At 34.4% G+C, this 57,671-nt stretch carries 44 protein-coding genes and 2 riboswitches (2 of these 46 only partly in view); of the genes, 38 read left to right on the forward strand and 6 right to left on the reverse strand.

Annotated elements, in window-relative coordinates; genetic code table 11:
- Together AAC069_RS11525 and AAC069_RS11530 are read left to right on the forward strand one after the other, a co-directional pair.
- Positions 1–563, forward strand: partial view of a GLPGLI family protein gene (locus tag AAC069_RS11525; RefSeq protein WP_339920615.1) — the 3' portion only. 316 nt of this gene lie to the left of the window's left edge; the window shows 563 of its 879 coding nt (coding positions 317–879); the start codon falls outside the window, past its left edge; its stop codon occupies positions 561–563.
- A 56-nt stretch (positions 564–619) separates the two neighbouring features.
- The gene (locus tag AAC069_RS11530; protein ID WP_339920616.1) at positions 620–3,355 is read left to right on the forward strand and encodes a carboxypeptidase regulatory-like domain-containing protein; all 2,736 of its coding nucleotides are present in this window, start codon (positions 620–622) and stop codon (positions 3,353–3,355) included.
- Between the two features lie 71 nt (positions 3,356–3,426).
- On the opposite strand, the gene metK is transcribed toward AAC069_RS11530, so the two are convergent.
- The 3 genes from metK to AAC069_RS11545 all read right to left on the reverse strand — a co-directional run bounded on the left by metK (position 3,427) and on the right by AAC069_RS11545 (position 8,236).
- Positions 3,427–4,677, reverse strand: a complete 1,251-nt coding sequence (gene metK, locus AAC069_RS11535) for a methionine adenosyltransferase (RefSeq protein WP_339920617.1) — start codon at positions 4,675–4,677, stop codon at positions 3,427–3,429.
- 446 nt (positions 4,678–5,123) lie between these two features.
- A complete protein-coding gene (locus AAC069_RS11540) occupies positions 5,124–7,076 on the reverse strand; it encodes a DsbA family protein (RefSeq protein ID WP_339920618.1) in 1,953 nt (650 codons plus the stop codon).
- A complete protein-coding gene (locus AAC069_RS11545) occupies positions 7,073–8,236 on the reverse strand; it encodes a pyridoxal phosphate-dependent aminotransferase (RefSeq protein WP_339920619.1) in 1,164 nt (387 codons plus the stop codon). The genes AAC069_RS11540 and AAC069_RS11545 overlap by 4 nt, the downstream gene beginning before the upstream one ends.
- A gap of 1,122 nt (positions 8,237–9,358) precedes the next feature.
- On the opposite strand from AAC069_RS11545, the gene AAC069_RS11550 reads away from it, so the two are divergent.
- From AAC069_RS11550 to AAC069_RS11585, 8 genes are all read left to right on the forward strand, one after another.
- Positions 9,359–9,664, forward strand: a complete 306-nt coding sequence (locus AAC069_RS11550; RefSeq protein ID WP_339920620.1) for a hypothetical protein — start codon at positions 9,359–9,361, stop codon at positions 9,662–9,664.
- A gap of 188 nt (positions 9,665–9,852) precedes the next feature.
- Positions 9,853–10,050 (forward strand): hypothetical protein, encoded by a 198-nt coding sequence (locus AAC069_RS11555; RefSeq protein ID WP_339920621.1) that lies wholly within the window; start codon positions 9,853–9,855, stop codon positions 10,048–10,050.
- Between the two features lie 582 nt (positions 10,051–10,632).
- Entirely contained in the window at positions 10,633–11,907 is a 1,275-nt protein-coding gene (locus tag AAC069_RS11560) for an O-acetylhomoserine aminocarboxypropyltransferase/cysteine synthase family protein (protein WP_339920622.1), read from the forward strand.
- Between the two features lie 531 nt (positions 11,908–12,438).
- Positions 12,439–12,645, forward strand: a complete 207-nt coding sequence (locus AAC069_RS11565) for a hypothetical protein (RefSeq protein WP_339920623.1) — start codon at positions 12,439–12,441, stop codon at positions 12,643–12,645.
- 176 nt (positions 12,646–12,821) lie between these two features.
- Positions 12,822–12,930: riboswitch (SAM riboswitch) on the forward strand.
- Positions 12,931–13,010: 80 nt separating this feature from the next.
- Entirely contained in the window at positions 13,011–16,397 is a 3,387-nt protein-coding gene (thrA, locus tag AAC069_RS11570; protein WP_339920624.1) for a bifunctional aspartate kinase/homoserine dehydrogenase I, read from the forward strand.
- A 117-nt stretch (positions 16,398–16,514) separates the two neighbouring features.
- Positions 16,515–16,949 (forward strand): OsmC family protein, encoded by a 435-nt coding sequence (locus AAC069_RS11575; RefSeq protein WP_339920625.1) that lies wholly within the window; start codon positions 16,515–16,517, stop codon positions 16,947–16,949.
- 84 nt (positions 16,950–17,033) lie between these two features.
- Positions 17,034–18,206, forward strand: a complete 1,173-nt coding sequence (locus tag AAC069_RS11580) for an aminotransferase class I/II-fold pyridoxal phosphate-dependent enzyme (RefSeq protein WP_339920626.1) — start codon at positions 17,034–17,036, stop codon at positions 18,204–18,206.
- Between the two features lie 85 nt (positions 18,207–18,291).
- A complete protein-coding gene (locus AAC069_RS11585) occupies positions 18,292–18,702 on the forward strand; it encodes an Rrf2 family transcriptional regulator (RefSeq protein ID WP_339920627.1) in 411 nt (136 codons plus the stop codon).
- Positions 18,703–18,778: 76 nt separating this feature from the next.
- On the opposite strand, the gene AAC069_RS11590 is transcribed toward AAC069_RS11585, so the two are convergent.
- A complete protein-coding gene (locus tag AAC069_RS11590; protein WP_339920628.1) occupies positions 18,779–19,567 on the reverse strand; it encodes a sulfite exporter TauE/SafE family protein in 789 nt (262 codons plus the stop codon).
- A gap of 325 nt (positions 19,568–19,892) precedes the next feature.
- Here AAC069_RS11590 and AAC069_RS11595 point away from each other — a divergent pair, with 325 nt between their 5' ends.
- The 12 genes from AAC069_RS11595 to AAC069_RS11650 all read left to right on the forward strand — a co-directional run bounded on the left by AAC069_RS11595 (position 19,893) and on the right by AAC069_RS11650 (position 34,348).
- Positions 19,893–20,594 (forward strand): phosphoadenylyl-sulfate reductase, encoded by a 702-nt coding sequence (locus AAC069_RS11595; protein WP_339920629.1) that lies wholly within the window; start codon positions 19,893–19,895, stop codon positions 20,592–20,594.
- Positions 20,595–20,674: 80 nt separating this feature from the next.
- Complete coding sequence (gene cysD, locus AAC069_RS11600; RefSeq protein ID WP_339920630.1) at positions 20,675–21,574, forward strand: sulfate adenylyltransferase subunit CysD; 900 nt, start codon at positions 20,675–20,677, stop codon at positions 21,572–21,574.
- Position 21,575: 1 nt separating this feature from the next.
- Positions 21,576–22,307, forward strand: coding sequence for a DUF2490 domain-containing protein (locus AAC069_RS11605; RefSeq protein ID WP_339920631.1), 732 nt, complete (start codon positions 21,576–21,578; stop codon positions 22,305–22,307).
- Between the two features lie 102 nt (positions 22,308–22,409).
- Positions 22,410–23,654: a GTP-binding protein gene (locus AAC069_RS11610; RefSeq protein WP_339920632.1), complete on the forward strand. Its 1,245-nt coding sequence runs from the start codon at positions 22,410–22,412 to the stop codon at positions 23,652–23,654.
- A 153-nt stretch (positions 23,655–23,807) separates the two neighbouring features.
- Complete coding sequence (locus AAC069_RS11615; protein WP_339920633.1) at positions 23,808–25,898, forward strand: nitrite reductase; 2,091 nt, start codon at positions 23,808–23,810, stop codon at positions 25,896–25,898.
- Positions 25,891–26,685, forward strand: coding sequence for a uroporphyrinogen-III C-methyltransferase (gene cobA, locus AAC069_RS11620; RefSeq protein ID WP_339920634.1), 795 nt, complete (start codon positions 25,891–25,893; stop codon positions 26,683–26,685). Before AAC069_RS11615 ends, cobA begins: the two co-directional genes overlap by 8 nt.
- Positions 26,672–27,253 carry a bifunctional precorrin-2 dehydrogenase/sirohydrochlorin ferrochelatase gene (locus AAC069_RS11625; protein ID WP_339920635.1) on the forward strand — a complete coding sequence of 194 codons (582 nt, stop codon included), beginning with the start codon at positions 26,672–26,674 and terminating at the stop codon, positions 27,251–27,253. The genes cobA and AAC069_RS11625 overlap by 14 nt, the downstream gene beginning before the upstream one ends.
- A gap of 192 nt (positions 27,254–27,445) precedes the next feature.
- Positions 27,446–28,498, forward strand: coding sequence for an NAD(P)/FAD-dependent oxidoreductase (locus tag AAC069_RS11630; protein ID WP_339920636.1), 1,053 nt, complete (start codon positions 27,446–27,448; stop codon positions 28,496–28,498).
- A 93-nt stretch (positions 28,499–28,591) separates the two neighbouring features.
- Positions 28,592–28,712: riboswitch (SAM riboswitch) on the forward strand.
- Between the two features lie 244 nt (positions 28,713–28,956).
- Positions 28,957–29,958: a homocysteine S-methyltransferase family protein gene (locus AAC069_RS11635; RefSeq protein ID WP_339920637.1), complete on the forward strand. Its 1,002-nt coding sequence runs from the start codon at positions 28,957–28,959 to the stop codon at positions 29,956–29,958.
- Positions 29,959–30,001: 43 nt separating this feature from the next.
- Positions 30,002–32,722, forward strand: a complete 2,721-nt coding sequence (metH, locus tag AAC069_RS11640; protein WP_339920680.1) for a methionine synthase — start codon at positions 30,002–30,004, stop codon at positions 32,720–32,722.
- Between the two features lie 98 nt (positions 32,723–32,820).
- A complete protein-coding gene (gene metF, locus AAC069_RS11645; protein WP_339920638.1) occupies positions 32,821–33,777 on the forward strand; it encodes a methylenetetrahydrofolate reductase [NAD(P)H] in 957 nt (318 codons plus the stop codon).
- A gap of 118 nt (positions 33,778–33,895) precedes the next feature.
- Positions 33,896–34,348: a hypothetical protein gene (locus AAC069_RS11650; RefSeq protein WP_339920639.1), complete on the forward strand. Its 453-nt coding sequence runs from the start codon at positions 33,896–33,898 to the stop codon at positions 34,346–34,348.
- A gap of 135 nt (positions 34,349–34,483) precedes the next feature.
- On the opposite strand, the gene gldA is transcribed toward AAC069_RS11650, so the two are convergent.
- Positions 34,484–35,383 (reverse strand): gliding motility-associated ABC transporter ATP-binding subunit GldA, encoded by a 900-nt coding sequence (gldA, locus tag AAC069_RS11655; protein WP_339920640.1) that lies wholly within the window; start codon positions 35,381–35,383, stop codon positions 34,484–34,486.
- A 163-nt stretch (positions 35,384–35,546) separates the two neighbouring features.
- On the opposite strand from gldA, the gene AAC069_RS11660 reads away from it, so the two are divergent.
- From AAC069_RS11660 to queA, 15 genes are all read left to right on the forward strand, one after another.
- On the forward strand, positions 35,547–36,800 hold the full coding sequence (locus AAC069_RS11660) for a dicarboxylate/amino acid:cation symporter (protein ID WP_339920641.1): 1,254 nt from the start codon (positions 35,547–35,549) through the stop codon (positions 36,798–36,800).
- A gap of 392 nt (positions 36,801–37,192) precedes the next feature.
- Positions 37,193–38,020 carry a prephenate dehydratase gene (locus AAC069_RS11665; RefSeq protein WP_339920642.1) on the forward strand — a complete coding sequence of 276 codons (828 nt, stop codon included), beginning with the start codon at positions 37,193–37,195 and terminating at the stop codon, positions 38,018–38,020.
- An 87-nt stretch (positions 38,021–38,107) separates the two neighbouring features.
- Positions 38,108–39,253, forward strand: coding sequence for an aminotransferase class I/II-fold pyridoxal phosphate-dependent enzyme (locus AAC069_RS11670; RefSeq protein WP_339920643.1), 1,146 nt, complete (start codon positions 38,108–38,110; stop codon positions 39,251–39,253).
- Between the two features lie 4 nt (positions 39,254–39,257).
- A complete protein-coding gene (locus AAC069_RS11675; protein WP_339920644.1) occupies positions 39,258–40,115 on the forward strand; it encodes a prephenate dehydrogenase in 858 nt (285 codons plus the stop codon).
- A 70-nt stretch (positions 40,116–40,185) separates the two neighbouring features.
- Positions 40,186–41,268: a bifunctional 3-deoxy-7-phosphoheptulonate synthase/chorismate mutase type II gene (locus AAC069_RS11680; RefSeq protein ID WP_339920645.1), complete on the forward strand. Its 1,083-nt coding sequence runs from the start codon at positions 40,186–40,188 to the stop codon at positions 41,266–41,268.
- 188 nt (positions 41,269–41,456) lie between these two features.
- Complete coding sequence (gene rsgA, locus AAC069_RS11685; RefSeq protein ID WP_339920646.1) at positions 41,457–42,434, forward strand: ribosome small subunit-dependent GTPase A; 978 nt, start codon at positions 41,457–41,459, stop codon at positions 42,432–42,434.
- Positions 42,435–42,472: 38 nt separating this feature from the next.
- Positions 42,473–42,925 (forward strand): D-aminoacyl-tRNA deacylase, encoded by a 453-nt coding sequence (dtd, locus tag AAC069_RS11690; RefSeq protein ID WP_339920647.1) that lies wholly within the window; start codon positions 42,473–42,475, stop codon positions 42,923–42,925.
- Positions 42,926–43,071: 146 nt separating this feature from the next.
- Positions 43,072–44,982 carry a DUF3857 domain-containing protein gene (locus AAC069_RS11695; protein ID WP_339920648.1) on the forward strand — a complete coding sequence of 637 codons (1,911 nt, stop codon included), beginning with the start codon at positions 43,072–43,074 and terminating at the stop codon, positions 44,980–44,982.
- Positions 44,983–44,987: 5 nt separating this feature from the next.
- Positions 44,988–47,000: a DUF3857 domain-containing protein gene (locus AAC069_RS11700; RefSeq protein ID WP_339920650.1), complete on the forward strand. Its 2,013-nt coding sequence runs from the start codon at positions 44,988–44,990 to the stop codon at positions 46,998–47,000.
- 5 nt (positions 47,001–47,005) lie between these two features.
- Positions 47,006–49,075: a transglutaminase domain-containing protein gene (locus AAC069_RS11705; RefSeq protein WP_339920651.1), complete on the forward strand. Its 2,070-nt coding sequence runs from the start codon at positions 47,006–47,008 to the stop codon at positions 49,073–49,075.
- A 5-nt stretch (positions 49,076–49,080) separates the two neighbouring features.
- The gene (locus AAC069_RS11710) at positions 49,081–51,069 is read left to right on the forward strand and encodes a DUF3857 domain-containing protein (RefSeq protein ID WP_339920652.1); all 1,989 of its coding nucleotides are present in this window, start codon (positions 49,081–49,083) and stop codon (positions 51,067–51,069) included.
- A gap of 4 nt (positions 51,070–51,073) precedes the next feature.
- A complete protein-coding gene (locus AAC069_RS11715) occupies positions 51,074–53,074 on the forward strand; it encodes a DUF3857 domain-containing protein (RefSeq protein WP_339920653.1) in 2,001 nt (666 codons plus the stop codon).
- 31 nt (positions 53,075–53,105) lie between these two features.
- Positions 53,106–53,432 (forward strand): nucleotide pyrophosphohydrolase, encoded by a 327-nt coding sequence (locus AAC069_RS11720; protein WP_016988618.1) that lies wholly within the window; start codon positions 53,106–53,108, stop codon positions 53,430–53,432.
- Between the two features lie 110 nt (positions 53,433–53,542).
- Complete coding sequence (gene aroA / locus AAC069_RS11725; protein ID WP_339920655.1) at positions 53,543–54,772, forward strand: 3-phosphoshikimate 1-carboxyvinyltransferase; 1,230 nt, start codon at positions 53,543–53,545, stop codon at positions 54,770–54,772.
- Between the two features lie 184 nt (positions 54,773–54,956).
- Positions 54,957–56,006, forward strand: coding sequence for a tRNA preQ1(34) S-adenosylmethionine ribosyltransferase-isomerase QueA (gene queA, locus AAC069_RS11730; protein WP_339920656.1), 1,050 nt, complete (start codon positions 54,957–54,959; stop codon positions 56,004–56,006).
- A gap of 215 nt (positions 56,007–56,221) precedes the next feature.
- On the opposite strand, the gene AAC069_RS11735 is transcribed toward queA, so the two are convergent.
- The gene (locus tag AAC069_RS11735; RefSeq protein WP_339920657.1) at positions 56,222–56,956 is read right to left on the reverse strand and encodes an SIMPL domain-containing protein; all 735 of its coding nucleotides are present in this window, start codon (positions 56,954–56,956) and stop codon (positions 56,222–56,224) included.
- A 169-nt stretch (positions 56,957–57,125) separates the two neighbouring features.
- Between AAC069_RS11735 and kynU the strand changes: the two genes are divergently transcribed.
- Positions 57,126–57,671 carry the 5' end (the start) of a kynureninase gene (kynU, locus tag AAC069_RS11740; protein ID WP_339920659.1) on the forward strand. 735 nt of this gene lie beyond the right edge of the window, so 546 of the gene's 1,281 nt are visible here — the first part of the coding sequence; it begins with the start codon at positions 57,126–57,128; its stop codon lies beyond the right edge, outside the window.

Here is a 57,671-nt window from a genome sequence, read left to right on the forward strand (position 1 = left end):
CCTTATATAAAAATGTTAAAGAGAAACTGTATGCTGTTGATAAAGAATTTATGGGAAAGGAGTTTCTTGTAAAAGATTCATTAGTAAATTATCAATGGAAAATGGAGGGCGAAACTAGAGTTATTGGAGGGTATAATTGTTTTAAGGCGACAACCGTGAGACCAGCTAGTAAAACTGATTTTAGAAATTTTAGACCTAAAAAAGAAGATCCTGCAGCTGCTAAACCTGCTGATGGTGAAAAGAAAACAAATTTCATGGATAATTTAGAAATGCCTAAGGAAGTGACTATAACAGCTTGGTATACACCTGAGATTCCGGTAAATCAAGGTCCTGAAAATTATTGGGGATTGCCAGGTTTGATTTTAGAAATTAACGATGGTAAAACTGTTATATTATGTTCGAAAATTGTACTAAATCCTAAAGAAAAAACGGTAATAAAGGCACCAGTTAAGGGGAAAGTGATTTCTCAAAAAGAATATGATGAAACGGTTATAAAAAAAATGCAAGAAATGCGTGAGATGAACCAAGGTCGTGGGGGTGCGCAAATGAGAATGGGTAATTAAGAATATTCATAATTTGGAAATTATCTAAGTAAATTATTATAACATACTTGCACTACATGAAAACAACAATACAAATTGCTTTTCTTTTTATTACCTCTATTTTTTATTCCCAATCTATAAAGTTGGATGGATTTATTACAGATTCCAAATCATTAGGACTTGAAATGGCAAATGTCATGGCCGTAAATGCTAATACAAAAGCAATGGATGCCTATGCAATAACTAATGACAAAGGGAAGTTTTCTCTTAACTTGAAAGCCAATACACGTTACAGCATTAAGATTAGTTTCTTAGGGATGCAGAATAAAGAAATAGAGATTGTTACTGTTGCTGAAGATATAATTAAAACGATTGTTCTTGAAGCGGGAGGTATTGAGTTAGACGGCGTAGAGATTGTGCGAGAGATGCCAGTTTCTATAAAAGGAGATACTATTGTATATAATGCTGACTCTTTTAAAACAGGGACAGAAAAGAAGTTAGAAGACATCCTGAAAAGATTGCCTGGAGTAGAAGTAAATGCCGATGGAGAAATTGAAGTTGAAGGGAAAAAAGTTACACAGATGCTGGTTAACGGAAAGAAATTCTTTGAAGGGGACACTAAATTAGGGTCGAGGAACATACCGGCTGGTGCAGTTGATAAAATTCAAGTTCTGAGAAACTTTTCTGAGGTGGGTCAATTGAAAGGATTAGAAAACAGTAATGATGATGTTGCCATTAATATTAAATTAAAATCTGGTAAAAATAAATTTTGGTTTGGTGATATTTCGGCTGGAACAGATTTTGTGGATCGGTTTATTATCAACCCCAAGTTGTTTTATTACAGCCCAAAAACAAGTGTTAATGTCATTTCAAACTTTAATAACATAGGAGACGTTCCGTTTTCTAACAGAGATTATTTTAGATTGACAGGAGGATCCAGAAACACAATTGGAAGAAGCGGAACAAATTTCAATGTTTCAAGCAACGATCTGGGGATTTCTACCCAAAGGGATAATAAAGCTAAAAGTATTGACAATAAGTTTGGGGCAATCAATATAGCTCAACAGATGTCTAAAAATTGGAATATTAGTGGTTTTGGAGTGCTTTCTTCAAATAAAACAATTTCGGACACACAGACTAAAATTGGGATATTCCAGCCCAACTCCACTGCGATAAAAACAAACGAAAGCAGATCTGATTTTTCAGATTTAAGAAACAATTTGGCTATTATTAAATTGGGGTCAAAGTTTAAGCCTAATGTGAACTTTCAATTTGATTATGACATATCGTTAAGAAAGTCAGATCAAACAGAGGATAATGATTTGCTAACTAATTCGGTTACCTATGATTCCAACGGCGATAAATCCCAGAGTAATAGTATAAAGTCGTTTAAAAAGCAAAATCCCATAGCGGTAAATCAGAGTGTGAATATTTTTTGGACTCAGAATAAAAAAAGTACTTGGGCATTTGAGATGCAACATTTGTATCAAGACGAAGACCCATTTTACAATCCTGATTTACAAAATGATCCCTTTCCATTTTTAGGTTTTGATTCAACTCAACGCAGTTTTAATATTAATCAAAATCGATTTGTCAAAACAAATAAATTAGATGTAAAAGCAGACTATTATTACTCGTTAACAGCTAAAAGTAATTTGAATGTAACTGTTGGAAATACAAAATCTCATCAAGATTATAGTTCGTCAATTTTCCAGCTTTTGGATAATGGGGATGAATCTATATTAAATAATGATGAATATAAAAATGATGTGAAATATGGATTTAACGATGCCTACTTAGGAGTACATTATAAGTTTATTACAGGTAAATTCACTTTTAACCCAGGGCTAAGTCTACACAAATACAATACGTTTAATGAGCAATTAAGTACTAAACAGGAAGATAATTTCTCTAGAGTACTACCTGATTTGTTTGCTCAGTATCAGATTAAGAAATCGGAATCTTTAACCTATAATTTTAGGAAAGCAAATGTATTCAATGATATTAATTCATTTGTTCAGGGATATGTTTTTTCAAACTTCAACTCTTTCAATAGAGGGAATAGATTCTTAGAAAACGCATTGCAAGAAACACATTCCTTACGGTATTTTAAATATAATTTATTCAATTTTACTACTGTTTTTGGAAACTTAAATTATAGTAAAACAACTGATCCTGTTGTAAATAGAGCCTATTTTAATGGGATAAACCAAGTGAGTGAAAAAGTAAATGCTAATTTTGAAAACGAGAGCATTAATGGAATAGTTGGATATCAACGTTCATTCCTGAAGTATTACAAAGCCTCTGTTAATTTAAATTTGAATTGGTCTAAATTTAATAGCTTAAGAGCGAATCCAAATGACCCTTCAAATCCTTTAATAGATTTCGTACAAACAACTGAATCTTTCTCTCAGACCTATCGAGGCTCGATGGGAACTCAATTTAAAATTTGGCCTAATTTAGAATTGGGGTATTCGTTAACATTGAACGATTATCAAAATACAGTTTTTAAAACAAAACAACCATTTGTGAAATTTGATTATTTCTTCCTAAAAGCATTTTCTGTAACTGCAGATTATAATAATTATACCTATTCAAACTCTGAAGGGACAATAAATAATAAGTATGAGTTTCTAAACTCTAGCTTTAGTTACCGTAAAAAAGATGCTAAAATGGAATATACAGTGGCTGCAACAAACTTATTGAATACTAAAACTATAAATGATGATACCTTTAGTCAAACTGGATATCGATCGTCACAGTATTTAGTTCAGCCTAGATATGTTGTATTTTCATTGAAATATAATTTATAAACAAACTGTGTTTAAATAAAAAACCAGCTCAATTGAGCTGGTTTTTTTATGTCTTTTAATTGAAAATATAATTACAATCCAAAAGCGTCTTTCACTTGGTCAACAAAATCTAATTTCTCCCAAGTAAATAACTCAACTTCAACAGTTTTTGTTAATCCTCCTGGAGCAAAGAAAGTTTTAGTAACCGTTTCTGGCGTACGTCCCATGTGTCCGTAAGCTGCAGTTTCACTATAGATAGGATTTCTTAGTTTTAAACGTTGCTCAATAAAGTAAGGACGCATATCAAAGATAGCTTCTACTTTCTTAGCAATTTCGCCGTCTCTTAAGCTTAGTTTTGACGTTCCGTAAGTATCAATGAATATTCCCATGGGTTTCGCTACACCAATGGCATAAGAAACCTGAACTAGAATTTCGTCAGCTACACCAGCGGCAACTAAGTTTTTAGCAATATGACGTGTAGCATAAGCTGCACTTCTATCCACCTTACTTGGGTCTTTTCCAGAGAAAGCACCACCACCGTGAGCTCCTTTTCCTCCGTACGTATCTACAATGATTTTTCTTCCTGTAAGTCCTGTGTCTCCATGAGGGCCTCCAATTACAAATTTACCGGTTGGGTTAATATGATATTGAATAGCGTCATTAAATAAATGAGCGTGAGCAGGATTTTTAGCAATGATTCTTGGAATCAAAATCGACACTAGGTCTTTTTTAATTTTAGCAAGCATAACTGATTCTTCATCAAAATCATCATGTTGAGTAGAAATTACAATAGCATCAATACGTGTAGGTTTGTTGTCATCACTATATTCTAATGTTACCTGTGATTTAGCATCTGGGCGTAAATAAGTAATTTCATTATTTTCACGTCTAAGAATAGCTAATTCTTGTAATAATTTATGAGATAAATCCAAAGCCAATGGCATGAAGTTTTCCGTTTCATTAGTAGCGTAACCAAACATCATTCCTTGGTCACCCGCTCCTTGATCTTCAGGATTAGCTCTGTCAACACCTTGGTTTATATCTGCTGATTGTTCGTGAATAGCAGAAAGAATACCACAAGAATTGGCTTCAAACATGTATTCACTTTTGGTGTATCCAATCTTTCTGATTACTTCACGAGCAATATGTTGCACGTCTAAGTAAGTATTTGATTTTACTTCACCTGCTAAAATTACTTGACCTGTAGTCACTAAAGTTTCGCAAGCTACTTTTGAATCAGCATCAAATGCCAAAAAATTATCAATTAATGCGTCTGAAATTTGATCTGCAATTTTGTCTGGGTGTCCCTCACTTACAGATTCTGACGTAAATAAATATGCCATAATAAATATAAATTTAAAATTAAGGGAGGAAAAATAATTGCGGGAAATACTAAAGTAGAGTTTCTGCTTTAGCATTTTTTCTACTGAAAATTTTTCAGCATCCATAATGAATTCGTTTCATTATGAAGAGGTTGCAATCAGTTCAAATTTTTCCTCTTGTAATTGAGTGCAAAGGTATGAAACCATTTTGAATTGTAAATTAAACTTAAGTATTTTTTTTAAGTTAAAAGGGTTGCAAACCATAAGGGCATAAGTTAGTGTTATTTGGGCGTGCCTCCATTAGTAAAATAAGCCATCTAGTTTGAGGGTAATGGCTCATTTTATTAATGCTGTCGTGCTATTCGTTGCAAGTCCTCAATAAGTTTCGCTATCGCTACACTTGTTTGCGGGCTTTTCACTGCTATCACTCACGCGGGTTTGGGGAAATCTTATTAACATTTAGAAAATTACCAAACACTACTTATCTTCTTTTTTGATTTTATAGAATACGTCCACACCATGCCGTTTTTACTGTCATATTTTTCAATCTTTCCTTGATGATACAAATCATTTAAAATTAGATTGCTCTCCTCAACACTACAATCACTTATAAAAGCATATTCTGTAACGGTCATGTTATTAAATCGTTGGAATAGCGATTCTGGACTTAGTTGGATGTTGTTTTTTGTAACATTGGGTATGAATTCTCGAATGATTTCTTCAAATTTTTCATACGGTTGTAAGCCTGTTATGGATGTTTTTATTTCGTTGTCTATAGAAAACAATATTGTTGGAAAAGTAGTAACTTTTAGTTTTTTAGCATAGTCTAAATCTTCATTGAATAAATCTAGCCCTTTGCCATTTATATCTTTTAAAAGCAATGCCGAATCCAAACCACAAGTCAAAGCAGCTTTTTCAATTTCGGGCCATTTGCTAATATTCCTTTTTTCGATAAAAATCATTTCCTGTAAACGTCTTAAAAACGAAATTGCTTTGTCGTTACTTTGAATCTGAGCTGCTTTAAATGCAATCGACGGTGGGTAGGAGGAATGCAGTGGGTCTTCAATCCAGATGTCGCCATCCAGCGGAGTTTTGTGTTCCTTACTTACCTCTTCCCAATGCTTGGCAGCATCCAATGGGTTTTTGATTATGCCACGATCATAATTTGTCCAGGATGGCAATAAGCCACCCATGTGATATTGAATGTCAATATAGTCACCATACTCTAATTTTAGCTTTCTTAAAACTGGCTGAATCACCCAGCAAGTAGAGCAAATAGGATCTGTAAAATAAGTAATTTTAAGAGGCTTATTAACGGGCTCTTTTTTGTCTTTGTCAGTTACCAAAGGCAAGATATAGCCTCTTTCGCTGTGTTTTTCAGGTTCCAAAAAGATTGTTTTCAGCAATCGTCCTTGTTCTAAATGATTGGTAAGGTCGCTGTAGCGTTCTTGATAATAGGTATCAAAAGCTTGTTCAATCGAGGAAGAATTCATCAAGGTTTTGGTCAAAGTTTTAGCGTCAAGAAGAGCGTTAGTTGTTCCTGCACTCGTAAACGGCACCGCCAGATGAGCCGCATCACCTATCAATACTACGTTCTCTTTATGAAAAATAGGCAAAGTATCAAAATCTCTAGTTTTCCAGATGTAAGAAGTGCTGAAATCATTGGCGTCGAGAACGTCCCTAACTTCGTCGGGGAAATCGGTAAGCATGTCATAGCAAAATTTTTGAAGCGCTTCAGGGCTTTTTCCTTCGTCTCCAGATGCTAGTTTGACATCATATTGCATAAACCAAACCGATTCATTACAGGAAGCTGGAATAAAGCCAAACGCCAAACCTTTGATTTTACTTTGGTATTTCTGAAAAACAACTTTTTCAGGATCGTCTATGGCTCGCTTTTTAGAAATCCCTACAATCTCATGTACTGCTATTGGAGTAAAATTGACTTTTCCAAATAGCGACTCTCTTACTTTAGAATTGCTTCCATCGGCACCAATAAAAATGTCGCCATATTCGATTTCACCATTTTCAAAAACCGCCGCAATCGCAACATTGTTTTCGTATAAAAAATGAGAAAACACACGTCCCATTATTAAATTTTTTTTTGAAAAAAAAGAATATAAGTGTGAAATGAGATCAACACGTTTCATACAATGCCATCCGTCTAATTTGATTCGGATTTCTTCATCGCCGTCGGGTCTTTTTAAACTGAATAAATTGACGTTTTGTTTGTGTAAAGCAGAGCTTTGTTCTTTCGAAAACTCAGATAAAATTGAAAGCCCATCAGCACTCATCAAAAATGCATGTCCTTGATTGACCATACTTGCTGATCTCTCGCTGATAACAACATCCCAGTTTTCTTTTCGCAGCAGTAGTCCCATTGTAAGACCAGCTATACCGCCGCCTAATATAACTGCTTTCATATTAAAACGGTTTTAATTCTGTCCATTGCTTCATAAATCACTTCTTCAGAGGTAGCAAAACTCATTCGAATATGACCTTCGGCACCTTCTCCAAACCATTGTTTTAATCCTGGTACAACGGCTACTTTTGCTTCTCGTAATAAGAGGTCATAGATTTCTTGGCTGGATTTCTTGGTTTCGGTAATATTCGTAAAAGCAACATAACAGCCATCAGGAGCAATGCAATTAAAACCAGGTATAGTATTCAATTCGTCCACGATAATGGTTCTAACCTTTGTGAGATGCGTGACAAAATTATCTAGATAATACCCGCATTCGTTCAAAGCAGCACTGGCAGCCACTTGTGATAAAACAGTAGCGCCATGTACGGTGGAATTATGCAAAGAAGTGTCCATTAAAAGTTTGAAATGATTGTGATTGTGTGCAATTACAGCACCAATTCGTAAACCGGCAAGGCCATAGGATTTACTAAACCCAGTAATGGTAATGGTTTGATTTCGTATTTCTTCATTGATAGAAGCGATACTGGTAAATACAGCTGGTAAAAACACAATGTCACTCCATATTTCGTCAGACAAAATAATCAAATTGTGTTTACAGGCAATTTTCCCCAGAGTTGTAAGTTCACTTTTAGAAAATACTTTTCCCGTAGGATTTAAGGGATTGCACAAGCAAATCATTTTGGTGCGTATAGTAATGAGCTTTTCCATTTCCTCAAAATCGACATTTGAAGTTCCTGCTGGAATAGCAAACGGAACCGCTTTTCCTCCCACATTTTCAATAGAATATCGGAATAAAAAATCAACTGGGTCAAAAATAATGGCTTCGTCGCCAATGTTTAAAAAAGCTTTACAAGTCAAAAAGATGCCAAAAGCTGCGCTGTCCACGGGAAAAGCAAACTCAGGTTGCACAGGAACATTTCTCCGTTGCTGAAAATAAGTAGCTATGCTGTCTTTAAACTCAGGAAGTCCTTCGGGAGGCGTGTAGCAAAAATAACGGTCTTTTGCAAACTTAGCGATTGCGTCGGCAATTTCAGGAGCACTTTTAAAATCAGGATCCGCAGCAGTAAGCGGAATAACACCTTCAGGAACTGTTGCCCATCTTAAATTATAGGCGCGTTTTTTAAGTAAGTCAAAATCGATTGCATTGTTTTGAAACATTGTATGTGTAGGTTTGAGATTTGGGGCGCATTGAAAGGTCAATTACGTATTTCAAAAATAAGTGTTTTTTTAATTAGTAGGAACTTCTTCTGTTTAATTATTCGTAATATAATAATCCGATGCGCCGTGTAGTTAAAAAAAAAGGAAAATCTAATTGTTGATATTGTGGTGTGAAGTACTATTTATTTGAACTATAAAAAAAAGATACAGAATATCTACAGTTGTAATTGCTTCAAGTTTTTTGATTTTAGATAATTATATTAAAAGTGATAATAGTATTATCTACATTCAAGTAATTTTTTTGAGTCTGTCCAGTACAGCCAAGACGAGCTTTTTTCTCTGTGGGTAGAGATTTAGAACAGCTATTAGTCATGCTAGTTTTGTGAATTTAAGGATTTTTTTGTGAAATAGGAAGCTTGGATTTCTTGCTAAATTCTGAAAACCACAGCATTTGTTATAGACAAAATCATAATCTGTCTTGTTCAATTGCGCAGGTTTTAAGCCTGGTGTATTTGAATTAATGCTAAAAGAAGTCTTGGCCTAAAGCCTTAATTATACGGGAGTAAGCTTTGTTCAATAAACAAAAGTTTATATGTATTACGTTACTAAACGAATCCTCGCATGTGGCAAACAAGCTGAAGCTATATGTTTTTACTTTCTTCGCGTCAATAGTAATGAATGTTTTATAAAAAATGTTTTACAGAATAAATAGCCATATTAATAGCTCCTTTGTGTAATTATTAATGAAGCGCTATACGTTAGTTGTTTTTTACTTAATAATTTAATGACACACTGTTTACTTATGATTGAAATCATAAAACTATTTTAGTCTCGTTTTAGCGCTGATGCGAAAAGACGAATTTTTATGACTTTTTTCTGAGCTATCATTCGCTAAAAACGTAATGTATCTGATATTGTGGTTTTTAAACGAGTATATTTTAGTTCATTAATGTTAGTTGTTAAATTTGTTAAAGCTATAAATCGATAGATAGAAAGACTTTATATTTTTTTAAATTAAATGTCTTATCCTGTTTTTTAAAACAGGAAAGGGGAAATACCTCAAACTATACTAAACGTAAGCTAGGAGTTAGGAATAAATTATTAATCAAAAAACACTTTATTATGAGAGCAATTGAAAAGGTTTTAGTACTTGAGAAAACAGCTAAGGGAAAAGAAAATACCGGAAATGAAAAGTGGGATAGATATCTGGATGATTATAATAATTACGTTAAAGAATACAATAAGCATTATCTGAATGCACTAAAAGGAGATGAACGATCTATTTCATTGTATCCCTATATGAAAGAGAAATGGGAAACGTTGAAGAAACGACTTGTTAAAGCATACAACAATAAGCGATTGAGCGATCGACAAATTCGAAGAGTAGTCAAAATTAACACGAAAATTGTTAAAGCTTACTTTAAGTGAAATTACTTATCAGGTAACCGTAATGAAAGAATTGTTATAGCGTTTTTATAGGCGTATTTTATCTTTGTCTTTAGTGGTTATGTAGTGTTAGCAATAGTGTAGATTATAATGAATGGAAGGATTTAGGCTAAAGGATTTAAGTAGCTTAAATAGGAGAGAGAAAAAACAAACTGCTAAAAATAATTATCATGAAAACATCAAAAACAACTTCGTTAATACCAAATTTCGAAAGCAAGTTACAAAAAGGAAAAACGGGAGAGCCAATTGTTGATTTAGTTCACCCAAGGATTCAAGTTAGAAGAACCAACTCTTTTGGATCAAAAAAGGCTTCAAGTTCATTAATGGTACAAATGTATTCTCAAGAAAATGAAGTGCTGTTCATATAATTGAAAGTTGATTCTAAATTAAAGAAATGTAATATGAGCAAAAATACTTTGTGGTATTTAAAATAAATCTATTATCAAAAATAGTATTAAGTTGTATAGATTTTTTTTAAATAATTGATTAGTTGTGTTTTAACAGAAAGGCTTTTATTTGTTATTTTTTAAAATATATTAGGATATATAAATTATTGTGAGCAAATTTGTTCCAACAAAAGAAGGATATCATGAATTTAAATGTTTGTAATAAGTCAAAATCCATGCAGGAAAATTCCTGAGGGCAGTCTATTGCGTTAATTTAAAATCTTAAATATAGCAAAAGCTTTCCTCAAAAAGGGAAGCTTTTTTTTGAAAACTAAACAAAGATATTTTTTAAAATAATAAATAATAATTCAAAATGATTCATCTAAATTTTAAGCAAATCACTAAATCTGTTGTCAAGTCTATGATTTGTGCAAAAGCCATGATGTGTGTTTGTTTCAGGTGATCCAAAGTATAAGTTTATAATACAACTTAAAACCCTTTTGGATACCTATCTAAAAGGGTTTTTCATTTAATAAAAAAGAATAAAATCAAAAAACTAAAATTATGAGTACATTAAAATTTGAAACGAATGCCTTACACGCCGGACATGATGTAACAAAACACGCAGGGACAAGAGCAGTGCCTATTTACCAAACATCATCTTATGTGTTTGATAATTCAGAGCATGCGGCTAATCTATTTGGATTAACCGAGGCAGGTTATATTTATACAAGATTAAATAATCCAACAAATGATGTTTTAGAACAACGCTTAGCAGCACTTGAAGGAGGAATTGCGGCAGTTGTCACTGCATCTGGAACAGCAGCAATTGCAACAGGTTTATTGACCATGTTAAAAACGGGAGATCATATTGTAGCTTCAAGTAGTTTGTACGGTGGAACATTTAATTTACTAAATGCTACTTTACCAAGATTAGGAATCACAACTACTTTCGTAGATCCTTCGGATGCGCAAAATTTTGCCAAAGCTGCCAATGACAATACCAAAGTTATTTTTGTAGAAAGTTTAGGGAATCCTAAGTTAGATGTATTGGACTTAAAAGCGATAGCAGCAGTAGCTAAGGCTTTAAAAGTGCCGTTTGTAGTTGATAATACGGTTGCTTCACCTGCTTTGTTAAACCCTATTGCACATGGAGCGAATATTGTAATTCATTCTTTAACTAAATACATCTGTGGTAATGGAACTTCATTAGGTGGTGCTATTATTGATGCTGGAACTTTCGATTGGAGTAGTGGTCGTTTTCCTGAATTCACAGAACCTAATCCTGGTTATCATGGTTTAGTGTATCATGATGCATTAGGAGCTGCTGCTTATATAGCAAAAGTTAGAATCGAAGGACTGCGTGATTATGGAGCGGCTTTGAGTCCTTTCAATGCTTTTCAAATTATTCAAGGATTAGAGACATTATCCATTCGTGTGAAAAAACACAGTGAAAACGGATTAGCTTTAGCACAATGGTTAGAGTTGCAAGAGCAAGTTGCTTGGGTAAATTATCCAGGATTGAAATCAAGCAAATATTATGATTTAGCACAAGAGTATTTACCAAAAGGACAAAACGGATTAGTGACCTTTGGTTTAAAAGGTGGTTTTGATGCTGCTAAAAAAGTAGCGGATGACACAAAATTGTTTTCGCTTTTGGCAAATATTGGTGATACAAAATCATTAATTATTCATCCATCAAGTACAACGCATCAACAATTATCAGAAGAGCAACAATTAACTTCTGGAGTTTCTAAAGATTTGATTCGTCTTTCTGTCGGATTAGAGGATATTGAAGATTTAAAAGAAGATTTAAAAGCTGTTTTTGATTCATTATAATTAGAGCACTTTTAAAGTTTTTTTAATTCTAAAGATGATTTTTGGTTGTAAATGATGTCAAATGTTAATATTGACCATTTTTTTAATTAGTTATATGAAATTATCGTTAAATCATTGTGAATCATTTGGAATATGTAGAATTAAGTGAGATATTTGTTGAAGAAAAATACCGAAAATGAATTTAAATATTTATAAACAATTTGTAGTCGTATCGAAGAAATTCGGGAGCTTGTAATTGCATTAAATTATATAAAAATATAATATAGCAAAAGCCTCCCAAGATAATTGGGAGGCTTTTATTTTTAAAGAAATAGTAACTTTTAAGTTAAATAAATCAAATGAAGATATTTTTAAATAATAAGATTCAGATCCTTGTCGCAATGTTTTGCGCAAAGTTCTGTTGATTCCAAAAGTATAAGTTTTTATAGCTTAAATCCTTTTGGTAATGTTTCCAAAAGGATTTTTTTTATAATAGAAAATAAGAATTAAAATATAATAATAGAAAACAAACAACTTAAATATATATATATCATGAGCGCACCAAACAGACTTTCAAGGGCATTGGAACTTCTTAGAAACTTAAGAGGCAAAAAAAACAGTAACAATGTAATTACAATTGATGAACTAATTAATCCAAGATTGGGTATAAATATGTCAAAAGGGAAAAACGCTAAAAATGTAGTCAACTCATTACAACTTTTGATGTATTCAAAAGAAAATGACACACTTTTTATTTAATTGAAAGTTATTCAATATAGCTTTTTACACGTGAGGAATTTCTGAATTGTTTGATTCAGCGAGGTCTTGCGTTTTTTTGTTAAATATATTTTTCACTAATAATCACAATGGTAAAAGTTTGGTTGTTATAAAAATATGTAGTTAATTTGCAGTAATAAGTTCACACACGTATTGAAATGTTATAAAGAAAGGACGAGGGATTAGACCCGATGAAGCCTTAGCAACCCTTCGAGAAATCGAAGAAGGTGCTGCATTCTACCACTTCCAAAAGTGGAAAGATAACAACAAGAATTTCTCTAGTATTTACCTAGTTTTTTCTTTTTAATATTTCCAGATACAAATCAAAATCAATAAAAGATTTGAAATTGGAAAATAAACCAACACATATAACCATACAAAATTTCACCACACATAATGGTGCTTTTTATGCTACGCTAAACTTAAGTTTTCAGGTTTTTGGCGCTCCATTGCATACAGCCCCCATTATTTTAATTAATCATGCCTTGACCGGAAACTCGCAAGTAATTGGTGAATCTGGCTGGTGGAATGATATAGTGGGAGTAGATAAAACCATTGACACTAGAAAATATACCATTGTCTCTTTTGACGTACCAGGTAATGGTTTCAATTCGGCTACTATCGAAAATTACAGAGATTTTATAGCAAGAGATATTGCTAGGATTTTCATTCAAGGGCTTCGCGTTTTAAATATTGATAATTTATTCGCTCTCATTGGAGGTTCAGTGGGTGGTGGAATTGCTTGGGAGATTTTGGCCTTAGAGCCAAAGTTAGCTCAAAACTTTATTCCCATAGCTACTGATTGGAAAGCGACTGACTGGCTGATTGCTAATTGTTATTTGCAAGAGCAAATCCTAAATAATTCTAAAAAACCAATTGAAGATGCACGTATTCACGCGATGTTATGCTACCGCACACCAGAATCTTTCAAAGAGAAATTTAATAGAGACATCAATGTACAGCTAGAAACGTTTCAAGTGGAAAGTTGGTTGAATTACCACGGCGAAAAATTAGAAAAAAGGTTTCAGCTTTCGGCTTATAAAATGATGAATCAACTTTTAAAAACGATTGATATTACTCGGAATCACGAGTCATTAGAATCAATTATATCTAAAGTGGACGCCAATATATACATTGTAGGAATCAATTCAGACTTGTTTTTTACAGCAAAGGAGAATAGAGAAACCTATAACGAGATTAAAAAATTTAAAAATAATGTATTCTATAGTGAGATTGACTCACAACATGGGCACGATGCCTTTTTGATGGAATACGAACAATTAGACAATTTATTAGAAGTTGTTTTCAAAAATAAAAAGCAGATGAAAATAGTGAAATTTGGCGGTAAATCTTTAGCAAACGGCGAAGGTATCGACACCGTTTTGGATATTATTGAAGGTAAGATAAAGCAAGAAGAGAAAATTGCTGTTGTTGTTTCAGCAAGAGGAAAAGCAACGGATGAGTTGGACGATATTCTTACTATTGCAGCTAAAAACGGAAATTACAAACCACTTTTAGAAAGTTTTAAAGCATATCAAAAAGATGGTTTTGATGCAGTTGATTTTTCAACTGAATTTGATAAATTAGATAAGCTTTTTGAAGGCGTTAGCTTGATAGGCGATTATAGCGTGAAGATTCAAGATCAGATTTTAGCACATGGCGAAGTACTTTCAGCTAAATTATTAGTGTTTTTATTGAATGAAAGAGGTATTCCTGCAAAACTTGCAGACACCAGAGAATTAATTATAACCGATTCAAATTTTGGCGATGCACAACCATTAGATGCCGTTTCTAAGAAGAATTTCATCCAAGTTTTTAAAGAGAACAAAGATGTTGTTTTGGTGATTACTGGTTTTATTGGCTCTAATGCTAAACACGAAACTACTACTTTAGGTAGAAACGGAAGTAATTATACTGCATCATTAGTTGCCAATTATATCAATGCTGAAGAATTGCAAAACTTCACTCATGTTGACGGAATCTACACTGCCAATCCTGAATTGGTTTTAGATGCTAAAAAGATTGAATCTTTGTCTTATAATGAAGCAAATGAGATTGCTAATTTTGGAGCGAATATTTTACATGCCAAAACCATCATTCCGCTGTTAGAAAAAAATATTCCACTTCGAATTCTGAATACGTTCAATCACGAAAACAATGGGACTTTAATTACTTCAAATTCTAATGCGAGCGGAATTAAAACATTATCTGTTTTAGAAAATGTTTCTTTGGTAAACTTAGAAGGAAGAGGTTTGCTTGGAAAAACGGGAGTTGATGCCCGTATTTTTAGAGTGATGGGTGACAACGATATTAGCGTTAGCATCATCTCACAAGGATCTTCTGAAAGAGGAATTGGACTAGTGGTTGCTGCTGATAAAGCTACAAAAGCAATGATCGAATTAGAGAAAGAATTTGAAAACGATTTCTATTCTAAGGATGTCAATAAGATTACAGTGGTAGACAATGTATCTGTGATTTCAATAATAGGTCAGGATTTGAGTACATTTCATAAGCCGTACACAGCTTTGATAAAAAATAAAATTGTTCCTATTCTTTTCAATAATACAGTAACAGGTAAAAACGTGAGTTTAGTGGTTAAAAAATCAGAACTAAACAAAGCGTTGAATGTTATTCATGGAGAGATTTTTGGCGTAGCCAAGAAAATAAATATTGCCATTTTCGGACATGGATTAGTGGGAGGTACTTTGATTAATCAAATATTAGAGTCAGCTGTAGCTATCGAAAAACGAAAAGATATTAGACTAAATGTTTTTGCTATTGCCAATTCTAAAAAAGTATTGCTTAATAAAAAAGGAATTAACGCTAACTGGAAAAAGGAGTTGGATACTAATGGAATTGCATATACTTTAAATGATATTATTGAGTATGCAAATGAACATCATTTAGAGAACTTGATAGCCATCGATAATACGGCATCGGCAACTTTTGTAGAAAACTATATTCCGCTAGTTGATAGTAGTTTTGATTTAATTTCATCCAATAAAGTGGCGAATACATTGAGCTATGGCTTTTATAAAGAACTAAGAGGTGTTCTAGAAAAAAACCAGAAGAATTATCTATACGAAACAAATGTAGGAGCTGGATTGCCGTTGATTGATACGATTAAATTACTACATCTTTCAGGTGAGAATATCACCAAAATTAAAGGGGTTTTCTCCGGGACATTGAGTTATTTGTTTAACCATTTTTCAGCCAAAGATGTTCCGTTTAGCGAAATATTAAAAGAGGCAATCGATAGCGGTTTTACAGAGCCAGATCCAAGAGAAGATTTATGTGGGAACGATGTGGGTAGAAAATTATTGATTTTAGCCAGAGAATTAGACTTGCAGAATGAATTTGAAGAAGTTGCTATTCAGAATTTAATTCCAGAACATTTACGTGAAGGAAGTGCCGCTGATTTCTTGACAAAGTTGAAAGAGTTTGATCCTATTTACGATAAAATAAAAGCAGATCAAAAACCAAATCACGTGTTGCGATACATAGGGGAATTGTCTGGTGATTTGCAAAATGATAAAGGGATTTTGGAAGTAAAACTAGTTTCCGTACCTTCGGATACTGCTTTAGGTGGATTGAAAGGTTCTGATTCTTTCTTCGAAATATATACGGAATCTTATGGAGATAGACCAATTGTAATTCAAGGAGCAGGAGCAGGTTCTGCTGTTACTGCAAGAGGAGTTTTTGGAGATATTTTGAGATTATCTGATAAAGGGTAGAAAATTGTTCAGTTGCTGATTATTCAGAAAAATAAATAAAAAACCCGTTGTAATCGTTTTTAAATCCGCGCCATCCGCGTTCAAAAAAAAGCGTGAGCAACGTTCAAAAAACACAATATGAAAATTACATTAAACAGAGTAAACGACAACTTCCATTTCGAATTGAAAAACGAACGAGGCCATATAGTAAACGTAGACAGCCGTCCAGAATTTGGAGGTGATGATCAAGGACCAAGCCCAATGGAATTAGTGTTAATGGGAGTTGCCGGTTGTAGCGCCATTGACATGATTTCGATTCTAAAAAAACAACGCCAAGTGATAACATCATTCAAAGCTGAGGTAGAAGGAGAACGTGTTCAAGTAGGCGAAGCAAAACCCTTCAAAGACATCCATTTGGTTTTTTACCTAGAAGGAGATATAAAAGAAGACAAAGCGGCTAAAGCAGCACTACTTTCTTTTGATAAATACTGCTCGGTTTCTAAAACATTAGAGCCAACAGCAACAATACATTATAAAGTGGTTTTAAATAATGTTGAATTAGCTAAAATTTAAAAATAAAATTTATAGGTTTAAGGGAATGAGCTTGGGATTTATAAATTCCAACAACTTGAAACCTTAAACTTTAAACAAAAGAATATGAACGAAGAAGAATTTGGTTTTGAAACCGAAGCCATCCGCACCCAATTAGAACGCACCCAATATTTAGAGCACTCCGTTCCATTATACTTAACTTCTAGTTTTGTATTTGAAGATGCTGAAGATATGCGTGCCTCATTTGCCGAAGAGAAAGACAGAAATATATATAGCCGTTACAGCAACCCAAACACCAACGAGTTTGTAGAAAAAGTGTGCAAGATGGAAGGGGCAACTGCTGGTTTTGCTTTTGCTTCAGGAATGGCTGCGGTATATTCAACGATGGCTGCATTATTAAAATCAGGCGATCATATCGTTTCGTCAAGTAGTGTTTTCGGAGCGACGCATTCGTTGTTTGTCAATTATTTTCCGAAATGGAATATTCAAACATCGTATTTTGATATAAACGAGCCAGAAACTATTGAAAGTTTCATTACACCTGACACAAAGATTCTTTTTGCTGAATCGCCAACAAATCCTGCAGTTGATATTATAGATTTAGAATTGTTAGGGAATATTGCCAAAAAGCACAATTTGATTTTAGTAATCGACAACTGTTTTGCAACTCCTTATTTACAGCAACCTATAAAATGGGGAGCACATTTGGTGGTGCATTCTGCTACAAAGTTAATGGATGGCCAAGGAAGAGTTTTAGGCGGAGTAACTGTTGGTGACCCCGAATTGATTCATAAAATCTATTTATTTTCACGCCTTACAGGACCTTCTTTATCTCCATTTAATGCTTGGGTTTTATCAAAAAGTTTAGAGACATTAGCAATTCGTTTAGATAGACATTGTGAAAATGCTTTGAAAGTCGCTGAGTTTTTAGAACAGCATCCAAATGTGAATCGCGTAAAATATCCGTTCTTGAAATCCCATCCACAATATGAAATTGCCCAAAAGCAAATGAAATTGGGAGGTAACATTGTAGCTTTTGAAATAAAAGGAGGACTTGAAGCTGGACGTAATTTTTTGGATAAAATAAAGCTATGTTCGCTATCGCCAAACTTAGGAGATACCAGAACGATTGTTACACATCCAGCATCTACAACTCATAGTAAACTATCTGTTGATGAAAGATTAGCGGTGAGTATTACTGATGGGTTGGTGCGCGTTTCTGTAGGTTTAGAAACCGTGAAAGATGTTATCTCGGATTTAGAGCAGGCTTTGGCTTAGATTTTAGATTTGTGATTAACGATTTTTGATTGTAGATTTGGTAATATTATATTTACCCTAATTCAACAATCACAAATTGCTATAGATGCTTTCAAAGAAAACAAAATACGGAATTAAAGCGTTGACTTTTTTGGCGCGCCAAAAAGATCAAACACCTGTTGCTATTGCTGATATTGCAAAAAGCGAAAATATTTCGGTTAAGTTTTTGGAAAGTATATTATTGCTTTTGCGCCATTCAGGTTTTTTGGGTGCTAAGAAAGGGAAAGGCGGAGGATATTACTTAATTAAAGACCCTAAGGAAATCAATATGGCTAAGGTCTATCGAATTCTTGAAGGCCCAATCGCATTATTGCCTTGTGCAAGTCATAACTTTTATGAAAAATGTGATGATTGTAAAGATGAGGTTTCTTGTGCAGTACGCAAGTTAATGACGGAAGTGCGTGATAATACATTAAAAATATTAGAGAATAATTCTCTGGCAGATATAGCATTTTAATTCTTAGGTATAGCAATAAAAGACCCTTTCATTATTTATCTAATGAAAGGGTCTTTTTGTGTCAATTAATTATTTTTTAAACCATAAAAACAAGTTTGTAACCTACAAAGAATAACATTCCTGCAATAGCATTTCTAAGCAATAAATCGGGTACTTTACCACTTAGCATGCTCCCGATGAAAATTCCTGGAAGCGATCCTATTAATAATTGACCTAATAGTCCTAAGTCTAAATTCCCCATGGTAGCATGTCCTAAACCGGCAACTAAAGTTAATGGAACAGCATGAGCGATCTCAGTTCCAACAAGTTTAGGTGTTGCTAAAAGTGGGTATAAGAAAAATAAGGTAACGGTTCCTAATGCTCCGGCTCCAATTGATGTTAAGGTTACAGTAGCGCCTAATAAAACCCCTATGGCAACAGTCAATAAGTTTTGCGTTTTACTCTCACTATGGAATTTATCTCCTGAATGCTTTTGAGAGAAGTTTAAAAGCTTCTTTTTAAATAAAACGGCTATTGAAGTCATCAGTAATGCCCAACCTAAACTATATTTAATTACTGCGTTTAATGCCGTGATATCTGTTTTTATGCTATTTAAAATCCATAATGTTACTAAGGCCGCTGGGACACTTCCTAACGAAAGCCAACCTGTGATAGTCCAGTTAATATTCTTTTTTTTATGATGCACATATACACCACCCATTTTGGTAAATGCCGCGTACAATAAGTCAGTTCCAACAGCTGTTGAGGGAGGAATCCCGAACCATAATAAAATGGGCGTCATCAAAGAACCACCTCCTACACCTGTCAACCCTACGATAAAACCAACAGTTAAACCTGCAATGACTAATCCTATTTGAAAATCCATACAATTAATTTTTCGCCAAAATTAATAACTATTTGGTAATTATCCTATAGGAGAAGTAGACTAATTGAATTATATTTTAAAAATTAAATATTTGTTAGAATAGCATTATGTTTTTTAGGAATAATAGAAAAGTAATTGCGATTAATGTTTAATTCAACAAATAGTAGCGGATAAAGGTCTAATGTGCTTTTTTTGAGTCAGTAACGTCTAATGTGCTTTGGAATAAAAAATCAAAATTTTGTTTTGTACTTTGGAAATAAGTATTACTTTTGCCTTATAATCTACTAAACCGATAGGGTAATAGATTTTTATAAATACAAATAAAATGAGCACAACGATCGTACAAACATTAATAGAAAAAACAAAAGACTTTTCAATAGAAGAGGCTTTTACTTTTTTGGCAGATGAATATAAAGACAAAGTGGTTTTTTCTACTTCTTTTGGGCAAGAAGATCAAGTGATTACCGCCTTAATTGCAAATAGTAACACTGCGATCAATATTTTTACCTTAGATACAGGTCGTTTGTTTCAAGAAACGTATGATGTTTTTCATAAGACATTAAAAAAGTATAAAAAACACATCGAAGTATATTTTCCTGAAGCTGCTGATGTTCAAAACCTGTTGATCGCAAAAGGACCTAATAGTTTTTATGAGTCGGTTGAAAACAGAAAAGAGTGTTGTTTTATTCGAAAAGTAGCACCATTAACAAAAGCCTTAAAAGGAAATTCAGTTTGGATTACTGGATTAAGAGCAGAGCAATCAGAAAACAGAAATGATTTACCTCTTTTTGAATATGATTCGAAGTTTGAAATCATCAAATTCAATCCTTTACTAAAGTGGACTTTGAAAGAAGTGGAAGATTATTTAGAAAAAAATAATGTACCGCAAAATGCATTACATAAAGAAGGATTTGTAAGCATCGGTTGCGCTCCTTGTACCAGAGCAATTTCCGAAGGAGAAGACATAAGAGCCGGTAGATGGTGGTGGGAATCAAGTCACAAAGAATGCGGTCTACATCAAGGGTAATTATAAATTGTGAATTATAAATTATAAATGATTGTTGGAATCTTTAAATTTTTCAATCATTTAATCTTAAAATAATAAAAATGAGTTCAATATTAAAAACAAACGCATTAGAAAGCGAAGCGATATACATTTTCAGAGAAGTAATTTCTCAATTTGATAAGCCTGTATTGCTTTTTTCTGGAGGAAAAGATTCAATTACATTGGTAAGATTAGCACAAAAAGCATTCTTCCCTGCAAAAATTCCTTTTCCATTATTGCACGTAGATACAGGTCATAATTTTCCTGAAACGATAGAATTTAGAGACCGATTGGTTAAAGAATTAGGATTAGAGTTAATTGTACGTAATGTGCAAGATGCTATCGACGAAGGAAAAGTAGTCGAAGAAACTGGTAAATATTCTAGTAGAAACAGTTTGCAAACAACAACTTTACTTGATGCAATTGACGAATTCAAGTTTGATGCTTGTATTGGTGGAGCACGTAGAGATGAGGAAAAAGCTAGAGCTAAAGAACGTATTTTTTCTGTTCGTGATGACTTTGGTCAATGGGATGAGAAAAACCAACGTCCGGAATTATTTGATTTATTGAACGGTAAAATTGAAAACGGTCAAAACGTACGTGTTTTCCCAATTTCAAACTGGACAGAATTAGATGTATGGAGCTATATCGAACAAGAACAAATCGAGATTCCATCAATTTATTTTTCACACAAACGTAAAGTGTTCTTGAGAGACGGAATGATTTGGTCACACTCTCCATACGTATACCAAGAAGAAAACGAAGAAATTGAAGAGCGAATTGTTCGTTTTAGAACAGTTGGAGATATGAGCTGTACAGCGGCAGTTGATTCTTATGCAGCAACAATATCTGAAGTTGTAGGTGAAATTAGATTGTCAACTATATCTGAAAGAGGTGCCAGAATTGATGATAAACGTTCTGAAGCAGCGATGGAGAAAAGAAAACAACAAGGGTACTTTTAGAATGAAGTTCTTGAAAATTCTTTTGGGTATATTTCTTTTTAGTACTGGTGTAAATGCTCAAACTGAGAAAAACGTTGACAAACAAAGTTTACTCTGGATGCGATATTACAATCAGCTGGAATTAAATAATAAATGGTCTGTTCATACTGAGATTGATAATCGGATTTTTATAAATCCAGTAACCCAAAATACCTTTGTAAGTCGGGTTCAAGTGAGAGACAAGATAACAGATAAGCTGGAGTTAGGAGCAGGTTTTGCTTATTTCTCAGTGGCGACACAAGATCCTGAGGTTAAAACTGGATTTCATATTCCCGAATATCGATTGCAGCAAGATGCAACGGTAAAGCAGAGTCTAGGTAAAGTGAATCTAATTCATCGGTATTTATTAGAAGAGCGATTTGTTCATAATGCGAGTAAAATAATGCTCGAAGACGGAACCACGTTCTACTTAAGATTTAGATACCGAATTCAAGGAGATTATACTTTTTGGAAGAAAGAAAAACAATATCTAAAAGGAATTCTATCGGATGAAATAATGATTAATGGCGGAAACAAGATTATCAAAAACACATTCGATCAAAACCGAGTTTACGCAGCAGTACAAGTAGGAGTTAGTCAGGCAGTTGCATTAGAGTTCGGTTATTTGAATAGTTTTCAAGAAAGAGCAAATGGCGTAGATTATTTCAATAGAGATATTATACGATTTAGTTTCATCCATAAGGTTAAGATATAAAAGATATTCTCTAATGAGAGTTAAATAATAAGACAATAAAGTAACGTCTCGACTCCCCCTCCTTCGGAGGGGGTTGGGGGGAGGATTTAAACAAAATATAAAATGGAAGTTTTAAAAATAGCAACAGCAGGAAGTGTAGATGACGGAAAAAGTACATTAATCGGAAGATTATTATACGATACACAATCTTTGACTACAGACAAACTGGAAGCAATAGAAAAAAGCAGCAAGCAAAAAGGATATGATTATTTAGATTTTTCATTGGCTACTGACGGATTAGTTGCTGAGAGAGAACAAGGAATCACGATTGATGTAGCGCATATTTATTTTTCTACTGCAAAGAAAAGTTACATCATTGCAGATACTCCAGGTCACGTTGAGTACACTCGTAACATGGTTACAGGAGCTTCAACTTCACAAGTATCGATCATTTTAATTGATGCGCGTAAAGGAGTAATTGAACAAACGTACCGTCACTTTTTTATCAATAATTTATTGAGAGTAAAAGAGGTAATTGTTGCTGTTAATAAAATGGACTTGGTTGATTACTCAGAGGAAGTTTACAATAAAATTAAAGCCGACTTTGAAGCGCTAAATGCAAAAAGCACTTTCAAAGAACAAAACGTAAGTTATATTCCGTTAAGTGCTTTGACTGGTGATAACGTAGTAGAGTCTTTAGGCGGAATGCCTTGGTACGAAGGACAAACAATCCTAGAACACCTTGAAGCTTTAGAGCCAGCTGATGTGTACGAAAAAGGAAAAGCACGTTTTCCAGTTCAAACAGTTATCCGACCAAAAACAGAAGAGTATCACGATTTCAGAGGCTATGCTGGAAAATTATACGGTAACAATATTAAAGTTGGAGATGCGGTAACAGTATTACCTTCTTTAACAGAATCAAAAGTAACCAACATCCACTTTTTCGATCAACAATTTGATGAGGCTTCAGTTGGTTCATCAATTACAATTGAACTAGAAAATGATATCAATGTAACTAGAGGAGATATGATTGTAAAATCATCTGAATTGCCTAAAGTGGAGAAAGACATCAATACAACAGTTTGTTGGATGGATAGTAAAAAGTTGGTTGCAGGTGCAAAATATTTTGTACAACACAATACGAATCGAGTTTTAGCTAAAATCGACAGCGTGAAAAATGTGATTTCAACTGATTTTTCAGGAACTACAGAAGCATCTCAATTAGCAATTAACGAAATAGGAGAAGTAAATATCAAGTTAAGCAAAGCGATTTATTTTGATGCTTACAACGACAATAAATCAAATGGTGCTTTTATCTTAATAGATGCAGCAACCAATACAACTGCGGGAGTAGGGTTTATTCGATAAGAAGCCCCACCCCAGCCCTCCCCAAAGGGGAGGGAGAGATTGTAGATAAACTTTGTGGCTGTGAAGTTTATAACCAGAATATAACACAATAAAGCTCCTCAATGGCTCCCCCTCCTTCGGAGGGGGCCGGGGGGAGGATAATAGTAAATAGGTATGGAAAGTTTTAGAACCGAAATAGAAAATCCGATTGTTCAAAAAGAGATAATCGATTTAGAAAGAAAAATTGCCTTATTTAAGGACGGTAAAATTGATGATGAGCGTTTTCGTAGTCTGCGTTTAGCGCGTGGAGTTTACGGTCAGCGTCAAGAAGGCGTGCAAATGATTCGTATCAAATTGCCTTTTGGGAAGGTGACAAGCGAGCAATTAGTGCGTATTACTAAAGTTTCTGATGAGTATTCAACAGGACGTTTGCATATTACAACACGTCAGGATATCCAGATTCACTATGTGAGTTTAGATAGAACTCCGCAGCTTTGGGCGCAATTAGCAATCGATGATATTACGCTTCGTGAAGCTTGTGGAAATACCGTGCGTAATATCACAGCAAGTGAATTAGCAGGTGTTGATGTTGACGAACCTTTTGATGTGTCGCCTTATGCAGATGCGATGTTCCAGTTTTTCTTGAGAAATCCTATTTGTCAAGAAATGGGACGTAAATTCAAAATGTCATTTTCTTCTTCGGATAAAGATACGGCCTTGAGTTATTTACATGATTTAGGATTTATTCCAAAAATCGTAAACGGAGAACGTGGATTCAAAGTAATGCTTGGAGGAGGATTAGGTTCTCAGCCACATCACGCCGAATTATTGTCAGAATTTATTCCGGTGAACCAAATTATTCCAACTACCGAAGGTGTTTTAAGAGTTTTTGATCGTCATGGTGAAAGAGCCAAACGATTAAAAGCACGTATGAAATTCTTAATTAAAGATATTGGAAGAGACGAGTTTTTAAGATTAGTTGACGAAGAGAAAAAAGCATTGTCGTACCAATCATACGAAATTGACACTACGGCTTTTGATGGTAAAATTCCAACGACTTTATTAGCAGTGCCAAAGGTAACTATCGAAGATACAGCTGCTTTTGAAGCTTGGAAAAAATCGAATGTCATTGCTCAAAAACAAGCGGGTTATGTAGCTATTGGTATCAAAGTACTTTTAGGAGATTTTTATACGGATAAAGCGAGAGCTTTAGCTGATTTGATCAAAAATTATGGTGCTAATGAATTGCGTTTTTCACTAAAACAAAACATTGTAGTACGAAATATAAAAGAAGAAAACTTAGGGTTCTTCTACCAAGAATTAGCCAAATTAGATTTTGTAACTTTAGGTTACGATACCATTAATGACATTACGGCTTGTCCAGGAACAGACACTTGTAATCTTGGAATCGCAAGTAGTACTGGAATTGCAGAAGAATTAGAAAGAGTTTTAAAATTAGAATTCCCGCAATACAAAGAGAATAGAGAAATCACGATTAAAATTAGTGGTTGTATGAATGCCTGTGGACAACACAACATGTCGGCAATTGGTTTTCAAGGAATGTCTATCAACTCCGGTAAATTAGTAGCACCAGCCTTGCAAGTATTGCTTGGAGGCGGAATTTTAGGAGATGGTAAAGGACGTTTTTCTGATAAAGTAATCAAGATTCCAAGTCGTAGAGGCCCAGATGCATTACGTTATATCTTAAATGATTTTGAAGCGAATGCTAACGGAAAGTCTTTCTTAGATTATTATGACGCTCAAGGCGAAAAGTATTTCTACGAATTCTTAAAACCTTTGGCGGATGTTACTAATCTTACTGACGAAGATTTTATCGATTGGGGAAATGCTGATAATTATGTAAAAGCGGTTGGAGTAGGGGAATGTGCTGGAGTTGTAATTGACCTAGTAGCAACTTTAATTTTGGAAGCAAAAGATAAATTAACTTTCGCTCAAGAAGCTTTCGAAGATAAAAAATGGGCCGATGCGATTTACCTTGCGTATGCTGGTTTTGTAAATGGTGCTAAAGCTTTGTTATTGGCTGAAAACCAAAAAACAAACCACCACGCAGGAATCATCAATTTGTTTGATACTGTTTTTGTTGAAACTAGCAAAATCGCTTTAGATACCAATTTTAAAGATTTAGTATACCAAATTAATCAAAACGAACCTTCTGAGGCTTTCGCCAAAAAATACATACAGGAAGCAATTGCTTTCTTTCAAAATATAGAAACCTACAGAGCAAAAGATTTAGCTAATGCATAAAACAGTAAAACCCATAGTAACTTTAGTAGGAGCGGGACCTGGAGATCCAGATTTGCTTACTATAAAAGGAGCAAAAGCACTTGCTGAAGCCAATGTGGTTTTATACGATGCTTTGGCTAATGAAGAGCTGTTGAGCTATGCTCCTAAACGCGCATTGAAAATATTTGTTGGAAAAAGAAAAGGATGCCACGCGTACACACAAGACCAAATCAACCAACTAATTGTAGATAATGCCTTGACGTATGGTCATGTCGTTCGTCTTAAAGGTGGTGATCCTTTTATTTTTGGTAGAGGAAGTGAAGAAATAGACTATGTAGAAAGCTTTGGAATTCCTACATTTGTTATTCCTGGAATTTCTTCCTCGATCGCTGTACCTGCTTCTCAAGGGATTTCCTTGACAAAAAGAGGCGTTTCGGAGAGTTTTTGGGTAATAACAGGGACAACTTCGGCGCGAAAACTATCAACAGATGTGGCTTTGGCGGCTCAATCATCAGCAACAGTTGTTGTTTTGATGGGAATGAGTAAGTTAGACCAAATTGTGTCTATTTTTCAAAATGAATCTAAAGGAGAAACGCCAGTAGCAATTATTCAAAACGGAACGACTCCACAGGAGAAAATTGGAATAGGAACAATAAATTCGATTCAGCAAATAGTTGCCGACAAGAATTTAAGTTCTCCAGCGATTATCGTAATTGGAGAAGTAGTAGCTGATAGTAAGAAAAGCAACGGATTTTATAAAGAATTAAAATCCATTAGCAACAAACATGTAATATATGGAAAGGAATGAATTATATCCCATATTTCTAAAACTCAACAATCTTAATGTATTGATTGTAGGAGGTGGAAATGTAGGTTTAGAAAAATTGACATTCATGCTGAAATCCAGCCCTAATGCAAATGTTGAGGTAGTTGCTCCGCGCTTTTTGCCAGAGTTAGTAGAGTTGGTCAATAAGCATGATTCGGTAAAGCTGACCATGAAGAAATTCAAGAAAAAGATGCTAAAGAAAAGGCATATGGTTATTGCTTGTACCGATGATCTTGAAGTGAATAAAAGGATTTATGATTTATGTAGAGAAAGATATTTAATTTGTAATATTGCCGATACACCGCCACTTTGTGATTATTATTTAGGCGGAATCGTAACCAAAGGGAATGTAAAAATTGCCATATCAACAAATGGAAAATCACCTACAACGGCCAAAAGATTAAGAGAGTTTTTTGAAGAAGTAATTCCAGAAGACATCAATAAAATGGTCGAAAACTTGAATGAATATCGCAAAACTTTAAAAGGAGATTTTGAAGAGAAAGTTCAAAAGATGAATGAGATCACCCAAAGTTTGAAGAATAAAGAATAGATCAGAGAGAATAGAATAAAGAGCAAAGTGTTTGAATGATATTTATCATTTATTTTTGAGCGAATCATTCGTTCCTTTGTCAAAAGAATAATAAGTAATAATAAGTATAACAAAAGAAACTCCACCCAATCTCCCCCTCACGATAGCTATCGGGATTGGAGGGGGTTGGGGAGAGGAATAAAAGTATTGAACATGATTAAAACAGATATCCTTATAATAGGAGCCGGTCCAACTGGTTTATTTGCCGTTTTTGAAGCAGGATTATTAAAGTTAAAATGCCATATATTAGATGCATTGCCACAAGTAGGAGGTCAACTTTCAGAGCTATATCCTAAAAAACCCATCTACGATATCCCAGGATTTCCAGAGGTTTTAGCTGGGGATTTAGTAGATAATCTAATGGAACAAATCAAGCAATTCGAACCTGGTTTTACCTTAGGAGAACGTGCTGAAACAATAGACAAACAAGAAGACGGAAGTTTCATTGTCACCTCTAATAAAGGGACACGAATTCATGCTGCAGTTGTTGCTATTGCAGGTGGTTTGGGAAGTTTTGAGCCTAGAAAACCACTAATTGATGGGATCAATTTTTATGAAGACAAAGGGATCAAATACTTTATCAAAAACCCAGAGAAATTCAGAGATAAAAAAGTCGTTATTGCTGGTGGTGGAGATTCTGCTTTAGACTGGAGTATCTTCCTTTCTAATGTTGCTTCTGAAGTAACTTTGGTTCATAGAAGAAATGAATTTAGAGGAGCATTAGATTCTGTAGAAAAAGTGCAGGAACTAAAAGATGCAGGGAAAATTAGATTGATCACGCCTGCAGAGGTAGTAGGATTAAACGGAGCAGAACATATAGAGTCAATCGATCTTGATGAAAATGGAGCACACCGTACTATTCCATGTGATTACTTTATTCCGCTTTTTGGTCTTACGCCAAAATTAGGTCCAATAGGAAACTGGGGATTAGAAATAGAAAAAAATGCTATCAAGGTAAATAATGCTTTGGATTATCAAACCAATATTCCGGGGATTTTCGCCATTGGTGATGTAAATACCTATCCAGGAAAATTAAAGTTGATTCTTTGTGGTTTCCACGAAGCAACATTAATGTGTCAGGCAGCATACCAAATTATCAATCCAGGTAAACGTTATGTACTAAAATACACAACAGTTTCTGGAGTTGATGGATTTGACGGAACTCGTAAAGAAGCTCCAAAAGCAGTGGTTAAAGCCATTGTGTAACAATTCGAATCAAATCAAATAAAAAAATATAGCGTTAATACTTGCAAGTGTTAGCGCTATATCTTTTCTTTGCAGTGTTCCTATATTTATTGATCGTTATCACGAAAGGCGGAGGGAAAGACCCGATGAAACCTTAGCAACCCTTTATCTTATAAAGAAGGTGCTACATTCTACTTTATGCTGAATTTGTTTCAGTATCTAAGATAGATAACACAAGAATACTTCCATAGTATTTCTCAAACCTTTTCTTGACAACATATCGATTTTTTTTAGAGCGAATGATTGGTGCCTTTTTGCCATCATCCTTCCTGCTGTGCGCTATATCTTTTATTCTGAACCTCAGACTAAAAGGATGTCGCTTCCATCAGGGCTAAAAAATTTATATAGTGAGCTTTTGTAATTATTAATCAAAAGTAGAGATCTCAATTACGATTGTGATTTTCAAGAAATAAAAATTTATGTCAAGCATTCACGAAGCCATTAAAAAAAACATACTCATTCTCGATGGAGCCATGGGAACTATGTTGCAACGCTATAATTTCTCTGAAGAAGATTTCCGTGGAGAGCGTTTCAAAGATTTTCCACATTCCTTAAAAGGAAACAACGATTTATTATCACTCACACAGCCACAAGCGATAAAAGCAGTTCATGCTGCTTATTTTGAGGCCGGAGCTGATATTGTTGAAACCAATACGTTCTCAGGAACGACTATCGGAATGGCCGATTATCATTTGGAAGACATTGTTTATGAATTGAACTACGAATCGGCAAAAATTGCCCGTGAAGTAGCCGATGAATGGACAGCTAAAAATCCAGACAAACCTCGTTTTGTAGCCGGTTCAATAGGACCAACAAACAGAACCGCAAGTATGTCACCAGACGTAAATGATCCGGGATATAGAGCGGTAACTTTTGACGATTTGCGTATTGCATACAAGCAACAAGTAGAAGCATTAATTGATGGCGGAAGTGATTTATTATTGGTAGAAACTATTTTCGATACACTAAATGCCAAAGCTGCCCTTTTTGCCATCGAAGAAGTCAAAGACGAACGTAATATCGATATTCCAATCATGGTTTCGGGAACGATTACTGATGCGTCAGGAAGAACACTTTCTGGACAAACGGTAGAAGCTTTCTTAGTTTCGGTTTCACATATTCCCTTGTTGAGTGTAGGTTTTAATTGTGCTCTTGGAGCCGATTTATTGAAACCGTATTTACAGACTTTGTCACAAAATACTTCATTCAATGTTTCAGCGCATCCTAATGCAGGATTGCCAAATGCCTTTGGAGAATACGACGAAACACCAGCCGAAATGCAATCGCAAATCAAAACTTACCTAGACGATAATTTAGTAAACATCATTGGTGGTTGTTGCGGAACAACACCAGAACATATCAAATTGATTGCTGATATCGCTAAGGATTACAGACCAAGAGTATCAACAGCAACAATGTAAAAATGTAAAGACGCGATTTATCGGGTCTATATTATAGCCACAAATTCACAAAAAAAGTGAATCTGTAGAAAACAACAATAAAATGGCACAAGCAGAAACTAGAAGAAACCTTGTATTATCGGGATTAGAGCCTTTAATCATTACGCCAGATAGCGTATTTGTGAATATTGGGGAACGTACCAACGTAACGGGTTCTAGAAAATTCCTTCGATTAATTAAGGAAGAAAAATACGAAGAGGCACTGAGCATCGCAAAGGAGCAAGTGGAAGGTGGCGCACAAATCATCGATATTAATATGGATGAAGGAATGCTGGATGGCGAATATGCCATGACAAAATTCTTGAATTTAATTGCGGCTGAACCAGATATTTCTCGTGTGCCTATCATGATTGATAGTTCAAAATGGGATATTATCGAGGCAGGACTTAAGGTTGTGCAAGGAAAAAGTGTCGTAAATTCGATTTCGTTGAAAGAAGGTGAAGAACAATTTATCCATCATGCTAAATTGATCAAGCGCTACGGTGCTGCAGCAATTATCATGGCTTTTGATGAGGTAGGACAAGCTGATAATTACGATCGTCGAGTAGAAATATGCCAACGTTCGTATGATATTTTGGTAAACAAAGTGGGTTTTCCTCCACAGGATATTATTTTCGATTTGAATATATTTCCAGTCGCAACAGGAATGGAAGAACACCGCTTGAATGCTTTGGATTTCTTTAGAGGAACCAAATGGGTTCGCGAAAATTTACCTCATGCACATATTAGTGGAGGAGTAAGTAATGTTTCATTCTCGTTTAGAGGAAATGATACGGTTAGGGAAGCGATGCATTCGGTTTTCTTGTATCATGCAATTCAAAACGGAATGACGATGGGAATCGTAAATCCAGAAATGCTTTCTATTTATGACGAAATTCCAAAAGATTTATTGGAACGCGTTGAAGATGTAATTCTGAATAGAAGAGACGATGCTACTGAAAGGTTATTGGATTTTGCTGAAAACGTAAAGGGAGATGTAAAGAGTAATGAAAAGGCAATTCAAGAATGGCGCTCGGGAACTATACAGGAACGATTGACACATTCATTGGTAAAGGGAGTTGATGAATTTATTCTTTTAGATATTGAAGAAGCCCGACTTGCAGCTTCAAAACCTATCGAGGTTATCGAAATTAACTTGATGACAGGAATGAATGTAGTTGGAGATTTATTTGGTTCAGGGAAAATGTTTTTGCCGCAAGTGGTAAAATCGGCACGTGTGATGAAAAAAGCCGTGGCTTACCTTTTGCCTTTTATAGAAGAGAGTAAGCAGGCTGGTGACAAACAAGGGAATGGTAAAATCTTGATGGCAACGGTAAAAGGAGATGTACATGATATAGGTAAAAATATTGTTTCCGTGGTGTTAGCTTGTAATAACTATGAGATTGTAGATTTAGGGGTTATGGTGCCTCCCGAAAAAATTATTGCAGCCGCGATAGAGCATAATGTAGATATTATTGGTTTAAGTGGTTTGATTACACCTTCACTTGATGAAATGGTTTATCTCGCTAAGGAATTAGATAAAAAAGGGATGAAAATTCCAATAATGATAGGTGGAGCAACAACATCGCGGGCGCACACTGCCGTTAAAATTGCACCTCAATATAGAGAAACAGTAATTCATGTAAATGATGCTTCGAGAGCTGTAACGGTGGCTGGAAGTTTGTTAAACAAGGATAAAAAAATATACGCAAGTGATATTAGAGCAGAATATGATGCGTTTAGAGAAACGTTTTTGAACCGTTCGCGCGACAAAAATTTCTTGACTATTGAACAAGCTCGTAAAAATAAATTACAATTGGATTGGGAGAATTTTACTCCTGTGAAACCAAATATAATTGGAGAGCAAGTAATCGAAGTAGAATTGGACGTACTGGTTCCTTATATTGACTGGACGCCGTTTTTTAGAACTTGGGAATTGTTTGGGAAATATCCAGCGATTTTAACTGACAATGTAGTTGGTGAACAAGCGACTTCAGTTTTTGCGGATGCACAAGAAATGTTAGCGGTTATTTTGAAAGAAAAGAAACTGACTGCTAAAGGTATCTACGGAATTTTCCCTGCAAATCAAGTCAACGATGATGATATTGAATTAACGGATGAGAACGGAAAACCATTACAGACTTTCTTGACGTTGCGCCAACAATCTCAAAAAACTAAAGGTGCACCAAATATTGCATTGTCTGATTTTATTGCTCCAAAAGACAATGGGAAGGTGGATTATATGGGGGCTTTTTGTGTAACTACTGGTTTTGGAGTTGATGAATGGGCGGCTGAGTTTGAAAAAGATTTAGACGATTATAATTCGATTATGGTAAAAGCATTAGCGGACCGTTTTGCAGAAGCTTTCGCTGAATACTTGCACGAAAAAATACGTAAAGAAATTTGGGGTTATTCTGCAGATGAAAACATGAGTACTGAAGCAATGATTGCTGAGGAGTACAAAGGAATTCGTCCAGCTCCAGGTTATCCGGCTTGTCCAGACCATTTAGAAAAACCTACGATTTGGAAATTACTAAATGTCGAAAAAGAAATAGGAGTAACCTTGACGGAGAGTATGGCGATGTGGCCAGCGTCATCGGTTTCTGGATATTATTTTGGAAATCCACAAAGTAAGTATTTCGGGCTTGGGAAAATAAAAGAAGATCAAGTGATTGATTACGCCAAGCGAAGAAGTATCTCTACAGATACAGCAACGAAATGGTTGAGTCCTAATATAGCAGACTAGAAGAATCTTGTTTCAAGTTGAAATTTGTTTAAAGTTTAAAGTTTAAAGTTGTTCAAGAGAACCTTAAACCTTAAACCTTAAACTTCAAACTAAAAAAAATGAAAGTAACACAACATATAGAAGGCGCAAAAGGAGAAACATTATTCTCATTTGAAATCATTCCGCCTCAAAAAGGGAAAGGTATTCAGGAATTATACGATAATATTGATCCGCTAATGGATTTCAAACCGCCATTTATTGATGTAACTACGTCTCGTGAAGAATTTATTTATGTGGATAAAGGTAATGGTTTATTAGATAAAAAACTAACCAGAATGCGTCCTGGTACTTTGGGTATTTGTGCTTCGATAAAACATAAATACAATGTAGATACTGTGCCTCACGTACTTTGCGGTGGTTTTACAAAGGAAGAAACAGAGTATTTATTGGTAGATTGTCATTATTTAGGAATCAATAATGTGATGGCATTGCGCGGTGATGCGATGAAAGACGAACAGTCTTTTGTAGCGAAACCGGGGGGTAATAATTATGCTGTAGACTTGGTTCAGCAAATCAATCTATTAAATGAAGGGAAGTATTTGCATGATGTGATGCACATCGACAACAAAGCTAATTTTTGTATTGGTGTGGCAGGATATCCAGAGAAACATTTAGAATCTCCGTCATTGATTTCCGATTTAAAAAGGCTGAAAGAAAAGGTAGATGCTGGTGCTGATTATGTGGTTACACAAATGTTTTTTGACAATTCAAAATATTTTGAGTTTGTTGCTAAAGCACGTGAAATGGGAATCACTGTCCCTATTATTCCGGGAATTAAACCACTTGCAGTACAAAGACACTTACAAATCTTACCTCAAATTTTCCGTATTGATTTACCAGAAGATTTGATCGAAGCAGTAGACAAATGCAAAACAAATGCTGACGTAAAACAAGTAGGTATCGAATGGGCAATTCAACAATCACTTGAACTTAAAGCGGCAGGCGTTCCTGTTTTGCATTATTATTCTATGGGAAAATCGGAAAATATTCGACAAATCGCCAGTAAGGTTTTTTAATTGGCGATGAATTAATTGCGTTGTCACGCAGGAGTTAATTGGGTTGGATTAAATTTTATTTTGGAGGAAGATTTTTAAAGGCTTATATTTGATTATAAACAAATATAAAAACGCTGATATGAAATCATATATTTACTTCCTATTTATTTTTTTAATTACACTGACATCTTGTAAAGATGAAAGTATAAAACAGGTCGATAGTAGAGCAACAAATGTTATGCCTTTTTATCAAAATGTTACTCCAGTTGCTGATCCGGCAGTTGCGCCAGCTGTGAATCAACAGACAGCTTCAACGGCTGCTACAGGAATGAATCCACAACACGGTCAGGCAGGGCATCGTTGTGATATCGCGGTTGGTGCTCCGCTAAATTCTCCGGTTGCAGCCGCAGCAAATAGTACAGCTACACCACAAAACATTCAACCTCAGGTTACTCCTGCGACTACTTATACTGTAAATAATGCTGCAGCTTCGGCACCAGCGACACCAACAGCTGAAGGAATGAATCCGCCACATGGACAAGAAAATCACAGATGTGATATTGCAGTGGGCGCACCTTTAGATAGTAAGTAATTGTTATTTTGATCTAAAGCAAATAATAAAGCTCGTTTAAAGTTTCCCGTTTCGGGGATTTAAACGAGCTTTTTTCTATTTTAAATAAGTTGTAAAGACTTTGGACTGAATACTAAAAAAACGAATCACTGTACATTACTTCTTAGTGATTTCCCTAAAAACAGCTTCCAGGTTTTTATTCTTTTGATTAAGCTGTAGCGTTTTTAAACCATTGGCAGTAGCGAAATCAAAGACTGCCGGGCGCATGTCTTTGTCTGCTAGGAAAGTCAATTCCCAAATCATGTCATGTGTATTTTTATAGGAAGTAAGGTTTTCTATTTTGGCAATAGCCTGTTCCTCTATTTTATAATCAAATTCTACTTCGATTACTTGTTCTTTATCGGCAGAGATTAAATGATCCAGTTTTTTATCGGCTACGATTTTTCCGTTATTGATGATTATGACACGGTCGCAAATCGCTTCCACTTCCTGCATGATGTGCGTGGAAAGAAAAACAGTTTTGTCTTTACCGGCATTTTTGATAACGTTACGTATTTCGATCAATTGATTTGGGTCTAAACCAGTAGTTGGTTCGTCTAGAATCAAAACATCGGGATTGTGCAGCAAAGCATTAGCAAGTCCTACACGTTGACGGTATCCTTTAGATAGTTGCCCTATTTTTTTATGACTTTCGGCAGTTAGACCAGTCATTTGTAATACTTCTTCGATACGAGGTTTGGCAACTTTATAGATATCGGCATTAAATGCTAAATATTCTCTCACATACAAATCCAAATACAACGGATTATGTTCCGGCAAATAGCCAATAGAAAGTTGTACCGCTTTTTGAACTGAGGCTACATCGTGACCATTCACTAAGGCAGTACCTTCATCGGCAGCAATATAAGTAGTCAGTATTTTCATTAAAGTAGATTTTCCTGCTCCATTCGGACCTAAGAAACCAACTATTTCTCCTTTTTTTACAGAAAATGAAATATTGTCTAATGCCTTTTGGGCACCATAACTTTTAGATATATTATTTACTTCTATTGACATGACGTAGTATTTGTTGCAAAAGTAAACAGAAAAAAAGTATCCTTTATTATTTTTCGCAAGACAATATGTAAAAATGTATTCACAGTATTGAGTTTTTGAAAATTTGAACTGTTTTTGTTAATTAGATTGATATATTTATAAAAATTTAAAAATTGTATAGGGTATGAGCAAAGTAACTAATGATTCGGGTAGTTTATTTAAAACTTATAGTAGTATCATATGGCTCCTTTGCGGGATTACAGCAGGGAGTATACTGGGCTTGGTTTTTGGTAAAGATGTAGAAATTATAAAGCCATTAGGAGATATATTTTTGAATTTATTGTTTACCGCAATTATTCCGTTGATTTTCTTTACGATTGCATCGTCCATTGCGAGTCTTGAGAAATCAGAAAAATTAGGAAAGCTTTTTGTAATTGTAATTGGGGTGTTTTTAAGCACCGTAGTTATTTCGGCAATATTGATGATGATTGGCGTATTGCTTTTTCCTATTCATCAGGATATTATTATTTCTAAAATTCCATTAGAAAGTATGCAGAGTGCGAGCCCGGGATCCCAAATCACACAATTGCTAACCGCTAATGATTTTTATGAATTGCTTTCTCGCAAAAGTATGTTGGCATTAATTATCTTTTCTTTCTTAATAGGTTTTGCAAGTTTGCGTTCTGGAGAAAAAGGCACCAGCTTTAGAAGCTTTCTAAGTTCAGGGGATGAGGTGATGAAACAATTGCTACATCTGATAATGAAAACGGCTCCAATAGGACTGGGTGCATACTTCGCTTATCAAGTAGGGATTTTTGGTCCTCAATTGTTTGGTGCATACGCGAAGCCATTGGGTCTTTATTATGCAGTTTGTGCTTTTTACTTTGTAGTTTTCTTTAGTCTTTACGCGTTTATTGCAGGAGGAACAAATGGATTGAAAGTGTTTTGGAGTAATAATATTACGCCTGCTTTAACCGCTCTAGGAACTTGCAGTAGTATTGCCACCATTCCTGCCAACCTGGAAGCGACAGAAAAAATGCACATACCAACACATATCAGGAATATCGCAGTCCCACTGGGAGCTCCCTTGCACAAAGACGGTTCCAGTATGTCATCAATTATAAAGATTGCCGTGATTTTTGCTATGTTCGGAAAAGATTTTACCGACCCACATAATTTGCTAATTGCATTAGGGATTACAATAATAGTTTCAGTAGTTGAGGGCGGAATTCCAAATGGCGGATACATAGGGGAGATTCTTGCTATTACTATTTATGGTTTTCCAATGGAGCAGGCTTTACCGGCAGCCATGATTGTTGGAACTTTAGTAGATCCGATGGCGACGCTATTGAATGCTAATGGCGACGTAGTTTCGGCGATGTTAATTACCCGAATTTCGGAAGGGAAAAAATGGCTTTCGAATACATTAACTACATAATCTGTTTTTGAAAATTTAATTCAAACAAAAGCAGCTGTTTTTGTTATGGAACGTGTTTATACGCAGTTGCTTAAAAGCTATTTTACACTATGTTTATTGACTATTATGTAATTAATAAGTAGTTTTAGAGAGAATTCCTTTTTTGTTTGGTAAAATCTGTGTTTTTTTTTGGTGGGCTCGAAATAATTTATACATTCGCATAGAATTAATACACACACAACACAAAGCATACCATGTTAAACAACCGATTTTATTTTAGCAATACTTATTATTTCTTCTGGAAAGAGGGTAGGGATTGTCGTATGGTTATTTAATTAGAAAATTAAATTGATAATTATAAATATACAATCCCGATGAAAATCGGGATTTTTTTTTGCTTAAAAGTTTGTTATATGAATGCAAAAATTGCAATACAGGGTATAAAAGGTTCTTTTCATCATCAGGTGGCACAAGAATATTACGAAAGCGATGTAGTAGTAGACGAGTGTTTGTCTTTTGAAGAATTAGTAGATAGCTTGCTGTCAGGCAGATCAGAGCAGGCGGTTATGGCAATAGAAAATTCAATTGCAGGGCCTATTATTCCAAATTACGCTTTAATAGACAAACATAATTTACATATAATAGGCGAGCATTATTTAAGGATTCATCAAAATTTGATGGCGCTTAAAGGGCAAAAAATAGAAGATATAGTGGAAGTGCATTCACATCCAATGGCTTTATTACAATGTATGGATTTCTTTAAAAAATATCCAAACATAAAATTAGTTGAAGATAAAGATACTGCTGAAACAGCCCGCAGAATTCAGGAAAAACAATTGAAAGGGATAGCGGCAATTGCTAGTGTAACGGCCTCTGAAATGTATGATTTGGAAATTTTAGCTCCAGAAATTCAGACGATAAAAAACAACATGACCCGTTTTGTAATTATTAAAAAAGAAAATTCATTTCTGGCTGAAGAAGATATTAATAGAGCTTCTTTGAAATTTGAACTGGATCATAAACGAGGTAGTCTGGCAGCAGTGCTAAATGTCATGAGTGATTGCAAGATGAATTTAACAAAGATTCAATCCTTGCCAAAAATTGAAACGCCTTGGAAATATTCTTTTTTTGTGGATGTTACATTCGAAAAGTATGCTGACTATGCAAAAACAAAATCGCTATTAGAAATTATGGCAGAATACTTTAAAGTGTTAGGGGAATATAAAAATACGAAACCATAAATTTCGACGGAATGCAAGGTAAACGATAAGAAAAATATAAAGTTCCCATTTTCCAGAAATGGCTTGGGAAAGGAAAATACAAACAACATGATTCAAGCAGCGAAACGTTTAGACATAATTGAAGAATACTATTTCTCTTCTAAATTGAGAGAAGTACGACAATTAGCTTCAGAAGGGAAGCCGATTATCAATATGGGAATTGGAAGTCCGGATTTACATCCGTCACAATCTGTTATTGATGCTGTAAAACTGGCGATGGACGATGAAAACGCACATCAATACCAGAGTTATCAAGGATTGCCAGAATTGCGAAAAAGCATGGCTGATTTCTATCTTAATAATTATGACGTAGTCTTGAATCCTAATAATGAAATTTTGCCTTTGATGGGTTCTAAAGAGGGAATCATGCACATCTCACTTGCTTTTTTAAATGAAGGAGATGAAGTTTTGATTCCGAATCCGGGATATCCAACGTACACTTCAGTAACAAATTTAGTGGGAGCGGTGCCTGTTTATTATGATTTAAAAGAGAATACGAATTGGGAACCTGACTTTGAAGCTTTAGAAAAATTAGATTTAACTAAGGTAAAAATCATGTGGATTGGTTATCCTCATATGCCAACAGGTGCTAGAGGGAGCGTCGCTTTATTTGAAAAGTTAGTGGCTTTCGCCAAAAAACATGAGATATTGTTGATTAATGACAATCCGTATAGTTTTGTTTTAAATGACAGACCGATGAGTTTGTTGCAGGTTGCAGGAGCTAAAGAGGTAGCTTTAGAACTCAACTCCTTGAGTAAAACCTTTAACATGGCCGGTTGGAGAGTAGGAATGGTTTTAGGAAATGCAGAAGCTATTGACGCTATTCTAAAAGTGAAAAGCAATATGGACAGCGGTATGTTTTTTGGAATTCAAAAGGGAGCGATCGCTGCATTGAATAGCGATAAGTCTTGGTTTGACTCGATGAATGTAATCTATAAGAAACGCCGCATTTTGACGGAGCAGTTAGCCGAAAAGTTAGGTTGCAAAGTATACAAAGAGGGAGTTGGCTTATTTGTTTGGGCTAAATTACCAAAAGGAATAGCATCGGCAGAAAAGTTTATTGATCAGATTTTACAGGAAAAATATATTTTTATTACACCAGGAACTATTTTTGGAAGTAATGGAGAAGGATATATTCGCTTTGCATTATGTGTGAAAGAAGAAAAAGTACAGGAAGCAATTGATAGATTTTAATTAAATGAAAATTTACATAATAGGAATAGGATTAATAGGTGGTTCGATGGCATTAGACATCAAAACCTTGCACCCAGATGCTACCGTCTACGGAATTGATAGCAATGAAAAGCATTTAGAGGAAGCACTAGTTTTGGGAGTTGTAGACGCAGCGGCTTCAATGGATAATCTGTCAGATGCAGATTTTGTAATTCTATCGGTTCCGGTAGATGTTGCATTGACTGTGCTGCCAAAAGTTTTGGATGTAATTGGAGATAATAGCATTGTTTTTGAAGTAGGTTCGACAAAAGCGCCTATTTGTGAAGCGGTAGCAAATCATCCTAAAAGGAGAAATTTCATCGCGACACATCCTATTGCAGGAACTGAGTTTTCAGGACCATCCGCAGCAATAAAAGGGTTGTTTGAAGGAAAAACCAATATCATCTGTGAAGTAGAGCGTACCGCATTTAAATTACAGGAAAAGGCATTGGAGCTTTTTAAAGCAATTGGAATGAGAATACGTTATATGGATCCAAAAGCGCATGACAAACATATTGCTTATGTCTCTCATTTGTCTCATATAAGTGCTTTTATGTTAGGTAAAACGGTAATAAATAAAGAAAAACACGAGCAGGATATATTTGACATGGCAGGTTCAGGGTTTGAAAGTACCGTTCGTCTGGCCAAAAGTTCACCGGCGATGTGGACGCCTATTTTTAAACAGAATAAGGTACAGGTAATAGAGACTTTAGAAGAGTATATTTCAAATCTTACTCAATTCAAAGATTTGTTGATAAAGGAAGATTATAATGCCATTTTTGAAGAAATGGAAAGCGTGAATAGAATAAAAGAAATTTTGAATGGTATGAATGTAAAAAAGTAATTCCTATTCAAATTAAAGTTAAGAACAAAAGAACAACACAAAAAAATAATAAAATAAATAATTAGAAAAGATGGAAAACAAGAAAGAAATGAGAAATTGGTTGAATGAATTTAATTTAACTCATCCATTTGTGATTGCAGGACCTTGTAGTGCTGAAACAGAAGATCAAGTATTGAAAATTGCTCATGAATTGAAAGATTCAGACGTTAGTGTTTTTAGAGCAGGTATATGGAAACCAAGAACTCGTCCAGGAGGGTTTGAAGGTGTTGGAGAAATTGGATTAAAATGGTTGCAAAAAGCAAAAGCTGAAACTGGTTTATTGATGGGGACTGAGGTAGCAACTTCTGCGCACTGTAAATTAGCTTTAGAGCATGATATTGATGTATTATGGGTTGGAGCTCGTACAACGGCAAATCCATTTGCAGTTCAAGAAATTGCAGATACGTTGAAAGGAACTGATAAAATCGTTTTAATCAAAAACCCAGTAAATCCAGATATGGCTTTATGGTTAGGTGGAGTAGAGCGTTTGTACAATGCAGGAATTAAAAACTTAGGTGTAATTCATAGAGGTTTTTCTACTTACGAAAAAACAAAATACAGAAACATTCCAGAATGGCAAATTGCTATTGAATTGCAAAATAAATTCCCTGATTTGCCTTTAATTATTGACCCATCTCATATCACAGGAAACCGTGAAATGATTCTTGAAGTAACACAAGAAGCTTTAGATTTAAATTATGACGGTATGATTATCGAAACTCATATAGATCCAGATAACGCTTGGAGTGATGCTGCGCAACAAGTAACTCCCGACGCTTTGAAACAAATTTTCAAAGATTTGAAAGTTAGAAAAGTAAATGATGCTTCGGATGAGTTTACCAATAAAATGACAAAATTAAGAGCAAATATTGATGTTCTTGATGCTAACTTATTAGAGTTATTAGGAAAAAGAATGAAAATTGCTGACGAAATAGGTCAAGTAAAAAAAGACGCTAACGTGGCGGTATTGCAAAACAAACGTTGGAATGAAATTCTTGGAAAAATGATTCTAGAAGGAGAGAAAAAAGGACTTACTGAAGAGTTTGTGCTTAGAATGTTCAAAGCAATCCACCAAGAGAGTATTGGTCATCAAGACAAAGTACTTAATGCATAATTAATATTTAATTGTAATCGAATGAATCCCCACTTTTTAAAAAATTGTGGGGATTTTTTTATCTATGATTGTGTAGCGAGCAAAAACTTTACACTTCATACTTTAAACCTGAAACAAAGAATTATCTTTGCAAAGCATTTATAAGTGCTTAAAGGCATATTGGACGCCGAATATCGTAAATAATAAAAATGACAGGACTCGTATATAAATCTACAGGAAGTTGGTACACCGTAAAATCAGAACAAGGCGATTTTATTGAATGCCGTATGAAAGGGAAATTTCGTATCAAAGGAATTAAAAGTACCAATCCTATAGCTGTAGGGGATATTGTGGATTATGAACTGGAAGAATCTTCGGATACGGTAACAGGAACCATTCATAATATTCATGAAAGAAAGAATTATATCGTTCGAAAATCAGTGAACTTATCCCATCAGATGCATATTATTGCGTCTAATATTGATCGCGTTTTCCTTTTAGTTACCATAAACAATCCACCTACGACCTTCAATTTTATCGATCGGTTTTTAGTAACCGCTGAGGCATACGGAATAGAAACTATTTTAGTATTTAATAAAATAGATACTTTTGACGAAGCTACCTTGGATGAACAATTATACATGCAGCATGTGTATCAAGAAATTGGATACAAATGCCTTCGAGTTTCCTCTACAGAAATGAAGGGGATAGAAAAGTTGAAAGAAATGATGATTGGCAAAGTAAGTATGTTCTCAGGCCATTCTGGTGTAGGAAAATCAACTTTGGTTAATGCTATGGAACCTTCACTACATTTAAAAACAAAGACCATATCTGAAGCTAGTAAGCAAGGGCAACACACAACGACTTTTGCCGAAATGTATGATTTGTCTTTTGACGCCAGAATTATTGACACGCCTGGAATTAAAGGTTTTGGAGTGGTAGATATGGAGCCTGGAGAAATTAGTGGGTATTTTCCTGAATTTTTCAAATTGAAAGATCAGTGCAAATTTAATAACTGCGTGCACAAAGACGAACCAAAGTGTGCCGTAAAAGAAGCATTAGAAAAAGATGAAATAGCTTGGTCACGTTACAATAGTTATCTTAAACTGTTAGAAGGAGATGATGAAAATTATCGTACTGATATTCACAATGAAGATCGAGCAATAAGTGACGAAAATAGAAAATAGTAAAGACCTGATACATCAGATCTGTTTAAAATAATAAAATGAAAATCGTTCTCCAAAGAGTTTCTTCCGCATCTGTAACCATTGAAAATAAAGTAGTAGCCGACATTCAAAAAGGGCTGCTAATTTTAGTTGGTATTGAAGATACGGACGGTCAAGAAGATATTGACTGGCTAGTGGGGAAAATCACCAAAATCCGTGTTTTTGACGATGAGAATCATGTGATGAATTTATCCGTTCAGGATATCGACGGTGATATAATTGTAGTGAGTCAATTTACACTTCATGCCAGTACTAAAAAAGGCAATCGTCCTTCCTACATTAAAGCGGCAAAACCCGATATTGCCATTCCGCTTTATGAAAATTTCCTAAAAAAGCTTGACTTTGAGGTTGGAAAAAAAATACAAACTGGTGTTTTTGGGGCTGATATGAAAGTAAGTCTTTTAAATGACGGACCAGTGACTATAATTATAGACAGCAAAAACAGAGAGTAATCACTTGTTTATTGTAAGATTTATTCTATTTTTGAAAACCACGAATAATTAAAAAAATCCAAGAATAAAAATAAGGTGTTTGTCTTTGACGGACTTCACTTTATCAATGCGCCTATTTGGTAATTTTTTATACTCTCAAAATCCCCATGAAAATCAGAGTCCTACTATTAACTATTTTTGTTGGTATCACTTTCTCGTTAAAAGCGCAGAAGAATGAATATTCCATTTTGCTTATTTCTGACAGCTTAAAAGTGAATGCCAAGGCCGTCGTAAGGTTGAACCAAATTGATATTGTTATTTCCTCTCAACGAAATATGACTATCAGTACCAAAAGGGTTATTACAGTTTTAAATGAAAAAGGACTTTCGGCTATTGATGCCGTAGAGAATTACAATAAGAAAACTAGTGTCAAAGACATCGAAGCATATGTTTATGATGGCCTTGGAAACGAAGTAAAAAAAATTAAAAGAAAAGATTTTAAGGATCAAAGTGCAGTGGGTTCCAGTACCCTTTTTTCTGACAGTCGGTATGTTTATTTAGACTATACACCTACACAATATCCTTTTACGGTAGTTTATGAAAGTAAAATTGAAACTTCTAACACTGCTTTTATACCTCAATGGTATCCAGTATCTAACTTTTTTGTTAGTGTAGAAAAAAGTGTTCTAAATGTAGATTGTCCTCTAAATCTTGGATTTAAAAAAATGGAATTTAATTTTGAAAATTTCAATATCCAGAAAACAAATGATACACCAGCGCAATTGTCCTATACTGCAAGTAATATATTAGCTCAAAAACAAGAAGACTACAGTCCGGCATTTAGTGCTGTGTTACCTAAAGTAATGATGGCATTAGAATTATTTCATTTGGAAGATGTCGATGGATCTGCTAAAACGTGGAAGGAATTTGGTCAATGGTACTCTGATGAGATATTATCGGGAACCACTGTATTATCCGAAGAAACCAAAGCTAAAATGAGAACTCTTGTTGGGGAGGAAAAGGACCCTATTAGAAAAGCAAAATTGATTTATAGCTATGTTCAGCAAAAATCAAGATATGTTAGCATACAGGTAGGAATCGGCGGATGGAAACCTATGTATGCTAATGATGTTGATAGATTAGGCTATGGAGATTGTAAAGCTTTGACTAACTATACAAAAGCACTTTTAGAGGCAGTAGATGTTCCTTCCTATAATACAATTTTATACGGGGACAGTTATAAGAAAGATATTGAATCTGAATTTGTATCCATGCAAGGGAATCATATGATTTTAGCAATTCCAAATGGGAATAAATACACCTGGTTAGAATGTACAAGTCAAGATGATCCTTTTGGTTATCAGGGGACTTTTACTGATGATAGAAATGTTTTGGTAATAAAACCGGAGGGAGGGGAAATCGTCCGAACTAAATTATATGAAGACCGGGGTAATACTCAATTAAGTTCAGGTACCTATTCTTTGTCGAAAGAAGGCGATTTATTGGGAGAAATAAAAATAGTCTCCGAAGGATCGCAATACAATCAAAAAGCAATGCTGGAAAATCTTCAGCCCACAGAAAAAGAAGCACATTATAAAAAGTATTGGTCTAACATAAGTAATTTGAAAATTAATAAAACAGCCTTCTCTAATGACAAGGAGAACGTTAGATTAACTGAAAGAACTGAAATTAGCGCTGTGAATTATGGAAATATTTCAGGAGGTAAAATGATGTTTGCCTTAAATGCGTACAACCAGTATAATGGAAGCGTAAAAAGAATTAGAAATCGTAAGAATCCATTTGAAATTCAAAGAGGTTTTTCTGATGTCGATGAAATTACAATTGTATTGCCTCATGAATTTACGGTCGAATTTCTACCTAATAATTATGAGTTAAAAACCAAGTTTGGAGCATATAAAACCGAGTTTATAAAAGAAGACAATGGTTCTATACTATACAAACGCAGCTTGTTTATAAATAAAGGAATGTATTCAAATACAGAATATGACGAGTACCGAGTTTTTATAGAACAAGTTTCAAGAAATGATAATGCTAAAACCATATTAACCAAAATCTAAACCTCATGAAATTAAATCAATTAACGCTTTTTTTATTTGTCGCAACATTTTGTCTGAATGTAAATGCACAAGATTTTAAACTGGGTAAAGTTTCTGTTGCCGAACTTCAAGAAAAATCCCATGCAAAAGATCCTGCGGCAGTAGCAGCCATATTATTCAAAAAAGGCGAGGTTCGATTTGAATATGTGGAAGATAAAGGGTTTGAAATTATTACCGTAGTGCAAACCCGTATCAAAATTTATAAAAAAGAAGGTTATGATTGGGCAAACCAAGCGGTACGTTATTACTTAGCAAATAATGGCGAAGAAAAAATTTATTTTAAAGATGCAGCAACCTATAATTTAGTAGGAGATAAAATAGAAAAAACCAAGTTAAAAAACGACGGTGAATTTGATGAACAAATTAATAAATATTGGGGGCGTAAGAAGATAACAATGCCTAATGTAAAAGAAGGTTCGGTTATAGAGTTCGAATATATCATTAAGTCACCACGGTTTAGCGAACTAATCGATTGGAGCTTTCAAAGTAGCATTCCAGTAAATTATTCGGAATTCAGAACTTATATCCCAGAGTATTTTGTTTATACCCCGAATCAGAAAGGGTATGTTTTTCCCAAGGTTTCTTCTGAAAAGAATAAGAGAACTATTGTCAGAAACAGCAAAGAAAGAGCAAGTGGTTATGTTGGTAATACTACTTTTTCTCAAGATAAGACTGATTATCAAGAAACGATGACAACCTATTTAGCGGAGAACTTGCCAGCAATGAAAGAGGAAGCTTATGTCAATAATATAGATAATTATACATCAAGTATTTCGCATGAGTTGAGTATGACTAGATTTCCTAAATCATCCATTGAGTTGTATTCTACAGATTGGCCATCGGTTACAAAAAAAATTTATGAGAATGATGACTTTGGAGCAGAGCTTAACAAAACTGGCTATTTTGATGATGATATAAATAGATTGCTTACGGGTTTGAAAACCCCATATGAAAAAATTGATGCGATTTATAATTATGTAAAGACTAATCTTAAATGGAACGATTATTACGGCTATTCCTGTAATGATGGAGTAAAAAAAGCCTATAAGGACAAGACTGGTAACATAGCTGAAATTAACCTTATGCTTACTGCGATGTTGCGTTATTCTGGATTGACTGCAAATCCAGTTTTGGTGAGTACACGATCCAATGGAATCGCATTGTTTCCTAATAGGACGGCTTTTAATTATGTAATTGCTGCAGTTGAAACTCCAAAAGGAATGATGCTATTAGATGCATCGGATAAATTTTCAACTCCAAACGTATTGCCTTTTAGAGCTCTAAACTGGATGGGAAGATTGATTAGAAAGGATGGTACATCAGATGTGGTTGATTTAATGCCTAAAGTGAATTCTAATAGTACAGTTATGATGAATTACAGTATTGATGAGAGGGGTGCAGTTACAGGAAAACTTAGGCAACAGCAAACAGATTATAATGCAATGACTTTCAGGAGAAAAGTTGATAATATTATGGAAGACAGCTACCTTGAAAAGTTAGAGAATGAAAATAGAAAAATAGAGGTGACAAGCTATTCAAGGCAAAATGAAAAGGACCTTAAATTACCAGTTATGGAAACATACTCCTTTACAGGCTCTAATCTTTGTGAAATAATTGGAGACAAAATATATATAAGTCCAATGCTGTTTTTAGCAGGGACAAAAAACCCGTTTCAGCAAGAAGTACGAGAATATCCAGTAGATTATGGATTTCCCTTCACGGAAAAAAATACTGTGAACATTCAAATTCCAGATGGATACACTATAGAGGAAGTTCCGGATCCCGCAGTTATTACAATGCAGGATGATCTGGGTAGTTTTACATTCATTACAAATGTATTAGGAAACCAGATTCAAATCTCAATAATAAACCAAATAAATACAGCAATTATCCCATCAGAATATTATTCGATGTTGAAAAACTATTATCAAGGGATGCTAGACAAGCAAAACGAAAAAATTATTTTAACCAAAGTCTAATAATAATGCTTTTTAAAAAATCACTACTTCTTTTTTTACTTCTTTTTTTGTTTTCAAAAACAAATGCGCAAGATTTTAAATTAGGGAAAGTTTCTGTTGCCGAACTTCAAGAAAAATCTCATCCTAAAGATCCTGCTGCAGTGGCAGCGATATTATATAAAAAAGGGGTGACAGGCGTTGGGTATTTTGGTAATCACAAGGGGTTTTCTTACACTGAAGTCGAGATGCGAATTAAGATTTATACAAAAGAGGGCTTCAACTGGGCTATACAAGCTGTTGATTTAAAAAAAGGAATGTCTATAGAAGAGAGTGTGGTTTTTTCAGATGCGGTTACTTACAACCTTGTAGATGGAAAAATAGAAACAACAAAATTAAGAAGTGAAGGGAAGAATAAAGAAAGCATAAATAAATACTTGGAAATTGAAAGTATAAATATGCCTGATGTAAAGGAGGGGTCAATCATAGAGTTTAAATATTTAGTAAAAACGGATGATTTGAGTTCGCTGAGAGATTTTTATTTTCAGGAAAATATTCCAGTAAACTTTGTAGAATATACTACGCATCTGCCAGAGTTTTGCTCATATGAAACCCGTCAAAAGGGATTTTTGAGTCCGAGAATTTCAGTAAGTAAAAAAACAAATTCAATTAAATGGATGGTGGAAAAAGTAACTGTAACTAATGGTAGAAAAACGTACCAGCCAATAACCGTACAGCGAAATTCACACAGTGGCAGAAGTGTTGAAAGGGAGACTTACTCAAATGGGAATACGGACTATATTGAAGTAAAAACGAATTACACTTTGGAAAATGTACCTGCTATCGTCGATGATGCTTTTACAAATAACGTCAGTAATTATGCGTCTGTTTTGGAGCAAAAATTATCCGTCATTAATTATCCAAGTGATTCCTTTAAACAATACATACCCACTTGGGAATCTGTAGTGAAAACGATCTATGAATCTGACGATTTTAAAGAGGAGCTTAATAAGACAGGGTATTTTGAGGGTGATATAAAAAGTTTACTTATCGGTTTGAATACCCCAGATGAAAAAATAGATGCAATTTATGATTATGTAAAGACAAACATAAAATGGAATGATAGTTATGGCTATTCTTGTGGTGATGGAGTAAAAAGAGCCTATAAGGACAAGACTGGAAACATAGCAGAAATTAACCTAATGCTAACGGCGATGTTGCGTTATGGTGGATTAGAGGCAAATCCAGTTTTGGTGAGCACACGATCCAATGGAATTGCGGCGTTTCCCAATAGGATGGCTTATAATTATGTGATTGCTGCAGTTGAAACTCCAAGTGGAAGAGTATTATTAGATGCATCCGATAAATTTTCAACTCCAAACGTTTTGCCTTTTAGAACTTTAAACTGGGTAGGAAGCTTGATCAGAAAAAATGGTACATCAGATGTGGTTGATTTAATGCCTAAAATGAATTCTAGCACCACAGCTATGATGAATTACACGATTGATAAGAAGGGTGCTATTTCGGGGAAACTCAGAAAACAACAGACGGATTATAATGCAATGACTTTTAGGAAAAAAGTCGATAATGTTACAGAAGAGAGCTACCTTGAAAAGTTAGAGAGTGAAAATAGAAAAATAGAGGTGACAAGCTATTCAAGGCAAAATGAAAAGGACCTCAAATTACCAGTTATGGAAACATACTCCTTTACAGGTTCTAATCTTTGTGAAATAATTGGAGACAAAATATATATAAGTCCAATGCTGTTTTTAGCAGGAGAAAAAAACCCATTTCAGCAAGAAGTACGAGAATATCCCGTGGACTATGGATTTCCCTTCACAGAAAAAAACACTATGAACATTCAAATTCCAGATGGATATGCGATAGAAAAAGTTCCGGCTCCCGCAGTTATTACAATGCAGGATGATCTGGGTAGTTTCACATTCATTACAAACGTATTAGGAAACCAGATTCAAATATCGATAATAAACCAAATAAATAAGGCAATTATCCCGTCAGAATATTATTCGATGTTGAAAAACTATTATCAAGGGATGCTAGACAAACAAAACGAAAAAATTATTTTAACCAAAGTCTAGCGTCGATGAAATTTAGCCAATTGATCCTTTTTTTATTTGTATCGCTATTTTATTTGAACACAAATGCGCAAAATTTTGAACTAGGGAAGGTCTCTGTTGAAGAATTAAAAGAAAAGGTTCATCCGAAAGATACTGCTGCCGCAGCTGCAATAATATATAAAAAAGCAAAAACCTATTTCGTTTATGAAACGGCAAAAGGTTTTTTTGTTTATCATGATTATGAAATTAGAATTAAAATATATAAAAAAGAAGGTTTGAAATGGACTGATTTTCAAGTGCGTTATCAGGGTGATGATGAAGGTTCTGAAATGGATAACGTAAAGTTTTTAAATTGTGCAACCTATAATTTAGAAAATGAGGTTGTAATAAAAACGGAACTTCAATCGGAGGGGGAGCCTAGAAGAAACATCAATAAATATTGGAATGAGGCAGTTGTTATGATGCCAAATGTAAAAGTGGGTTCCGTAATTGAAATTAAATACTCTATAAAAACTGCAGGTAAAACACGGTTTCCAATTTTTAACTTTCAGTATGAAATCCCGGTAAATTATGCAGAATATTTCACGGAAATTCCAGAAAAATATGTGTACAAAACAATAGTGACGGGTTATGGAGAAGTAGCTTCCTCTTATAAAACGGTAAATGATAAGGAGTCATACTCTTATAAGTTTAATGGTTATTCTCTTGAGAAACATGGTTATAAACAGAGTACTTATAAAGCACAAAATATAAAAGCGATACATGAAGATAAGTATGTAGATAATATTGATAATTATAAATCATCGATTCAACATGAACTCGAAGGTTATAACTCAATTGACGAGACAGTTTTAGATTATTCTATTACATGGGATGGTGTTGCTAATTATATTTTTAATCTGGGTAATTTTGGATTTGAGCTTAATAAAGATAATTATTTTGGGAGTGATTTAAAAAAGATATTGGAAAGTGTTGATTCTGAATATGAGAAACTAGCGGTTATTTTTAAATTTGTCCAAAATAAAATGAATTGGGATAAATATTTAAGTATTGTAACGGCTAAGGGAGTTAAGAAAGCGTACAATGATGAAACTGGAAATGTAGCGGAAATTAATTTCATCCTTATCGCAATGTTAAATAAGGCAGGTATTAAGGCGGATCCAGTTTTAATAAGTACAAGAGATAATGGGGTTCCAGTTTATCCGAATAGGACAGTTTTTAATGCCGTAATTGCAGCTGCAGAGATTGATGGGAAACAGATTTTACTCGATGCAACAAGTAAATTCACTTCGTTAAATATTTTGCCATTTCCCGATTTAAATTGGATAGGTCGTCTTATAAATAAAGATGGGAACTCAAAAGAAATTAATTTGGTACCAGATAAGGTTTCGAATGAAAACATCAATCTTTTACTTTCGATTAATGGTCAGGGAAAAATGGTTGGGAGTGCTAGGATTCAAAAAACAGATTACGAGGCGCTTAATTTTAGAGAGCAACAATCATCATTGCAAAGTGAAAGATATCTTGAGAAATTAGAAAGTAGTTTGGGAGGAATTCTTATTGATGATTATAAGTTAAATGACGATATTAATTTGTCGTCTTCTATAATCGAAAGTTTTAGTTTTGTGTCTAATAAACATTGTGATGTAATAGGAGGCAGAATTTACATAACTCCACTGCTGTTTTATAATGATACAAAAAATCCTTTTGTAGAGAATAAAAGACAAATGCCAATTTATTTTGGTTTTCCTAAACAAGAGAAATATAATATTAATATAGAAATCCCTCCAGGATATAAAGTAGAATCGCTACCTGAATCAGTTAAGGTTTCTACTGTCGACGGAATCGCTTCTTTTTCAATTAATATTCTGTCTGTTGGAAATAAAATACAAATTGCAGTAACAAAGGAGATCAGCAAGGCAATTGTTTCAGCTGATTATTATGATGTATTAAAAGACTTCTTTCAGCAGGTGCTTGATAAGCAAAATGAAAAAATAATTTTAATAAAAGTATAGATAGGTGAAAGATGTTAGGATAGGAATTATTTTGTTTCTTTTACTTTTTATGTCGGAGATAAGTGCCCAGAAATTCGAATTGGGAAAAGTTTCCCTAGAAGAACTTCAGGAAAAATCACATCCTATTGATTCTAGTGCGGCTGCTGCTATACTATATAAGGCAGGAAAAACAATCTTTAAATATGACTATGAAAAAGGATTCTATGCACTTCATGAATGTCAGATCAGAATTAAAATATATAAAAAAGAAGGGTTGAGTTGGGCAAATTTTGAAGTGCCGTATTATGTAGGTTATGAGAGTATGAGTGATGATGTTGTCAAGTTTTCGAACGCGGTTACTTATAACCTCGAGGGAGCTGAGATTGTTAAAACTAAATTAAATAGTGAAGGCAGCTTTAAAAAAAATGTAAATGAGTATTGGAATGAGGCTTCGATAACGATGCCAAATGTAAAAGTAGGATCAGTTATTGAATTCAAATACATTTTGAAATCAGAAAACGTAGTTACTTTTCCAGTTTTTAATATGCAATATAGTATTCCGGTTAATTACTGCGAGTATAGAACTGAAATCCCAGAATTTTATATTTATAAACCTGTAGCTACTGGATTTGTGAAAGTGAATACAGAACAAAAATATGAGTATACTTTTCAGGGTTATGATAACCAGTATCGCAATAGTAATACCATGAAATATAAACAAATAAGTTCAATACATACTGCTGAAAGCATACCTGCTCTTAAAGAAGAGGATTACATTGACAATGTAAGGAATTATACTTCTTCAATTAAGTATGAACTTGAGAGAACCCGTTTTCCAGATCAAAAAGTACAAGACTATTCGATCACTTGGGAAGGTGTTGCTAAAACAATTTTTGACAATAAAGATTTCGGTCAAGCATTAGATGCCGATATCGATCTTGTTACGGATTTGAAATTTATACTGGAAGCACAACATAAAACGGATTTGTCACAGTTAGAGAAACTGGATGTCATTTTTAAATTTGTGCAACAAAAAATGAATTGGAATAATCACTATGGTTATTACGTTGATAAAGGAATTAAAAAAGCATATGTTGAAAAAACAGGAAATACAGCCGAGATTAATTTTATCTTAATCAGGATGCTTAAATTAGCGGGAATTAGTGTTAATCCAGTTTTGTTAAGTACTATAGAACATGGGGTTCCTGTTTTCCCTAATCGAACAATTTTTAATTATGTAATTGCAGGAGTGGAAATTGATGGCAAACAAATACTTTTGGATGCTACAAATAAACAGACGATACCTAATGTGATACCTCTTAATGCTTTAAATAGGTTTGGGAGATTAATAAGAAAAGATGGTACTTCAGAGGAAGTCAATCTTATGCCAAAAACGACCTTAAATGAAAATACTGTTTTATATGTATCGGTTGATGAGCATGGGAAAATAGCTGGGAAATGTCGCATTCAAAAAAACGATTATCCCGCATTTAGTTTTAGAGAAAATAACAAAGGATTTAATAGGGAAAGTTATCTCGAAAAATTAGAAAACAGTTTAAACGGAATACAGATTAGTGATTATAAAATCGAAAATATAGCTAATTTAGATAAACCCATTATTGAATCTTTCACATTTGTAACAGGAAATCATTGTGAGATAATAGGTGGAAAAATGTTTATTAATCCCAAATTGTTTTTTACTAATAGTAGAAATCCCTTTGTGAAGGAAGAAAGACAAATGCCTATTTATTTTGGTTACCCCAAACAGAAAAAATATCAGATTACTATAAATATTCCTGAAGGTTATTTGGTCGAATCTGTTCCTAAGCCGATTAAAGTTGCAACTGTAGAAAATGTAGGTGTATTTATTTTTAATATTCTGCCTGAGGGAAAGAGAATACAGATTTCTTTGACGGAAGAAATAAATGCACCACTTGTTTCTTCAGATTTTTATGAGGTTTTAAAGGACTTCTTTCAACAAATGATTGATAAGCAAAATGAAAAAATAGTTTTAATAAAAGTATAATAGCCCTTTCGGGATTAATAAACATAACAAGATGAACTTAAAAGATTCCCAACTAGATGTAGACAATTGGATTAAAGAGCACGGCGTTCGGTACTTCAACGAATTGACCAATATGGCACAGCTTACCGAAGAAGTAGGTGAAGTAGCACGCATTATTGCCCGTCGTTACGGTGAACAATCAGAGAAAGAAAGTGATAAAAACAAAGATCTTGGCGAAGAACTAGCCGATGTTGTTTTTGTGGTTTTATGTCTCGCAAATCAAACTGGAATCGATTTACAAGCCGCTTTCGATAAAAAAATGGATTTTAAATCGGTACGAGATAAGGATCGTCACAAAAACAATGAAAAGCTGAAATAATTTGTGATTTATAAATTATGAATTATAATGGAGGAGTAGTAAATTGCGCCCAGAAGTTTTGAGTTAAAGCTAAGACTATAACTCATAACACATAACCCATAATTGAAAAGATGAATTTATTATTACAAACTACCCATTCCAACTTACAAGCGCAAATTGCAGTTACTGGATCAAAAAGTGAAACCAATAGACTTTTGTTGTTAAAAGCACTTTTTCCTGCTATAACATTAGCAAACACATCCAACTCTGACGATAGTGAGGTGATGGAAAAAGCACTTATAGGAAAGGAGGAAATTGTAGATATTCATCATGCGGGAACGGCAATGCGCTTTCTTACTGCTTTTTTTGCAGTAAACGAAGGTCGTGAAGTGGTCTTGACTGGTTCACAACGCATGAAAGAACGTCCTATAAAAGTTTTAGTTGAAGCATTAGAACAATTGGGAGCGGTAATCTCTTATGAGAAAGAAGTGGGGTATCCGCCTATTCGAATCAAAGGACAAAAAATAACTAGCTCTAAGGTAAATATCCCTGCAAATGTAAGCAGTCAATATATTTCTGCTTTAATGTTAGTAGCGCCTAAATTAGAAAATGGAATCGAAATAAATTTGGTTGGAGAAATTACCTCTGTGCCTTACATCAAGATGACTTTGGCTCTGCTAAATGATCTAGATATTAAAACAAGTTTTGAAGGAAATGTGATCAAAGTATTTCCAAAGGCAACTGTTGAACCCAAAGAAATGACAGTAGAATCCGATTGGAGTTCGGCATCTTACTTTTTTAGTTTAGTGGCTTTGTCAGAAACGGCCTCAATCACTTTGAGTAGTTATAAAGAAACAAGTTTGCAAGGAGATTCCGCTTTGGTGGAAATCTACAAACAGATGGGTGTTGATTCTCGATTCGAAAATAACTCGTTAACACTTACAAAGGATATTAACTTTAAACCTGAAACTTTAAACCTTGAGTTAAACAACACTCCAGATATCGCACAAACTATAGTTGTCACCTGTCTTGGTTTAGGAATTGGGTGCCACCTTACTGGACTTCATACTTTAAAAATTAAAGAAACTGATCGACTAGAAGCACTTAGAATTGAGCTTACAAAACTGGGCGCAAATATTTCTGTAACAAACGATAGTTTAACGCTTATTGCTTCAAATACTATCAATCCTAATATTAAAATTGCAACCTATAACGACCATAGAATGGCAATGGCATTTGCTCCTTTGGCATTAAAAGTGCCAATAATAATTGAAAATGGTGAAGTTGTTTCTAAATCATACCCTGATTTCTGGGAAGATTTGAAAAGTTTAGGTTTTAATATCGCTGAACTTACGGCGTAATTATCAATGTTTACGGGGGTAAACACTTGTCGCTTTGTTACTTTGCAATTTTGTATCTAAATTAAATAGCAAAACACTTGACAACGCCTATCTCACAGTCGTATATTTGCATTCTTAAATAAGTTTTACTATAGGGCTAAATAAGTAGGTCTTATACTAGAAACTTTTAAACAAAAATATAAAGATGAAATTATCACATTTTCAATTTGATTTACCTAAAGAATTGCTTGCAGAATTTCCGTCTGAACACAGAGATGAAGCTCGCTTAATGGTTATTGATCGTAAGAAACAAACTATCGAACATAAAACGTTCAAAGACGTTATCGATTATTTTGACGATGGCGATGTTTTAATTTTGAATAATACTAAAGTTTTTCCAGCACGTTTATACGGAAACAAAGAAAAAACGGGTGCGAGAATCGAAGTTTTCTTACTTAGAGAACTAAATGCTGAACAACGCCTTTGGGATGTTTTAGTAGATCCAGCTCGTAAAATCAGAATCGGAAATAAATTGTATTTCGGAGATGATGATTCATTAGTAGCTGAGGTTATTGATAATACTACTTCTCGTGGAAGAACATTGCGTTTCCTTTACGATGGTTCTTATGAAGAATTCAGAAAAAAATTGACAGAACTTGGAGAAACTCCAATTCCAAAATACATAAGTAGAGATGTTACTCCAGAAGATGCGGAGCGTTACCAAACAATTTATGCTAAAGAAGAAGGAGCTGTAGCGGCACCTACTGCAGGATTGCACTTCTCTAAACATTTATTGAAAAAACTAGAAATCAAAGGAATTAAATTTGCTGAGGTGACACTTCACGTAGGTTTGGGAACATTCAATCCTGTTGAGGTTGAAGATTTGTCAAAACATAAAATGGATTCTGAGGAATTAAAAATTACTCAAGCAGCCTGTGATATTGTCAATGACGCAAAAGTAAAGAAAAAACGTATTTGTACCGTAGGAACTACTTCTATGCGTGCTGTAGAAAGTTCGGTTTCTTCACATGGAACATTAAATCCTTTTGATGGTTGGACAAACAAATTTGTTTTCCCTCCTCATGAATTTACAATTCCTACCTGTATGATTACAAACTTTCATACTCCAAAATCTACTTTATTAATGATGGTTTCTGCATTTTGCGGACATGATTTAATGAAAAGAGCCTATGAAGAAGCAATAAAAGAAGAGTATAAATTTTATTCTTATGGTGATGCCATGTTGATCATCTAATAAAAATAAAAGGTTAATTCACAAATCTCGTCAGTAATGGCGAGATTTTTTTTTGGGTGTGCCCCAAAAGGGTCGGGCTATTTGTTACAATCTTTTTATAATTCCGCTAGCGCTTCATTATAAAAAAGGATTTCCACTTCACACGAGCGATAGCGAACTGACGAAGCAATCCCTCACGGGACTCTCAGTGTAAAATAATATTTTTTTTGAAAAATCTAATCCACCTGATACACTAATTTTATTGTAATGGTGGCTGTTTTGTTTTTAGAATTGGTATTAAATGAACCGCCATAAGAATAATCTTCAGAGGAGTTTTGAGCTATAATTTGGAAAACCCCCATATCTGATTTTTTTAAATTACCCAAAGTAGCATCAGCATTCTCAGCAATGCTTTTGGCTCTTGAACTGGCATCTTTTGTGGCTTCGGCAATCATTTTGATTTTTAATTCGGCTAGTTTTGTGTAGTAATATTCAGGAGCATTAGAGTAAAACTCAACTCCTGTGTTAATTAATTCGCTGGATTGTCTCGAGATGTCTTCAATTTTATTTACGTCCTTAGACTGAATACTGACATTTTGGTTTAAGGTAAAACCAGTAAATAAAGTTTGTCTAACGGTTCCGTTTGCATTATAACTGGTCTCGTAGTCTTTATTGAAACTAATAGCTGAGAAAATAATATCAGCAGTAGGGATTCCTTTGCTCAATAAATAATTTTTAATTTTTTCTCGGTCAGCATCTAAAGATGCGTAGGCCTCTTTCAAGGTGCTGCTTTTTTTAGAAAAAGATCCTTTCCAAACAATTAGATCCGATACGAAATCTGTTTTCCCTAATCCGGTTACACTTATGGTGTCACTGCTTTTATTTCTGTTCTGGAACGCGTTTGAAAACAAAAAAGCAGAGATGACTACGGCTATCGCAAGAATAATTACGTTTAGGCTATTTTTAAGCATGTGACTTGAATTTATATACAAGTAAATGTACTTAAAATTTAGGGGTTAAATGATTTGCCTTAACGGAATCTTCCAATTGGCATTTAACTTTATTTAACTTGTTAAATAAAGCATTGGCACTTTGCGCAGCAATAAATATTAGTTATTTTTACAAAACTAAATTATATCCATGACTTTCGAAAATACTAAGGAATTTGCAAAACAACTTGATTCACAAGACAAATTAAATAAATACAGAGATGAATTCATTTTTCCAAAAGTGAATGATAAAAAAGTAATTTATTTTACCGGAAATTCATTGGGCTTACAGCCCAAAAGAACAAAAGCCTATGTCGATGAAGTAATGGATGATTGGGCAAATCTAGCGGTTGAAGGACATTTTTATGCCGAAAAACCTTGGTGGGATTATCACGAGCGTTTTGCTGCGCCATTAGCTAAAATTGTAGGTGCACTTCCGTCAGAAGTTACCGTGATGAATACATTAACCGTCAATCTTCATTTATTGATGGTATCCTTTTACAGACCTACAAAAAAGAGATACAAGATTATTTGTGAGGAGAAAGCATTTCCTTCAGATCAATATATGTTTCAAAGTCAGGTGGATTTCCACGGATACAAAACAGAAGATGCTATTGTAGAGATTAAGCGACGCGATGGAGAGCATAACATCCGTTTAGAAGATGTCTTGGCTAAAATTAAAGAAGTTGGTGATGAA

The sequence above is a fragment of the uncultured Flavobacterium sp. genome (assembly GCF_963974175.1).
Lineage (GTDB): Bacteria > Bacteroidota > Bacteroidia > Flavobacteriales > Flavobacteriaceae > Flavobacterium.

Excerpts from the sequence above, each read along its gene's own strand:
- AAC069_RS11700 (WP_339920650.1), top strand. The coding sequence starts at position 44,988 with ATGAAATTAAATCAATTAACGCTTTTTTTATTTGTCGCAACATTTTGT.
- dtd (WP_339920647.1), top strand. The coding sequence starts at position 42,473 with ATGAAAATCGTTCTCCAAAGAGTTTCTTCCGCATCTGTAACCATTGAA.
- AAC069_RS11720 (WP_016988618.1), top strand. The coding sequence starts at position 53,106 with ATGAACTTAAAAGATTCCCAACTAGATGTAGACAATTGGATTAAAGAG.
- AAC069_RS11665 (WP_339920642.1), top strand. The coding sequence starts at position 37,193 with ATGAATGCAAAAATTGCAATACAGGGTATAAAAGGTTCTTTTCATCAT.
- AAC069_RS11595 (WP_339920629.1), top strand. The coding sequence starts at position 19,893 with ATGAGCACAACGATCGTACAAACATTAATAGAAAAAACAAAAGACTTT.
- rsgA (WP_339920646.1), top strand. The coding sequence starts at position 41,457 with ATGACAGGACTCGTATATAAATCTACAGGAAGTTGGTACACCGTAAAA.
- AAC069_RS11705 (WP_339920651.1), top strand. The coding sequence starts at position 47,006 with ATGCTTTTTAAAAAATCACTACTTCTTTTTTTACTTCTTTTTTTGTTT.
- AAC069_RS11625 (WP_339920635.1), top strand. The coding sequence starts at position 26,672 with ATGGAAAGGAATGAATTATATCCCATATTTCTAAAACTCAACAATCTT.
- AAC069_RS11545 (WP_339920619.1), bottom strand. The coding sequence starts at position 8,236 with ATGTTTCAAAACAATGCAATCGATTTTGACTTACTTAAAAAACGCGCC.
- AAC069_RS11605 (WP_339920631.1), top strand. The coding sequence starts at position 21,576 with ATGAAGTTCTTGAAAATTCTTTTGGGTATATTTCTTTTTAGTACTGGT.
- AAC069_RS11695 (WP_339920648.1), top strand. The coding sequence starts at position 43,072 with ATGAAAATCAGAGTCCTACTATTAACTATTTTTGTTGGTATCACTTTC.
- AAC069_RS11660 (WP_339920641.1), top strand. The coding sequence starts at position 35,547 with ATGAGCAAAGTAACTAATGATTCGGGTAGTTTATTTAAAACTTATAGT.
- AAC069_RS11635 (WP_339920637.1), top strand. The coding sequence starts at position 28,957 with ATGTCAAGCATTCACGAAGCCATTAAAAAAAACATACTCATTCTCGAT.
- AAC069_RS11560 (WP_339920622.1), top strand. The coding sequence starts at position 10,633 with ATGAGTACATTAAAATTTGAAACGAATGCCTTACACGCCGGACATGAT.
- AAC069_RS11675 (WP_339920644.1), top strand. The coding sequence starts at position 39,258 with ATGAAAATTTACATAATAGGAATAGGATTAATAGGTGGTTCGATGGCA.
- AAC069_RS11610 (WP_339920632.1), top strand. The coding sequence starts at position 22,410 with ATGGAAGTTTTAAAAATAGCAACAGCAGGAAGTGTAGATGACGGAAAA.
- AAC069_RS11650 (WP_339920639.1), top strand. The coding sequence starts at position 33,896 with ATGAAATCATATATTTACTTCCTATTTATTTTTTTAATTACACTGACA.
- AAC069_RS11580 (WP_339920626.1), top strand. The coding sequence starts at position 17,034 with ATGAACGAAGAAGAATTTGGTTTTGAAACCGAAGCCATCCGCACCCAA.
- AAC069_RS11735 (WP_339920657.1), bottom strand. The coding sequence starts at position 56,956 with ATGCTTAAAAATAGCCTAAACGTAATTATTCTTGCGATAGCCGTAGTC.
- AAC069_RS11585 (WP_339920627.1), top strand. The coding sequence starts at position 18,292 with ATGCTTTCAAAGAAAACAAAATACGGAATTAAAGCGTTGACTTTTTTG.
- AAC069_RS11670 (WP_339920643.1), top strand. The coding sequence starts at position 38,108 with ATGATTCAAGCAGCGAAACGTTTAGACATAATTGAAGAATACTATTTC.
- AAC069_RS11590 (WP_339920628.1), bottom strand. The coding sequence starts at position 19,567 with ATGGATTTTCAAATAGGATTAGTCATTGCAGGTTTAACTGTTGGTTTT.
- AAC069_RS11630 (WP_339920636.1), top strand. The coding sequence starts at position 27,446 with ATGATTAAAACAGATATCCTTATAATAGGAGCCGGTCCAACTGGTTTA.
- AAC069_RS11530 (WP_339920616.1), top strand. The coding sequence starts at position 620 with ATGAAAACAACAATACAAATTGCTTTTCTTTTTATTACCTCTATTTTT.
- AAC069_RS11575 (WP_339920625.1), top strand. The coding sequence starts at position 16,515 with ATGAAAATTACATTAAACAGAGTAAACGACAACTTCCATTTCGAATTG.
- AAC069_RS11710 (WP_339920652.1), top strand. The coding sequence starts at position 49,081 with ATGAAATTTAGCCAATTGATCCTTTTTTTATTTGTATCGCTATTTTAT.
- cysD (WP_339920630.1), top strand. The coding sequence starts at position 20,675 with ATGAGTTCAATATTAAAAACAAACGCATTAGAAAGCGAAGCGATATAC.
- gldA (WP_339920640.1), bottom strand. The coding sequence starts at position 35,383 with ATGTCAATAGAAGTAAATAATATATCTAAAAGTTATGGTGCCCAAAAG.
- AAC069_RS11555 (WP_339920621.1), top strand. The coding sequence starts at position 9,853 with ATGAAAACATCAAAAACAACTTCGTTAATACCAAATTTCGAAAGCAAG.
- cobA (WP_339920634.1), top strand. The coding sequence starts at position 25,891 with ATGCATAAAACAGTAAAACCCATAGTAACTTTAGTAGGAGCGGGACCT.
- AAC069_RS11615 (WP_339920633.1), top strand. The coding sequence starts at position 23,808 with ATGGAAAGTTTTAGAACCGAAATAGAAAATCCGATTGTTCAAAAAGAG.
- metF (WP_339920638.1), top strand. The coding sequence starts at position 32,821 with ATGAAAGTAACACAACATATAGAAGGCGCAAAAGGAGAAACATTATTC.
- aroA (WP_339920655.1), top strand. The coding sequence starts at position 53,543 with ATGAATTTATTATTACAAACTACCCATTCCAACTTACAAGCGCAAATT.
- AAC069_RS11680 (WP_339920645.1), top strand. The coding sequence starts at position 40,186 with ATGGAAAACAAGAAAGAAATGAGAAATTGGTTGAATGAATTTAATTTA.
- AAC069_RS11550 (WP_339920620.1), top strand. The coding sequence starts at position 9,359 with ATGAGAGCAATTGAAAAGGTTTTAGTACTTGAGAAAACAGCTAAGGGA.
- AAC069_RS11565 (WP_339920623.1), top strand. The coding sequence starts at position 12,439 with ATGAGCGCACCAAACAGACTTTCAAGGGCATTGGAACTTCTTAGAAAC.
- AAC069_RS11540 (WP_339920618.1), bottom strand. The coding sequence starts at position 7,076 with ATGAAAGCAGTTATATTAGGCGGCGGTATAGCTGGTCTTACAATGGGA.
- queA (WP_339920656.1), top strand. The coding sequence starts at position 54,957 with ATGAAATTATCACATTTTCAATTTGATTTACCTAAAGAATTGCTTGCA.
- metK (WP_339920617.1), bottom strand. The coding sequence starts at position 4,677 with ATGGCATATTTATTTACGTCAGAATCTGTAAGTGAGGGACACCCAGAC.